At 70.3% G+C, this 57,671-nt stretch carries 44 protein-coding genes and 3 pseudogenes (2 of these 47 cut by a window edge); 12 read left to right on the top strand and 35 right to left on the bottom strand.

Going from position 1 to position 57,671, the window contains the following annotated elements:
* The 3 genes and pseudogenes from alaS to OVA15_RS03695 form a co-directional block, all read right to left on the bottom strand.
* Positions 1–672: the beginning of an alanine--tRNA ligase gene (alaS, locus tag OVA15_RS03705; RefSeq protein WP_206390135.1), read on the bottom strand. The gene continues 2,016 nt to the left of window position 1, outside the view; the window shows 672 of its 2,688 coding nt (coding positions 1–672); the start codon lies at positions 670–672; its stop codon lies off the left edge, out of view.
* A gap of 73 nt (positions 673–745) precedes the next feature.
* Positions 746–1,159 carry a hypothetical protein gene (locus tag OVA15_RS03700; RefSeq protein ID WP_268143161.1) on the bottom strand — a complete coding sequence of 138 codons (414 nt, stop codon included), beginning with the start codon at positions 1,157–1,159 and terminating at the stop codon, positions 746–748.
* Between the two features lie 383 nt (positions 1,160–1,542).
* Positions 1,543–1,881: pseudogene (locus OVA15_RS03695) on the bottom strand (DUF948 domain-containing protein); the annotation flags it as partial.
* A gap of 302 nt (positions 1,882–2,183) precedes the next feature.
* On the opposite strand from OVA15_RS03695, the gene OVA15_RS03690 reads away from it, so the two are divergent.
* On the top strand, positions 2,184–3,986 hold the full coding sequence (locus OVA15_RS03690) for a S8 family peptidase (protein ID WP_268143159.1): 1,803 nt from the start codon (positions 2,184–2,186) through the stop codon (positions 3,984–3,986).
* Between the two features lie 138 nt (positions 3,987–4,124).
* Here the strand turns inward: OVA15_RS03690 and rpsD are convergent, their stop codons facing one another.
* The 8 genes from rpsD to aspS all read right to left on the bottom strand — a co-directional run bounded on the left by rpsD (position 4,125) and on the right by aspS (position 14,267).
* Positions 4,125–4,760, bottom strand: a complete 636-nt coding sequence (rpsD, locus tag OVA15_RS03685; protein WP_268143157.1) for a 30S ribosomal protein S4 — start codon at positions 4,758–4,760, stop codon at positions 4,125–4,127.
* A gap of 287 nt (positions 4,761–5,047) precedes the next feature.
* Positions 5,048–6,655 (bottom strand): glycerol kinase GlpK, encoded by a 1,608-nt coding sequence (gene glpK, locus OVA15_RS03680; protein WP_268143155.1) that lies wholly within the window; start codon positions 6,653–6,655, stop codon positions 5,048–5,050.
* 46 nt (positions 6,656–6,701) lie between these two features.
* Entirely contained in the window at positions 6,702–7,460 is a 759-nt protein-coding gene (locus OVA15_RS03675) for an MIP/aquaporin family protein (protein ID WP_376123762.1), read from the bottom strand.
* 26 nt (positions 7,461–7,486) lie between these two features.
* On the bottom strand, positions 7,487–9,343 hold the full coding sequence (locus OVA15_RS03670) for a glycerol-3-phosphate dehydrogenase/oxidase (RefSeq protein WP_268143150.1): 1,857 nt from the start codon (positions 9,341–9,343) through the stop codon (positions 7,487–7,489).
* Positions 9,344–9,453: 110 nt separating this feature from the next.
* On the bottom strand, positions 9,454–10,971 hold the full coding sequence (locus OVA15_RS03665) for a replication-associated recombination protein A (protein ID WP_268143148.1): 1,518 nt from the start codon (positions 10,969–10,971) through the stop codon (positions 9,454–9,456).
* Positions 10,972–11,075: 104 nt separating this feature from the next.
* On the bottom strand, positions 11,076–11,552 hold the full coding sequence (gene dtd / locus OVA15_RS03660; RefSeq protein ID WP_268143146.1) for a D-aminoacyl-tRNA deacylase: 477 nt from the start codon (positions 11,550–11,552) through the stop codon (positions 11,076–11,078).
* A gap of 39 nt (positions 11,553–11,591) precedes the next feature.
* Complete coding sequence (locus OVA15_RS03655; RefSeq protein ID WP_006213296.1) at positions 11,592–12,386, bottom strand: alpha/beta hydrolase; 795 nt, start codon at positions 12,384–12,386, stop codon at positions 11,592–11,594.
* A 45-nt stretch (positions 12,387–12,431) separates the two neighbouring features.
* Positions 12,432–14,267, bottom strand: coding sequence for an aspartate--tRNA ligase (aspS, locus tag OVA15_RS03650; RefSeq protein ID WP_268143144.1), 1,836 nt, complete (start codon positions 14,265–14,267; stop codon positions 12,432–12,434).
* 210 nt (positions 14,268–14,477) lie between these two features.
* On the opposite strand from aspS, the gene OVA15_RS03645 reads away from it, so the two are divergent.
* Entirely contained in the window at positions 14,478–15,821 is a 1,344-nt protein-coding gene (locus OVA15_RS03645; RefSeq protein ID WP_268143142.1) for an APC family permease, read from the top strand.
* On the opposite strand, the gene hisS is transcribed toward OVA15_RS03645, so the two are convergent.
* Complete coding sequence (hisS, locus tag OVA15_RS03640; protein ID WP_268143140.1) at positions 15,805–17,163, bottom strand: histidine--tRNA ligase; 1,359 nt, start codon at positions 17,161–17,163, stop codon at positions 15,805–15,807. The two genes, OVA15_RS03645 and hisS, sit on opposite strands and share 17 nt — an antisense overlap.
* 245 nt (positions 17,164–17,408) lie before the next feature.
* On the opposite strand from hisS, the gene OVA15_RS03635 reads away from it, so the two are divergent.
* A complete protein-coding gene (locus tag OVA15_RS03635; protein WP_268143138.1) occupies positions 17,409–19,217 on the top strand; it encodes a DUF349 domain-containing protein in 1,809 nt (602 codons plus the stop codon).
* A gap of 182 nt (positions 19,218–19,399) precedes the next feature.
* Complete coding sequence (locus tag OVA15_RS03630; protein WP_268143135.1) at positions 19,400–20,083, top strand: hypothetical protein; 684 nt, start codon at positions 19,400–19,402, stop codon at positions 20,081–20,083.
* A gap of 70 nt (positions 20,084–20,153) precedes the next feature.
* On the opposite strand, the gene OVA15_RS03625 is transcribed toward OVA15_RS03630, so the two are convergent.
* The 11 genes and pseudogenes from OVA15_RS03625 to OVA15_RS03575 form a co-directional block, all read right to left on the bottom strand.
* On the bottom strand, positions 20,154–22,787 hold the full coding sequence (locus OVA15_RS03625; protein WP_268143133.1) for a RelA/SpoT family protein: 2,634 nt from the start codon (positions 22,785–22,787) through the stop codon (positions 20,154–20,156).
* Positions 22,788–22,912: 125 nt separating this feature from the next.
* Positions 22,913–24,010 carry a protein translocase subunit SecF gene (secF, locus tag OVA15_RS03620; protein ID WP_024290548.1) on the bottom strand — a complete coding sequence of 366 codons (1,098 nt, stop codon included), beginning with the start codon at positions 24,008–24,010 and terminating at the stop codon, positions 22,913–22,915.
* A gap of 271 nt (positions 24,011–24,281) precedes the next feature.
* A pseudogene (gene secD / locus OVA15_RS03615) lies at positions 24,282–26,171 on the bottom strand (protein translocase subunit SecD); the annotation flags it as partial.
* Positions 26,172–26,322: 151 nt separating this feature from the next.
* On the bottom strand, positions 26,323–26,766 hold the full coding sequence (locus OVA15_RS03610) for a preprotein translocase subunit YajC (protein WP_006213306.1): 444 nt from the start codon (positions 26,764–26,766) through the stop codon (positions 26,323–26,325).
* Between the two features lie 197 nt (positions 26,767–26,963).
* The gene (ruvB, locus tag OVA15_RS03605) at positions 26,964–28,043 is read right to left on the bottom strand and encodes a Holliday junction branch migration DNA helicase RuvB (protein ID WP_006213307.1); all 1,080 of its coding nucleotides are present in this window, start codon (positions 28,041–28,043) and stop codon (positions 26,964–26,966) included.
* 90 nt (positions 28,044–28,133) lie between these two features.
* Positions 28,134–28,709 (bottom strand): annotated as a pseudogene (ruvA, locus tag OVA15_RS03600) (Holliday junction branch migration protein RuvA); the annotation flags it as partial.
* A gap of 156 nt (positions 28,710–28,865) precedes the next feature.
* Positions 28,866–29,525: a crossover junction endodeoxyribonuclease RuvC gene (gene ruvC, locus OVA15_RS03595; protein WP_024290552.1), complete on the bottom strand. Its 660-nt coding sequence runs from the start codon at positions 29,523–29,525 to the stop codon at positions 28,866–28,868.
* 32 nt (positions 29,526–29,557) lie between these two features.
* The gene (locus OVA15_RS03590) at positions 29,558–30,319 is read right to left on the bottom strand and encodes a YebC/PmpR family DNA-binding transcriptional regulator (protein WP_006213310.1); all 762 of its coding nucleotides are present in this window, start codon (positions 30,317–30,319) and stop codon (positions 29,558–29,560) included.
* A 175-nt stretch (positions 30,320–30,494) separates the two neighbouring features.
* The gene (locus OVA15_RS03585; protein WP_259869560.1) at positions 30,495–31,268 is read right to left on the bottom strand and encodes a type 1 glutamine amidotransferase; all 774 of its coding nucleotides are present in this window, start codon (positions 31,266–31,268) and stop codon (positions 30,495–30,497) included.
* A 12-nt stretch (positions 31,269–31,280) separates the two neighbouring features.
* A complete protein-coding gene (locus OVA15_RS03580) occupies positions 31,281–32,591 on the bottom strand; it encodes a Mur ligase family protein (RefSeq protein ID WP_040560230.1) in 1,311 nt (436 codons plus the stop codon).
* Positions 32,592–32,647: 56 nt separating this feature from the next.
* A complete protein-coding gene (locus OVA15_RS03575; RefSeq protein ID WP_259869564.1) occupies positions 32,648–34,072 on the bottom strand; it encodes an FAD-binding oxidoreductase in 1,425 nt (474 codons plus the stop codon).
* 239 nt (positions 34,073–34,311) lie between these two features.
* On the opposite strand from OVA15_RS03575, the gene OVA15_RS03570 reads away from it, so the two are divergent.
* Entirely contained in the window at positions 34,312–34,929 is a 618-nt protein-coding gene (locus OVA15_RS03570; RefSeq protein WP_200904767.1) for an AAA family ATPase, read from the top strand.
* 95 nt (positions 34,930–35,024) lie between these two features.
* Here the strand turns inward: OVA15_RS03570 and OVA15_RS03565 are convergent, their stop codons facing one another.
* The 4 genes from OVA15_RS03565 to thrS all read right to left on the bottom strand — a co-directional run bounded on the left by OVA15_RS03565 (position 35,025) and on the right by thrS (position 39,764).
* A complete protein-coding gene (locus OVA15_RS03565; protein WP_053447300.1) occupies positions 35,025–35,615 on the bottom strand; it encodes a hypothetical protein in 591 nt (196 codons plus the stop codon).
* Positions 35,616–35,746: 131 nt separating this feature from the next.
* Positions 35,747–36,931: a multidrug effflux MFS transporter gene (locus tag OVA15_RS03560; RefSeq protein ID WP_268145594.1), complete on the bottom strand. Its 1,185-nt coding sequence runs from the start codon at positions 36,929–36,931 to the stop codon at positions 35,747–35,749.
* Positions 36,932–36,975: 44 nt separating this feature from the next.
* Positions 36,976–37,611: an HIT family protein gene (locus tag OVA15_RS03555; RefSeq protein WP_268143125.1), complete on the bottom strand. Its 636-nt coding sequence runs from the start codon at positions 37,609–37,611 to the stop codon at positions 36,976–36,978.
* Positions 37,608–39,764: a threonine--tRNA ligase gene (gene thrS, locus OVA15_RS03550; protein ID WP_268143122.1), complete on the bottom strand. Its 2,157-nt coding sequence runs from the start codon at positions 39,762–39,764 to the stop codon at positions 37,608–37,610. Before thrS ends, OVA15_RS03555 begins: the two co-directional genes overlap by 4 nt.
* Positions 39,765–39,942: 178 nt before the next feature.
* Between thrS and OVA15_RS03545 the strand changes: the two genes are divergently transcribed.
* Positions 39,943–41,337, top strand: a complete 1,395-nt coding sequence (locus OVA15_RS03545) for an MFS transporter (RefSeq protein ID WP_268143120.1) — start codon at positions 39,943–39,945, stop codon at positions 41,335–41,337.
* Between the two features lie 71 nt (positions 41,338–41,408).
* Positions 41,409–42,350, top strand: coding sequence for a hypothetical protein (locus OVA15_RS03540; protein ID WP_268143118.1), 942 nt, complete (start codon positions 41,409–41,411; stop codon positions 42,348–42,350).
* 4 nt (positions 42,351–42,354) lie between these two features.
* Here OVA15_RS03540 and OVA15_RS03535 read toward each other — a convergent pair whose 3' ends face one another.
* Both OVA15_RS03535 and OVA15_RS03530 read right to left on the bottom strand, forming a co-directional pair.
* Complete coding sequence (locus OVA15_RS03535) at positions 42,355–42,606, bottom strand: hypothetical protein (protein WP_268143116.1); 252 nt, start codon at positions 42,604–42,606, stop codon at positions 42,355–42,357.
* A 35-nt stretch (positions 42,607–42,641) separates the two neighbouring features.
* Complete coding sequence (locus OVA15_RS03530; RefSeq protein ID WP_268143114.1) at positions 42,642–43,988, bottom strand: TRAP transporter large permease subunit; 1,347 nt, start codon at positions 43,986–43,988, stop codon at positions 42,642–42,644.
* 159 nt (positions 43,989–44,147) lie between these two features.
* Here OVA15_RS03530 and OVA15_RS03525 point away from each other — a divergent pair, with 159 nt between their 5' ends.
* Both OVA15_RS03525 and OVA15_RS03520 read left to right on the top strand, forming a co-directional pair.
* Entirely contained in the window at positions 44,148–46,475 is a 2,328-nt protein-coding gene (locus OVA15_RS03525; protein ID WP_268143112.1) for an AAA family ATPase, read from the top strand.
* A 48-nt stretch (positions 46,476–46,523) separates the two neighbouring features.
* On the top strand, positions 46,524–47,756 hold the full coding sequence (locus OVA15_RS03520) for an NAD(P)-binding domain-containing protein (protein WP_268143110.1): 1,233 nt from the start codon (positions 46,524–46,526) through the stop codon (positions 47,754–47,756).
* Here OVA15_RS03520 and OVA15_RS03515 read toward each other — a convergent pair.
* A complete protein-coding gene (locus OVA15_RS03515) occupies positions 47,743–49,125 on the bottom strand; it encodes a DUF4832 domain-containing protein (RefSeq protein ID WP_268143108.1) in 1,383 nt (460 codons plus the stop codon). The genes OVA15_RS03520 and OVA15_RS03515 overlap by 14 nt on opposite strands.
* A 142-nt stretch (positions 49,126–49,267) precedes the next feature.
* On the opposite strand from OVA15_RS03515, the gene OVA15_RS03510 reads away from it, so the two are divergent.
* Together OVA15_RS03510 and OVA15_RS03505 are read left to right on the top strand one after the other, a co-directional pair.
* Positions 49,268–49,999: a B3/B4 domain-containing protein gene (locus tag OVA15_RS03510; RefSeq protein ID WP_251715041.1), complete on the top strand. Its 732-nt coding sequence runs from the start codon at positions 49,268–49,270 to the stop codon at positions 49,997–49,999.
* Entirely contained in the window at positions 49,996–50,913 is a 918-nt protein-coding gene (locus tag OVA15_RS03505) for a dihydrodipicolinate synthase family protein (RefSeq protein ID WP_268143105.1), read from the top strand. The genes OVA15_RS03510 and OVA15_RS03505 overlap by 4 nt, the downstream gene beginning before the upstream one ends.
* Positions 50,914–51,006: 93 nt before the next feature.
* Here the strand turns inward: OVA15_RS03505 and OVA15_RS03500 are convergent, their stop codons facing one another.
* From OVA15_RS03500 to OVA15_RS03490, 3 genes are all read right to left on the bottom strand, one after another.
* Entirely contained in the window at positions 51,007–52,296 is a 1,290-nt protein-coding gene (locus OVA15_RS03500) for an MFS transporter (protein ID WP_268143103.1), read from the bottom strand.
* Between the two features lie 43 nt (positions 52,297–52,339).
* On the bottom strand, positions 52,340–53,542 hold the full coding sequence (locus tag OVA15_RS03495; RefSeq protein WP_268143102.1) for a M20 metallopeptidase family protein: 1,203 nt from the start codon (positions 53,540–53,542) through the stop codon (positions 52,340–52,342).
* Positions 53,543–53,731: 189 nt separating this feature from the next.
* Positions 53,732–54,613, bottom strand: coding sequence for a GNAT family N-acetyltransferase (locus tag OVA15_RS03490; protein ID WP_268143101.1), 882 nt, complete (start codon positions 54,611–54,613; stop codon positions 53,732–53,734).
* A 451-nt stretch (positions 54,614–55,064) separates the two neighbouring features.
* Here OVA15_RS03490 and OVA15_RS03485 point away from each other — a divergent pair, with 451 nt between their 5' ends.
* Complete coding sequence (locus OVA15_RS03485) at positions 55,065–56,219, top strand: PrpF domain-containing protein (protein WP_268143099.1); 1,155 nt, start codon at positions 55,065–55,067, stop codon at positions 56,217–56,219.
* A gap of 81 nt (positions 56,220–56,300) precedes the next feature.
* Here the strand turns inward: OVA15_RS03485 and nrdF are convergent, their stop codons facing one another.
* On the bottom strand, positions 56,301–57,278 hold the full coding sequence (gene nrdF / locus OVA15_RS03480; protein ID WP_024290575.1) for a class 1b ribonucleoside-diphosphate reductase subunit beta: 978 nt from the start codon (positions 57,276–57,278) through the stop codon (positions 56,301–56,303).
* Positions 57,279–57,339: 61 nt separating this feature from the next.
* A protein-coding gene (nrdE, locus tag OVA15_RS03475; protein ID WP_053448241.1) for a class 1b ribonucleoside-diphosphate reductase subunit alpha crosses the window boundary here: on the bottom strand, positions 57,340–57,671 show its 3' end. Its footprint extends 1,774 nt past the window's final position; only the last 332 of its 2,106 coding nucleotides appear in the window; the start codon falls outside the window, past its right edge; the stop codon is at positions 57,340–57,342.

Below are 57,671 nucleotides of genomic sequence, written 5' to 3'. Positions count from 1 at the left end.
CTTGGGCAGTTCCCCCAGGATCTCGTAGTCCTTGCCGCTGCCCTCGCCGCGCTGGTACTGCATGAACACGAGGTTCCAGATCTCGATGTAGCGGTCGTCATCCGCGGCGGGGCCGCCCTCCTTGCCGTAGCGGGGGCCGCGGTCGTAGAAGATCTCGGAGTCGGGACCGGCCGGGCCCGGCTGGCCGGTGTCCCAGAAGTTCTCCTCCTTGGGCATGCGCTGGATGCGCTCATCCGGCACGCCCACGGTCTCGCGCCACAGCGCGTAGGACTCCTCGTCGTGCTCGTAGATCGTGATCCACAGCCGCTCGGGATCCAGCCCGAAGCCGCCGTCCTCCACGGAGCTGGTCAGCAGCTCCCAGGCGAACGGGATGGCCTTCTCCTTGAAGTAGTCGCCGAAGGAGAAGTTGCCCGCCATCTGGAAGAACGTGCCGTGGCGGGCGGTCTTGCCCACCTCGTCGATGTCGAGCGTGCGGATGCACTTCTGGACGGAGGTCGCGCGGTCGTACGGCGCCTGCTCCTGGCCCAGGAAGTACGGGATGAAGGGGACCATGCCCGCGATGGTGAACATCGAACCGGGCGCGGTCGAGACCAGGGACGCCGACGGCACGACCGTGTGTCCCTTCTTCTCGAAGAAGCTCAGCCAGCGCTCGGTGATCTCGTGGGTCAGCATGTCGTCCTCTTGGTCCTCTGGAATCGTGTCGGTCTGTGGGGGAATCGGCAGGAGCCGATCCGTGCGTCGCGGATCAGGACCCGCCGCGGGAGCTCTCGACAGTCGCGTGGTCGTCGTGCTCGATGATCGTCTGCTCGTCTGCCCGGGGCCCGGGCTGGAGCTCAGCTGCAGCGCGCCCGCTTAGCCGCTCCGCCGCAGCCTCGCGGCGGCTTCCTGCACCGGAGCCGCCGAGCTGATCCCGCAGCTCGGTCTCGGCCTGGTCCATGCCCGCGCGGATGTCCTGGACTACGCGCAGCACGCGTGTGCCCAGCCGGTTCTCCCGCACGGGCACCTCGAGGCCCTGATCCGCCGGCTCGACGGCGCCGCGCCCGCGCTCGACAGCCTGGGCGAGCGCCCGACGACCGCGGTCGCTGCCGACGGCCCGACCGGCGCCTACGCCCACGGCGGCGCCGGCCGCCAGAACGGCGAGCCTGGTCAATGCGCTCATGCGTGGGGTCCTTCCGCGTCTCGGCGCTCGGGCTGGTCGGCCTGGTCGGGATCGCGCCGTGCTGAGCTGCGCTCGACGGACTCCCCGGACATGCTCTCACCCTGAGGCCGCTGCGCGGATGAGGCGCCCGTCTCGGGGCTGTCGGAGGGCGAATCCGTATCCCACTCCGTGCCCTCCCACCAGGCGCCGCCCTGCTCGCTCACGGGCATCCCATGAGCGGGGGCCGTGCGTCTCGGCACGGACTGCTCGTCGCGCGGGAAGGAGCCGGCGTGATCGGTCGGTGCCGTCTCGGTGCGATCCAGGTCCTCGGCGGCACCCGGGCGGGCGGCATGCTCGGCCTCGCGGGCCCTGCGGCGCTCCTCACGACGGGCCCGCACGGCATCGCCGCTGAAGGCCCGGCGCACCCCGGAGGAGAACGCGGCCGTCTTGATGATGGGCTGGCCCACCGTCGAGGCCACCAGGGAGGTCATGGCCGACATGCTCGCCGAGGCGTCCGAGACGCTGTCGGTGATGACATCGACCTTCTCGAGCTGCGAGTTGGTCGTGGCGACCGTGCGCGTGACCTCCTCGAGCAGCGGCTCGGTCTCGTCGTTGAGGTCGCGGATCAGGATCCGCAGCTCATCGAAGACGCGGCCCAGCTTGACGATCGGGACCGCCAGCAGAGCGACGAGCACTGCGAACACGCCGGCGGCGATGAGCCCGGCGATGTCTCCTCCGGTCATGTGATTGGAGTGCTCCTTGCTCGGCGGCGGCAGAGATCGGGAGAACCTGCCCTGGGCCGCACGTCCCGACGACGGACGGAAGTCGGCGGCAGGGCGTGCAGTGCGGGTCCAACTGTAACCAAAAGGTCACGATCGTCGCGGCCAGCTGTGATGAGGACTTCGTGGCGTCCGCTGAAGACACGCCCCAGCACCCTTCCGTCCGATGACGCGCCGCCCCCTCCGTGACCAGCGCATACAAGTGTGTACTGTGAGCGGCACCACACCGGAGAACCGGTGTTCAGCTCTCGGATCAAGGGGAATCCATGCACCGCACCACACCCTCCCGCGCGCCGCGCGGCGGCGCCCAGACGCCGACGCCCGTCCGCAGCCGCCGTCGCTCCCGCACCGTCGCGGCACTCATCGCCACCTCGGCCATGGCCCTGACGTCCTCCGGCGGGCTGCTGCCCGCCTACGCCGCACCCGCCGCCGAGACGGGCGAGCAGCGCCAGCTCGTGCTCGCCGCAGAGGGCGTCAGCGCCGCTCAGGCCGTCGCAGCGATCGAAGCCGCCGGCGGCGAGGTCGCCGAGCGCAATGACGCGATCGGCCTGTTCACGGTCAATGGCCCCTCAGATCTGGACGAGCGCCTGGAATCCTCCGCCGCCATCGCCGGCACCATGGACGACCAAGTCATCGGCTACACCCCGGATGCCCAGGCGCAGCAGCGGCGCAAGGACACGGACGATGTCGAGCGCGCCCGTGCCGACCGCCCGGCGGTGAAGGCCGACCCCAAGAACCGACGGGTGCCGCCGGGACAGGCGAAGAAGCGCCCCGAGCCCACGACCGCCGATGACCCCCTGCGCAGCCGGCAGTGGAACCTCGACATGATCGATGCCGACCAGGCCCACCGCACCCAGACCGGCAAGGGCGTGCGGGTCGGCGTCATGGACACCGGAGTGGACGGCACGCACCCGGACATCGCCCCCAACCTCAACACGGGCCTCTCCCGCAACTTCACCACCGACATCCCGGAGATCGACGGCGCCTGCGCCGAGGATCCCGACGGCTCCTGCGAGGACGGCAGCACCGTGGACGAGGGCGGTCACGGCACCCACGTGGCCTCCACGATCGCCTCCCCCGTCAACGGTCTGGGCATCGAGGGCGTGGCCCCGGGCGCAGAGATCGTGAACCTGCGCGTGGGCCAGGACAGCGGCTACTTCTTCCTGGAGCCGACGCTCGAGGCCCTGACCTATGCCCCCACCGCGGGCGTGGACGTGGTCAACATGAGCTACTACATCGATCCCTGGGCCTTCAACTGCACGGCCAACCCGGCCGACAGCCCCGAGGAGCAGGCGCAGCAGCAGCTCACGATCGAGGCCACCAACCGGGCGCTGCGCTACGCGAAGACCCACGGGGTGACGCTGATCGCCGCCATGGGCAACTCCCACATGGACCTGGGCAACCCGCAGGTGGACGACTCGAGCCCGGACTTCCCCGAGGGCCAGGCCCGTGAGCGCACGATCGACAACTCCTGCCTGGACATCCCGACCGAGGGCGACGGCGTGCTGAGCGTCTCCGCCGTGGGGCCGTCGGGGATCAAGGCGGACTACTCCAACTACGGCACCGAGCAGACCACGGTCGCCGCCCCGGGCGGGTACTTCCGCGACTACGACGGCACCCCGCGCGGGCGCCAGCCCGGGAACATGATCCTGGCGGCCGTCCCGGCCGTCGTGGTCCGGGAGATGGGCGTGCTGGATGAGAAGGGCGAGTCCACGGACCCGTTCATCGTCAGCGAGTGCGACGCCGCCGGACAGTGCGCCTACTACGAGCACATGCAGGGCACCTCCATGGCCGCCCCGCACGCCACCGGAGTCGCCGCGCTGATCATCGGCTCCCAGGGCCAGCCCGATCGCCAGCTCGGCGGGGTGAAGCTGCAGCCGCACCGCACCGAGAAGCTGCTCGAGCTCTCCGCCCACGAGAAGGCCTGTGACGCCCCGGTGGTCTCCTATCCCGGGCGCGATGCCTCCTACACGGCGCCGTGCGAGGGCACCGCGGAGTTCAACGGGTTCTACGGCTCCGGGATCGTCAATGCCGCCAGCGCCGTGAGCCGCACGCCGCACAAGCACTGAAGATCGCCTCCGTCCTGGTGAGCCGCTGCGCGGCTGACCGGGACGGACATGACGAAGGGCCCGCACCGTCCGAGGACGGTGCGGGCCCTTCCGCCGACCGGACGGCCGCAAGAGCGGCCGACCGGGTGCAGGCCTGGATCAGGCCATGCGGGCGTAGTACTCGACCACGAGCTGCTCTTCGCAGGTCACGGGGATCTCCGAGCGCTCCGGCAGGCGGGTGAAGGTCGCCTGCAGCTTGTCGATCGCGACCTCCAGGTAGGCCGGGGTGTCCGGGAGGACATCCTGGTGCGCGCCGGTGGCGGCGACCTGGAACGGAGCCATCTTCTCCGAGCGCGAGTGCACGTGGATCATCTGGCCGGGCTTGACCATGAACGACGGGCGATCGACTCGCTGGCCGTCGACCATGATGTGGCGGTGCACGACGAGCTGACGGGCCTGGGCCATGGTGCGGGCGAAGCCGGCACGCAGGACCAGGGCATCGAGACGGGACTCGAGCAGGGTCAGCAGGTTCGTACCCGTACGGCCCTCGCGGCGCTTGGCCTCGACGTAGGCGCGGTGCATCTGCTTCTCGCGGATGTTGTACTGCGCGCGCAGACGCTGCTTCTCGAGCAGGCGGACCTTGTAGTCCGAATCCTGCTTGCGACGGGCACGGCCGTGCTCGCCCGGACCGTACGGACGGCGCTCGAAGTACTTCTCGGCCTTCGGCGTCAGCGCGATGCCGAGGGCACGCGACTTGCGCACCTGGCGGCGCGCGCGATTGGCGTTGTTGGACACGATGGTCCCCTTTCATGCGGGCGCTGCGGATCCGGCACAGCAGTGCTGCGATCCGCAGTGCATTCTGTTCGGCACGGCCTCCGTCACGGCATCTTTCCGTGCGGAGAGCTGGAGATCAGCCGCAATCCCCTCACGCTGCAGGTCACCTGCTCGAGCTCCCGGGTCCGTGCGGTTGGGACACGTCCGAGGTGCGCGAGGCAGGGCCTTGCCGGCCGACGTGCCACCTTATCAGCTCGGGCGCCCCCGAACGGGGACGCCCGAGCCGGCAGGTCAGGAGGAGCTGGAGATCACAGGACGTCGTCGTCCATCCAGCCCAGGGTGCGCTCCACGGCCTTGTCCCAGTTGCGGGCCAGGCGCTCGCGCTCCTTCTTCTTCATGGTGGGCTCCCAGCGCTTGTCCTCCTCCCAGGCGGCGGCGACGTCGTCGATGCCGTCCCAGAACCCGACGGTGATGCCGGCCGCGTAAGCAGCGCCCAGGGCGGTGGTCTCGATGTTCTTGGGCCGGATCACCGTGGTGTTCAGCAGGTCGGCCTGGAACTGCATCAGCAGGTCGTTGGCGCTCATGCCGCCGTCCACGCGGATCTCCTTCGGCGCAGCGTCGGCGTCGGTGTCCATGGTGAGCACCACGTCGCGCGACTGGAAGGCCGCCGCTTCCAGAGCGGCCCGGGCGATGTGGCGCTTGTCCACGTAGCGGGTCAGGCCCACGATCACGCCGCGGGCGTCCGGGCGCCAATGCGGGGCGAACAGGCCCGAGAACGCCGGCACGATGTACGCCCCGCCGTTGTCCTCGACGTCCGCGGCCAGCTTCTCGGTCTCGGAGGCCGAGGAGATCAGGCCCAGGTTGTCGCGCAGCCACTGCACGAGCGAGCCGGTCACCGCGATCGAGCCCTCGAGGGCGTAGACGGGCTTCTGGTCCTCCATCTGGTAGGCCACCGTGGTGATCAGCCCGTTGTCCGAGCGCGTGAGCTCCGTGCCGGTGTTCATGAGCACGAAGTTGCCCGTGCCGTAGGTGTTCTTGATCATCCCGGGCTCGAACACGGCCTGCCCGAACGTGGCCGCCTGCTGATCCCCCAGGATGCCCGCGATCGGCACGCCGTGCAGCAGGCCCCGGCGACGGACCTCGCCGTAGACCTCGAGCGAGGAGCGGATCTCCGGGAGCATCTTCACCGGCACGCCGACCTTCTTGCAGAGGTCCTCGTTCCAGTCGAGGGTGTCGATGTTCATCAGCAGCGTGCGCGAGGCGTTCGTGACATCGGTGATGTGCACCGAATCCGGTTTGCCACCGGTCATGTTCCACACGAGCCACGAGTCGATCGTGCCCGCGAGCAGCTCGCCCTTCTCGGCGCGCTTGCGGGCGCCCTTCACCTCATCGAGGATCCAGGCCATCTTGGGCCCGGCGAAGTAGCTGGCCAGGGGCAGGCCGGTGCGCTCCCGGAACAGCTCCTCGCCGTGCTTGTCGGCCAGATCGTCCACGGCCTTCTGCGTGCGGGTGTCCTGCCAGACGATTGCGTTGTGGATCGGCTTGCCGGTCTCCTTCTCCCACACCACCGTGGTCTCGCGCTGATTGGTGATGCCCACGCCGGCGATCTGATCGGAGGAGATGTCGGCATCGGCAAGGGCATCGCCGACGACCTTGCGGACATTGCGCCAGATCTCCTTGGCGTCGTGCTCGACCCAGCCGGCGCGCGGGAAGATCTGCTTGTGCTCGAGCTGGGCCGAGGAGACGGCCCGGCCCTTCTGGTCGTAGACGATCGCGCGGGTGCTCGTGGTGCCCTGGTCGATCGAGATGACGTGGGTCTTCTCCGAATCCGCGCTGCGGCTCGAAGCGCCCTTCGACGAGGCCTTCTGGGACGCTGCCTTCTTGGTGCTGTCGGACTTCTTGGTGCTCTGGGACATCATCGTCTCCTCGAGTCGGGTCCCTGCGGGACCGGGGATGGGTGGGTCAGGCCAGTGCGCGCACGAGCAGCCCGGCCAGGGCTGCACCGATCAGGGGCCCGGCGATCGGGACCCAGGCATAGGACCAGTCCGAGCCGCCCTTGCCCCGGATGGGCAGCACGGCATGGGCCAGGCGTGGACCGAGGTCACGGGCGGGGTTGATGGCGTAGCCGGTGGGCCCGCCGAGGCTCGCCCCGATGCCGACGACGAGCATGGCCACGGCCAGGGGACCGAGCTGCGAGGGGGTCTCGCCGAACACGAGGATCACCGCGACCAGCACGAAGGTCGCGATGACCTCCGTGACCACGTTCCACCACGGGGAGCGGATCTCCGCGGAGGTGGCGAACGTGCCCAGGATGGAGGCGGGGTCATCGGCGGCCTCGTAGTGCTTCTTGTGCGCCAGCCAGACCAGCACCGCGCCCAGGAAGGCGCCCAGTGTGGTGGCGATGAAGTAGACGGCGGTGGAGGCGGGCGTGACGGCCACGCCCGGGGCGTACTCGGAGGCGCCCGAGACGAGCATTCCGAGGGTCACCGCGGGATTGATGTGCGCCCCCGAGGCCCAGGCCATGTAGACACCGGCGAACACGCCCAATCCCCAGCCGAAGCTGATCAGGAGCCAGCCGCCGTCGTGGCCCTTGGTTTTGGGCAGCACCACGTTGGCCACCACGCCGCAGCCGAGGAGGATCAGCACCGCGGTGCCGATCACCTCGGAGACGAAGACCTGGCCGAGACCGACCTGGGCGGCCTCCTGAGCTTGGGGCAGCATGGTCTGCCCGGGGATGCTGAGCATGATCACTCTCCGTTCGTATCGGCCTGGCGGTCTCGCCCGCCCTGCTGGTCATCGTCGCGGACAGTGCGCACGCGCAGACCCTCCACGACGGGCTCGGCGCTGTCGCGGGCATGCTCTGCGGCCGGATCCTCCTGGGTCCGGGCCGCGGCGTCCTCTGCCGCGCTGCGCGAGCGATAGGCCTCGACCTCCCGATCGCGGCGCTGGCCGTCCCAGCCGAGCTCGGCCGCGGCCAGATCCGCGATCTCATCGACGGCGGCATCGCCGTGATGGGGTGCGGAATAGGTGAGGCGGGTGCGGGTGTCCAGCAGGTCCTCGAGGTGCAGTGCGCCCTCGGCCCGGCAGGCGTGGACGATCTCGGCGCGCAGGTGGACCGGCGCGCCCTCCAGAGGCCGCTCCAGGGACGGGTCCTCCTGGATCAGCGCCAGCACGGCATGCAGGTCCGAGCCGTACCGGGCGATCAGGTCGTTCAGGCGCTGCTCGGTCCAGATCTCCGGGTCCTGGGAGCCGGCACGCAGCTCCTCGAGCAGCAGCGGGATCCGCGCGCGCAGCCCGAAGACGCCGTCGGCGCCGTGGAGCAGCGTGCGGTCCGTGATCGAGGGGCGCTTCTGCGCCTCCTCCTCGCCCAGGGCCAGGTCCACCGCGTCCTGGGCCATGATGCGGTAGGTGGTCAGCTTGCCGCCGGCGATGCTCACGAGCCCCGGCACCGGCTCCATCACCGTGTGCTCGCGCGAGACCTTGGTGGAGGCGGTCTCCTGGCCGTCGCGGGTCACCGGCTGCAGCAGCGGGCGCAGGCCGGCGTAGACGCCGATGACGTCGTCGCGGGTCAGCGGATCCGCGAGCACCTGGTTCGCGTGCTCGATCACGTAGTCGATGTCCGCCCCGGTGGCCGCGGGGGTGTCCAGGGACTGCTCGTAGGGGGTGTCGGTGGTGCCGATGATCCAGTGATGCGCCCACGGGATCACGAACAGCACGGACTTCTCCGTCTGCAGGATCAGCCCGACGTCGCCGCGGATCCGCTCGCGCGGCACCACGATGTGGATGCCCTTGGAGGCCAGCACCTTCAGTCCCGCATCCGCTCCGCTGAGCTCCTGCAGGCTCTCCGTCCACACGCCGGTGGCGGAGATGACGGTCGAGGCGCGCACCGGGAACTCGCGGCCGGTCTCCTTGTCCCGCACCAGCGCGCCCACGACGTTCTGCCCGTCCTGGAACTCGTCGTCCTCGCGCAGCAGGTCGACAACCTCGGCGCGGTTGGCCGCCAGCGCTCCATTGGCCGCGGCGGTGCGCACCAGGGTGACGACCAGGCGGGCGTCGTCGACCTTGGCGTCCCAGTACTTGAAAGCGCCCACGGAGGCGTCCTCGCGGAAGTCGGGGAACTGCTCGAGCACCTCCTCGGTGCTCAGGTGCTCGCGCTTGGGCAGCGAGGTCACCTTGGAGTTCAGGTGCGCCAGGGTGTCGTACAGGCCGATCCCCGTGCCGACATACGGGCGCTCCCAGCCGCTGTGCAGCGGGTACAGGAACGGGACGGGCTCCACCAGGTGCGGCGCCAGGGTGTACAGCAGCCGCTCGCGCTCCCCCAGGGCCTCAGCGACGAGCTTGACGTCGAGCTGCTGCAGGTAGCGCAGCCCGCCGTGGACGAGCTTGGAGGACCAGCGCGAGGTGGCCCCGGCCCAGTCCTGACCCTCCACGATCCCCACCCGCAGACCGCGGGTGGCCGCATCCAGGGCGATGCCGGCGCCCGTGACGCCGCCGCCGACGACGAGGACGTCGAGCTGGGGTCCGTTCTCCATCTGCTCGAGCGCCCGGGCCCGCGAGCGCTGGTTGAGCGCGGAGCGGTCTGTGCTGAAGGTCCTGTTCGCCATGGGTTCTTCCTCTCCTCCGGTCACCCGGTCGGCTCGGGGGCTGGTTCCCGATACCCGGCGTCTCGAGTGACGATAGTCATACAAGGGGGTCATATGGTGCGCAACGCCGCTCAGGGGCCGTCGCGGATGATGCCGCGCAGCTTGCGGGTGCGCTGCTGCAGCTCTCGGTCGTGGCCGTAGCCGGTCGGCAGGTAGTAGTCCTTCCCGACCAGCTCGTCCGGCGGATACTGCTGGGAGGCAACGGCGTTGGGGGCGTCATGCGCATACCGATAGCCGCGCCCGTGACCCAGCGACTGCGCCCCCGGGTAGTGGGCGTCGCGCAGGTGCGGGGGCACGGGGCCGGCCTTGCCCGCGCGGACATCGGCGATGGCCTGGTCGATCGCCAGGTAGGAGGCGTTCGACTTGGGGGCGGTGGCCAGCAGGACCGTGGCCTGCGCCAGCGGGATCCGCCCCTCCGGCATGCCGATCAGCTGCACGGCCTGGGCCACGGCCACCGCCGTCTGCAGGGCGGTGGGATCTGCGGTGCCGATGTCCTCCGAGGCGGAGATGATCAGCCGCCGGGCGATGAACCGGGGGTCCTCCCCGGCCTCGATCATCCGGGCCAGGTAGTGCAGCGAGGCATCGACGTCCGAGCCGCGGATCGACTTGATGAAGGCCGAGATGACGTCATAGTGCTGATCGCCGTCGCGGTCGTAGCGCAGCGCTGCCCGGTCCATGGCCTCCGCGGTGTGCTCGACGGTCACCTCCGGGACTCCACTGGCCTCGGGCGTCTCCGGATCGGCCTCCTCCGTCTCCGGCTCGCCGTCGTCCTCGGCTGCGGCGGGCTGCTCGGAGTACCGCGCGGCCGCCTCGGACAGCGCGACGGCCGCAGCCGCCTCCAGCCCCGTCAGGGCCTTGCGTGCGTCCCCTCCGCACAGCTCGAGCAGGTGCTCGCGCGCCCGCGGCTGCAGGGTGACCGCGCCGTCGAGACCGCGCGGATCGTCCACCGCGCGGTCGATCAGCTCCCCGATGTCCTGCCGCTCCAGCGGCTGCAGGGTCAGCAGCAGCGACCGGGACAGCAGCGGGGAGATCACCGAGAAGGACGGGTTCTCGGTGGTCGCGGCAACCAGCACGACCCAGCCCCGCTCCACGCCGGGCAGCAGGGCATCCTGCTGGGCCTTGGTGAAGCGGTGGATCTCGTCCAGGAACAGCACGGTGGTGCGCCCGTGCAGGTCCCGGTCCTTGAGCGCCTGGTCCATGACCCGGCGGACGTCCTTCACGCCGGCGGTGATGGCCGACAGCTCCACGAATTTGCGGTGCGGCCCGCGGGCGATGACGTGGGCGATCGTGGTCTTGCCGGTGCCGGGCGGTCCCCACAGCATGATCGAGCTGGGTCCGGCCGGGCCGGTGTCCTCGCCGGCCAGCACGCGCAGCGGCGAGCCGGGGCGCAGCAGGTGCTTCTGGCCCACGACCTCGTCCAGGGTGCGCGGGCGCATGCGCACCGCCAGCGGAGACGGCGAGCGGCGCCCTCCTGCTCGCGAGCTGGCGGCCCCGCGGCTCTGCGAAGGCGCGGCGACGGACTCCGGGTCCGGATCGGGGTCCGGCTCCGGCTCGAGATCGAACAGCGAGGTGTCTGTCTGGCTCGTCACCCTCTCAGGCTAGGGACGGCCTCCGACACCGCAGGCGCGACGGCCATCGCGCCCATGGGCTCGCAGCGCGATCACGGCCGACGGGGCCCGCGGAGGAAGACCCCTCAGCCGCGCCGCGGCCGGCCGAGCTGCTCTGAGTCCAGGATCAGGGTCACGGGGCCGTCATTGACCAGGCTGACCTGCATGTCCGCCCCGAACTCGCCGGTGGGGACCTCGAGCCCGAGCTCGCGCAGCCGCTGCGCGTACGCCTCGACGATCGGCTCCGAGGCCTCGCCCGGGGCCGCCTGGGACCACGACGGACGCCGGCCCTTGCGGACGTCGCCGTAGAGCGTGAACTGGCTGACCACCAGCACCGGAGCGCCCAGATCCGCGCAGGAGATCTCGCTGCGCTCGTGATCGGACATGATCCGCAGACCGGCCGTCTTCTCGGCCAGGGCGGCGGCCGTCTCGGCGTCGTCGCCGTGGGTCACGCCCACGAGGGCCACCAAGCCAGGGCCGACGAAGGACCCGACCGTCCGGGGGCCGTCGGGACCGGGAACCGTGACGGAGGCGCCGCGCGCTCGCTGCAGGATGACTCGCATGACGCCCAGTCCATCACGATCCTGCGCCCGCCCGCGATCTCAGCTGCTGGGCACCAGGCGGTGCTCCCGGGCCCACTGCTCGATCAGGCGGACGGTCTCGGGCATGTGCTCGCCGGAGGCCATCTCGTGATCGGCACCGCGCATCATGCGCAGCTGCGCGCCGTCGCCCAGCCGGCGCGCGGTCGCCTTGGCGATGCCCGGGGCCACGCAGCGGTCCTCCGTGCCGCCCACCACCAGCACGGGGCTCTGGATATCCGCCGGATCCACTGCCGAGGCGCGCGCCCGATCGAGGAACCACAGGCTCATCTCCCGGTAGGCCCGTCCCGACTCTGCGCAATGCGCGCGATGACGCTGCGCATTGTCCTGACGGTCATGGACGTTGGCGATCCGCCTGTCGAAGGTCTCCAGCGACACCGGCCACATGGGTCGGCTGAGCAGCCAGGTGAACGCATGGGGCCCCCACAGCCGCAGCATCGACGGGTAGAGCGCGAACATGCCCCGGCTGGGCGCCGGGGACAGCAGCACGACACCGGCGTTCGGCACCCGGGCAGCCAGCAGCTGCGCGAGCAGCCCGCCGAGCGAGTGGCCCAGGATGATCGGGGCGGTCTCCATCTGCTCGACCTCGCGCTGCAGGTCATCGACGTAGTCGGTGAGGCTCAGCGCCCGCACCTTCTGCGCCAGATCCCACACGTCGTGGGTCTGCGGCGTGCCGTGGTGGCGCAGCGTGGGCGTGTGCACGCGCAGCCCGAGCCCGCGCAGCTCATCGGCGAACGGGCCCCAGCCTTCGCCGCTGCCCCACGTGCCGTGGATCAGGATGATGTCCTGCTGGGCCATGCTCGGCTCCTGTCGTGGTGGTCCTGGCGCGGCGGGCGGACCCGCTCAGCCCTCGGTCGGCGCCGAGGGCTGCTCGCCCTGATCCTCGCGGACGTCCTCCGCAGCGGCCGCCTTCTTCGCCTGCGGCTCGGGCTTGGCGTCCACGCCCGCCTCCTTGCGCTGCTGCGCGGTGATGGGCGCGGGCGCGGCCGTCAGCGGGTCGTAGCCGTTGCCGGTCTTGGGGAAGGCGATGACCTCGCGGATGGAGTCCGCTCCTGCCAGCAGGGCGATCACGCGGTCCCAGCCCAGGGCGATGCCGCCGTGAGGGGGCGCGCCGAAGGAGAAGGCGTCCAGCAGGAAGCCGAACTTCTCCTGGGCCTCCTCCTCGGACAGCCCCATGACGCGGAAGACCCGGTCCTGGACGTCGCGCTGGTGGATGCGGATCGAGCCGCCGCCGAGCTCGGTGCCGTTGAGCACGATGTCGTAGGCGTAGGCCAGGGCCTCGCCGGGGTTCTCGTCGAACGTGTCCAGGTACTCCGGGCGCGGGGAGGTGAACGCGTGGTGCACGGCGGTCCACGCCCCGCAGCCCACGGCGACGTCGCCGGAGGCCACGGCGTCGGAGGCCGGCTCGAACATGGGGGCGTCGACGACCCACACGAAGGCCCAGTCGTTCGGGTCGATCAGCCCGGTGCGGTGCCCGATCTCCACGCGCGCAGCACCCAGCAGGGCGCGAGAGGGCTTGGCCTCGCCCGCGGCGAAGAAGATGCAGTCGCCGGGCTGCGCGCCGGTGGCCTGGGCCAGGCCGGCCTTCTCCTCGTCGGTGATGTTCTTGGCCACCGGACCCGAGAACTCGCCGTCCTCCTTGTAGAGGATGTAGGCCAGGCCCTTGGCACCGCGCTGCTTGGCCCACTCCTGCCAGGCATCCAGCGTGCGTCGGGGCTGGGAGGCGCCGCCGGGCATGACCACGGCACCCACGTACGGGGCCTGGAACACGCGGAACGGGGTGTCCTTGAAGTACTCGGTCAGCTCGGTGAGCTCCAGGCCGAAGCGCAGATCAGGCTTGTCCGAGCCGTACTTCTCCATGGCCTCGGCGTAGGTCATGCGGCGGATGGGGGTGGGGACCTCCACGTCGATCAGCGACCAGAGCGCCTTGACGATGGCCTCGCCGAGCTCGATCACGTCGTCCTGCTCGACGAACGAGGCCTCGATGTCCAGCTGCGTGAACTCGGGCTGGCGGTCGGCGCGGAAGTCCTCGTCGCGGTAGCAGCGCGCGATCTGGAAGTAGCGCTCGAGACCGCCGACCTGCAGCAGCTGCTTGAACAGCTGCGGCGACTGCGGCAGGGCGTACCAGGAGCCCGGGGCCAGGCGCGCCGGCACCAGGAAGTCGCGGGCGCCCTCCGGGGTGGAGCGGGTCAGCGTGGGCGTCTCGACCTCCAGGTAGTCCTGCTGGTGCAGCAGCTCGCGCACCACGCGCGAGGCCTCCGAGCGCAGCCGCATGATGCGGGCCGGCTCCGGGCGGCGCAGGTCCAGGTAGCGGTACTTGAGGCGAGCCTCCTCGCCGACCTCCACGTGCTCGTCGATCTGGAACGGCAGCGGGGCCGCGGTGTTGAGCACGGTGACGGTCTCGGCGATGACCTCGATCTCGCCCGAGGGCAGGTTCGGGTTCTCGTTGCCCTCCGGGCGGCGCTCGACGGTGCCCTGGATCTGCAGCACGAACTCGTTGCGCAGCGGGTGGAAGTCCTTCTCATCGCGCACGACCACCTGGGCCACGCCGGAGGCGTCGCGCAGATCCAGGAAGGCGACGCCGCCGTGGTCGCGACGACGGTCCACCCAGCCGGTCAGGGTGACGGTCTCTCCGATGAGCTCGGCGTTCAGCTCGCCGAGTCGATGAGTGCGCAGCACGTGGGACTTCCTTCTGGTCGTGGTCGTCGTGGGGCCTCTCCGGCGGGATGCGCCGACGGCCTCTGCGGTGTCCGAGGGCGGCAGCCGGCCCCGGGCCCGTTCATGCCGGGTTCACCGGGGATCTGTAGCGTCGCCGCCGTCGAGTCTACAAGCCGGGGATGACGCTCGCCCCACGGACCCGGCCCCACCGCCGCGCCGCCCAGGAGATCCGTGAACGCCTCGCCCGCCCAGCCTCCCGCCGCCTCCCCCGCACACGATCCGGACGAGCTCGCCCGCAGGCTGGGCACCTCCGACGCTGCCGTCATCGGCGTGGGATCGATGGTCGGCGCGGGCGTCTTCGTGGCCTTCGCCCCGGCCGCCGCGCACGCAGGCTCGCTGCTGCCGGTCGCGCTGCTGCTGGCGGCCGTCGTGGCCTGGTGCAATGCGACCTCCACGGCTCAGCTGGCCATGGTCCACCCGAGCTCCGGGGGCACCTACGTCTATGCGAACCGCCAGCTGGGGCAGTGGGCGGGCTTCACCGCCGGCTGGGGCTTCGTGACCGGCAAGACCGCCTCGGCCGCCGGCATGTCGATGGCCTTCGGCCTCTACGCCGCCTCTCTGCTCGGGATCGACGACGCCGATGCCGCAGCCCGAGCCCTGGCGGTGGCCGCGATCGTGGTGCTGACCGGTGTCAATCTGGGCGGGATCACCCGCACCGCCGGGCTCACGCGGATCCTGGTCTCCGTGGTCCTGCTGATCCTGGCCGTCGTGGCGGGTCTGGCCGCAGCCGCCCTGAGCGCGAGCACGATGTTCGGCGCGGGTCCTTCGGTGCAGGAAGGCGGGGGCGGTGCCCTGGGCGTGCTGCCCGCTGCGGGTCTGCTGTTCTTCGCCTTCGCCGGCTACGCCCGTGTGGCCACCATGGGCGAGGAGGTCCGGGACCCGCAGCGCACCATCCCGCGGGCGATCCTGGGGGCGCTGGCCTTCGTGCTCGTGGTCTACCTGGTGCTCGCTGTCCTGCTGCTCGGGCTGCTGGGGGCAGGAGGGCTGGCGGCGTCGTCGGCCCCGTTCCTCTCGGCCTCCCAGGAGATCTCCGTCCGGCTGGGACTCGGCGACGGCGCGGCGACGGCCCTGTCCGCGGCGGTGACGGTCGCGGCGGCGGCCGGGGCGCTGGGCGCCCTGCTGGCCCTGGTCGCCGGGATCTCGCGCACGACCCTGGCGATGACGCGAGAGCGCGACCTGCCGGGGTACCTGTCCCGCATCTCGGGACGGCAGGTGCCGTGGGCCTCGGAGCTGACCACCGCCGTGGTCGTGATCGCGCTGATCGTCCTCACCGACCTGCACACCGTGATCGGCTTCTCGTCCTTCGGCGTGCTCGTCTACTACGCGCTGGCCAACCTCTCGGCGCTGACCCTGCACGAGCGCCCGCGCTGGGCGCCCAGGGGCCTGAACATCGTGGGCCTGATCGGCTGTCTTCTGCTGGCCTTCACGCTGCCGTGGCAGTCCGTGGCCGTGATGATCGGGATCTTCGCCGTGGGATTCGCGGGGCGGGCGATCGTGCTCAATCGGCGGAGCTGACCGGCGCGCCGACCGACGGGCGCAGGTCCTCAGTCGGGGGCATCCAGGAGGCCGGATCGGCCGGAACCTGCTCGCCGGAGCGGATGTCCTTGACCTCGTGGGTCACCGCGCCCGACTCGTCGCGGGTCGAGAACCAGACGAACGGGATCCCGCGGCGATCGGCGTGGCGGATCTGCTTGCCGAACTTGGCGGCCGAGGCCGAGACCTCGCAGGGGATGCCGCGGGAACGCAGCTGCTGGGCGACGTCCTGCGCCTCGGACCAGGAGTCCTCATCCACCAGGGAGATCAGCACAGCGGTGGGCACCGAGCGCGAGGCCTCGGCCAGGCCCTGCGAGAGGATGCGCGAGACCAGGCGGGTCACACCCACCGAGAGCCCCACGCCCGGGAAGGTGCGCTTGCCGGAGGAGGCCAGCGACTCGTAGCGACCGCCGGAGCACACCGAGCCGAGCTTCTCGTGGCCGACCAGCACGGTCTCGTAGACGGTGCCGGTGTAGTAGTCCAGGCCGCGGGCGATCGACAGGTCAGCCACGAGCTTGCCGGGAGCGCGGCGCACGGCCTCGGCGACGACCTCCTCGAGCTCGGCCAGGCCCTCGTCGAGCAGCTCGTCCTGGACGCCGAGGGCGCGGACCTGCTCCACGAAGGAGGCGTCCTCGGTGCGGATGCCCGCCAGCTTCAGCGCGGCATCGGCCTGCTCCTGCGTGGCGCCCACGTTCTCGATGAGGTTCGCCGCCACGGCGTGGGCGCCGATCTTCTCGAGCTTGTCGATCTCGCGCAGGACGGCAGGGGCGTCGTGGAGGCCGATGCCGCGGTAGAAGCCCTCGGCGAGCTTGCGGTTGTTGACCCGCAGCACGAACTCCGGGATGGGCAGCTTGGACAGGGCGTCGATGATCACCAGGGCCATCTCGACGTCGTAGCGGAACGGCAGTGCGCCGTCGCCGACGACGTCGATGTCCGCCTGCGTGAACTCGCGGGCGCGGCCCTCCTGAGGGCGCTCGCCGCGCCAGACCTTCTGGATCTGGTAACGGCGGAACGGGAAGTTCAGGTGCCCGGCGTTGTCCACGACGTAGCGGGCGAACGGCACGGTGAGGTCGAAGTGCAGCGCGAGCTGGCCCTCCTTGGGACCGCCGTCCTCGTCCTCCTGCAGACGGGAGACGCCGTAGACCTCCTTGTCGATCTCACCCTTGCGCAGCAGCTGATCCACGGTCTCCACGGCGCGGGTCTCGATCGAGGAGAATCCGTGCAGCTCGAAGGTCTCCCGCAGCGTGTCGAGCACGTGCAGCTCCACGAGCCGCTCCTGCGGGAGCCACTCGGGGAAGCCGGAGAGGGAGGTCTTGCTGGCCATGGGGCGTCGTCTCCTGAGGATGCTGAAGGGGGTGGGCACACAGTACGGGATCGTCCGAACCATCTTAGGCGCCGTGGGATGCCGGGGCCGAGGAGCGCCGATTCCTGGGGGCCGTCGTCCAGTCTGGCTACGATGGGCCGCGTGCAGCGTCCGCGCGCAGCCAGCGCCGGGCCACGACAGGCTGCCGAGCGCCCCCGGAGCGAGCTCCGGGATCGCGGGTCGGCACGAGCGAAAGAGTTCCAGCGGTGACTGAGCGTCTCGAATCCGACGACAACTTCCTCCCGGCGACCGAAGCGGCCGCCGATCCCGACTCCGCGTCTGCCGAGGCCGCGGCTGATGCCGACGCCGCCCAGGCGGAATCGCCCGCGGGCGAGACCACGGAGGCGCAGCTGGCCGAGGAGGAGCAGACCCGCATGGCCCAGGCCCAGGCCGACGGCGAGGACGTGGCCGGCGAGATCGCCGATGCCGTCGCCGTCGAGGAGGCCACGGCCGCAGAGGAGAAAGAAGCCGCGGATCGGGCTGTGATCGAGAAGGCCGGTGCCGCCGAGGACGGCGAGCCATCGGCCTCCACCGTCCCTGCCGCCGAGGCCGAGTCCCCGGCCGAGGAGACCGCAGCGTCGGCCGAGCCGCAGCCCACCGAGGCGGAGAAGGCTCCCGAGCAGGCCGCCGCTCAGGAGGCCGCCGCGCGCCCGTCGGCCCCGTCGCCTGCTGCGCCCACGCCCGCTTCCGCCGCGCAGGCCCCGGCGGCCCCGAGCGCACCGGCCCCGTCTACGCCCGCGCCGTCCGCGGACGTGACCCCCGAGCAGCTCGAGGAGGCCCGCGCCTTCGCCGAGGTCGACGACGACGGCAGCGTGCACCTGCTGATCGACGGCGAGAAGGTCCTGGCCGGACAGGTCCCGGACGTGCCGAAGGACGAGGCGCTGGCGTACTTCGCCAAGAAGTTCCTGGAGGCGCGCACCCAGGTCGAGCTGCTCGAGCAGCGCGTGGCCGCCGGCGCTCCCGCCGGGGACCTGACCCGCAGCCTGGATCGCGTGAAGTCCCAGCTGGGCGAGCGCAAGCTCGTCGGCGACGTCCGCGCTCTGGAGGCCCGCCTGGAGGTGCTGCGCCCGCGCATCAAGGAGCTGGAGGCCGAGCACCGCAAGGCCGCCGATGCCGCCCGCGCCGAGAACCTGGCCCACCGCGAGGCCATCGTGGCGGAGGCCGAGCAGATCTCCGCGCAGGAGCCCGAGAAGACGCAGTGGAAGCAGTCCACCGCTCGCATGAACGAGCTCTTCGAGGCCTGGCAGGCCCATCAGAAGTCGGGCAACCGCCTCTCCCGCAAGGACGAGGAGTCCCTGTGGAAGCGCTTCCGCGGCGCTCGCACCACGTTCGACCGCCACCGTCGCGCGTTCTTCTCCAAGCTCGACGAGCGCAACGCCGAGGCCAAGAAGACCAAGCAGAAGCTGATCGCCGAGGCCGAGGCCCTGCAGTCCTCGACCGACTGGGGCCCCACCTCCGGCAAGTATCGCGATCTGATGGACCGCTGGAAGGCCGCCCCGCGCGCTGGGCGCAAGGACGACGACGCCCTGTGGGCCCGCTTCCGCGCAGCCCAGGACGTGTTCTTCAACGCCCGCAAGGAGGCCGACAAGGCCGTGGACCGCGAGTTCGCGGCCAACCTCGAGCTGAAGGAGGCCCTCGTCAAGGAGGCCCGCGAGCTGCTTCCGGTCACGGACGCCAAGGCCGCCAAGAAGAAGCTGTCCTCCATCCAGGCCCGCTGGGAGGAGATCGGCAAGGTCCCGCGCGGCGACTTCAAGCGCATCGAGAACGAGCTCGGCGAGGTCGAGGACGCCGTCCGCGAGGCCGACTCCGGCGGTCGCATCAAGGCCGCTTCGCAGACCGAGGTCCGCTCCAACGCCATGACCGCTCAGGCGGAGGAGAAGCTGGCGGATCTGCAGGCCAAGAAGGAGGCCGCAGCGTCCGCCGGCGACACCGCCAAGGCCAAGAAGCTGGACAAGGAGATCGAGAGCGCGCAGTCGATGCTCGAGATGATCCGCCGCTCCGCCGCCTCGCTGTGAGCTGACCGCCTCTGCCGCGCCGGCTGAGGCGCCCGCCCGATGGCCCCGATCCGTCCCAGCATCGGGGCCATCGGCATGTTCGGAAGGCCCTGCCGTCGAACGCGCCCGCTTCTGCCCTGAAGCCATCCACAGGCGGAAAAGCATCCGCTCGGTGGGCCGCGATCCGGTGTGGACTGTCCGGCATGACGCATCCTCTGCTCGACCCGCGGTACGCCCACGCTGCGACCGCGCTGCCGCCGGCGGCCGCAGGACCGGCCGGCGGCATTCTGTCCCTCCCCGACGATGAGGCACCGCGCTGGGCAGAGCTCTCCGCTCTGGAGCGCTCGGCCCTGCAGCGTGACGACCTGGCGGTCCCGCTGCTGGGCGGGATCTGCAGCCCGCGTCTGCTTCCGGTGACCCGTGCCGACCGTGCCCGGGCGATCCGTGCCGTCGTGCCGGAGGCAGTGCTGGAGCACGCGGTGCTGCACCGCACGACCGCCGCCTGGTTCCTGTCCTGCTGCCCGGCTCCGCAGCGTCTGCACCTGATGGTCCATCGCCAGCGGCGCACGACCACCCGCCCGGTCGATCCTCAGCTGGAGGGTCTCGCTTGGGAGGTCCGACAGCTGGTCCACGAGCCGCAGGACGTGGATCGGCTGCACGGTCTGCAGGTCACCACGCCGCTGCGCACCGCAGCGGATCTGGCCTGCTGGGAGGACCCGACCGCCGTGCCCGCCCTGGAGCAGCTCCTGGAGGCCCCGCATCTGGGTGTGGAGCCGCAGGCGGTCACGGACCTGCTGCGGCAGCGGTCCCGGCTTCCGGATCGACGCAGGGGAATGGTCACGCTGCGCAGTGCCTGCCGGAGGCTCGGACTGGTCGTGCCGCGCTGAGCTGCCGAGGGACAGCAGATGCGCGGCACAGACCCCTCAGGCACGAGCTGCGCAAGCCGCGGCTCAGTGCTCAGGCCTCCGCGGTGGAGAGCCTGCGCTGGCCGGAGGTGCGATAGACGTCGTAGACGCCGTCGATCCGGCGGACCTGGTTCAGCACGTGATTGAGGTAGCGGGCATCGCCCATCTCGAAGGCGAAGCGGGAGATCGCCACGCGCTGCGTGGAGGTGGAGACGTTGGCCGAGAGGATGTTGACGCGGTTCTCCGAGAGCACCCGGGTGACATCGGAGAGCAGCGAGTTGCGGTCCAGCGCCTCGACCTGGATCTCGACCAGGAACACCGAGGCCTGGGTGGGGGCCCAGTGGACCTTGACCAGGCGCTCTGGCTCCTTCTGCGCGGCGATGTTCGAGCAGTCGGCCCGGTGCACCGAGATGCCCTGCCCGCGGGTCACGAAGCCGACGATCTCGTCCGGGGGCACCGGCGTGCAGCAGCGGGCGAGCTTCACGTAGACGTCGCTGGCGCCGTCTACGGCCACGCCGGAGTCGACCACGCGGGAGCGCACCGGCTGGATGGGCGTGGAGGTGTCGTCGATCTCCTCGGCCGAGCCCTCCTCGCCGCCGGCCGATTCCACCAGCAGGTCCACGACCTGCCGCGCCGTGACCGAGTCGGTGCCGATGGCCTCGTAGAGCTCGGCGATGTCCGACTTGTTCAGCGTGTGCGCCGCTGAGACCAGGGCCTCCTGCGTGACCGTGCGCTGCAGCGGCAGGTGGTGCTTGCGCAGCGCACGGGTCAGCGACTCCTGGCCGCGTTCGATGGCCTCCTCGCGGCGCTCCTTGGAGAACCACTGCTTGATCTTGGACCGGGCCCGCGGCGAGGAGACGAACTTCAGCCAGTCCTGCGACGGCCCGGCCGCCTCCGACTTGGAGGTCAGCACCTCGACCCAGTCGCCGTGCTGCAGCTCGGAGGACAGGGCCACGAGCTTTCCGTTGACCCGCGCGCCGATGGTCTTGTCGCCGACCTCCGTGTGCACGGCGTAGGCGAAGTCCACCGGGGTGGAGCCCACGGGCAGCGCCATGACATCGCCCTTGGGTGTGAAGACGAAGACCTCCTTGGTGTCGATCTGGTAGCGCAGCGAGTCCAGGAACTCGGTCGAGTCCCGCGTCTCGTCCTGCCAGGACACCAGGGACTTCAGCCAGCCGATGTCATCGGCGTCCGCCTTGGCCGCGGGGCCGTCGGCGGCGCCGGAGGCCTTGTACTTCCAGTGCGCGGCCACGCCGTACTCGGCGCGCTGGTGCATGTCGTGGGTGCGGATCTGGATCTCGACCGGGCGCCCGTTCGGTCCCAGCACCGTGGTGTGCAGCGACTGGTACATGTTGAACTTGGGCATGGCGATGTAGTCCTTGAACCGCCCCGGCAGGGGCCGCCACCGCGCATGCAGCGCACCGAGGGCCGCATAGCACTCGCGCACCGTGCCCACGAGCACGCGCACGGCCAGCAGGTCCTGGATCTCGTCGAAGTCCTTACCCCGCACGACCATCTTCTGGTAGATGGAGTAGTAGTGCTTGGGGCGCCCCGTGATCGTGGCCTCGATCTCGGCCTTGTCCAGGTCCTCGGCCACCAGGGAGCGGATCTGGGCCAGGTTGCGCTCGCGCTGGGGCTGGCGCTCCCCCACCATCCGCACGATCTCCTCATAGATCTTGGGATACAGCGCCGCGAAGGACAGATCCTCCAGCTCCCACTTGATCGTGTTCAGGCCCAGGCGGTGAGCCAGCGGAGCGAAGATCTCCAGGGTCTCGCGCGCCTTGCGCCCCGAGGACTCCTGGGACACGAAGCGCCACGTGCGGGCGTTGTGCAGCCGGTCGGCGAGCTTGATCAGCAGCACGCGGATGTCCTTGGCCATGGCCACGATCATCTTGCGCACGGTCTCGGCCTGCGCGTTCTCCCCGTACTGCACCTTGTCGAGCTTGGTCACGCCGTCGACGAGCGCCGCGACCTCCTCGCCGAACTCCTCGGTGAGGTCCTCGAGGGTGTAGTCGGTGTCCTCGACCGTGTCGTGCAGCAGCGCGGCGACCAGCACCGGGCCGGTCATGCCGAGCTCGGCCAGGATGGTCGTCACGGCCACCGGATGAGTGATGTACGGGTCGCCGCTCTTGCGCTTCTGCCCCTGGTGGCGCTCATCGGCCACGGAGAACGCGCGCTGCAGGACCGCCAGGTCCTCGTCGGGAGCGTTCTCGCGCACGGTGCGCAGCAGCGGCTCGATCAGCGGGGACGACGAGATCGAGGCCCCCGACAGGTACGACAGCGTGGAGCGGGTGCGCTCCGAGCGCCCCGGGAACACCGCGCGGCCGAAGACCGGGCGCGAGGCGGGCACGACCCAGTGCGTGCCCCCGGCGCTCGAGCCCGTGCGACGCCGCGCCGCACGCTCGGCCTCCTCGGCCTCGAGCTGGCGGGACCGGCGCTCGATGGCCTCGTCCGGGTCATCGGCGGCGGAGTCGGCGGCCGCCTTCGAGGCGGCACTGAGAGTCTCCGAGGCTTCCGGGGCCGCCGCGGCCGAGGCGCTGTCGTGCGAGCGATCTGCGGAGGGCTGCGGCGAGGTCTCCGCCGAGGCGCCCTCCTGGGCGGGCTCGACGGCTTCGGCGGAGGGTTCGGGCGCGCGCGGAGGCCGCCCCCGACCGTCGTCGATGACTCCCCTGCGGCCCTCGGTCATCTCCGCCTCCTGTTCTCGGTCCGGCCAGGTTCAGCGCCCGGCCCTTCCACGCGATCCCCGAAGTGGATCAATCCGGCAATTGTAGGACTACCGGGACATGCTCCAGACCACATCGGGCCGCATCCTCAGGCTGTGGAGCCCCCGGCGCGGGTCGTGGTCGCACCTGCGGTGACGCTGCCCGCGGCCTCGTCGTCGAGCGGCACCTCGGAGTCCTCGCCCGAAGCACCGGAGCGGCCGGCGGAGGCCTCGGCAGCCTCGTCGATCCGGCGCACGGCCGGTTCGCGGGAGCGCAGCGCCGCATACAGCGGCGTGGCCACGAACAGCGTGGCCAGCGTGCCGTAGATGATGCCCACGAACTGCGACAGCGCCAGGTCCTTGAGCGTTCCGGCACCCAGCAGCGCGGCACCGATGAACAGGATGGCGCCCACGGGCAGCAGGCCCACGATCGAGGTGTTGATCGAGCGCACCAGCGTCTGGTTGGCCGCCAGGTTGATCTGCCCCAGGAACCCGCGCTGCCTGCGGGAGGCCGGCGCGGAGCCGTCGAGCAGGCCCTTGGTGTTCTCGCGGACCTTGTCGAAGACGACCACGGTGTCGTACAGCGAGTACGACAGCACGGTCAGGAAGCCGATGACGGCCGAGGGCGTGACCTCGAAGCCCACGAGCGAGTAGGTGCCCACGGTGAGTGCCACCGTGACGAACACGCCTGCCATCGAGGCCACGGACATCTTCCAGGTGCGGAAGTACAGGGCCATCACGACCGCGGTGAGCACCAGGAAGATCACCAGGCCGCGCAGCATCTGCTGCGAGATCCCCGCGCCCCAGGTGGGGCCCACGAAGTTCGAGGTGACGTTCTCGGCCGGGACGTCATAGGCCTCGGCCAGGGCGTCGCGGACCTCCAGGGTCTGCTCGTCGTCGAGCTGCTCGGTCTGGGCGCGCATGGTGCCCGGGGCGATATTGGTGACCTCGCCCTCCTCGGTGGCTCCGGTGTCCTGCAGCGCCTGCTGGCCGACCTGCGGATCGTCGTCGGCCACCGAGGAGATCGTGAACTCGGAGCCGCCGGTGAAGTCGATGCCCAGGTTGAAGCCGCCCTTGACCACGGGGATCAGCAGGCTGATGACCACGAGCACGCCGGCGATGGCCAGCCACAGCCCGCGGCGGGGCACGAAGCCGAAGGAGCGACGACCGCTGTAGAGGTCGTTGCCGAAGTCTGAGAAGCGGGACATCAGGCGTCCTCCTCGTTCGTGCGTCGGTCGGAGGCCGGGCGGGTCGCTTCCGGGTCCTGCGGGGGCGGCGGGTCCGACGGCGATGACTCGCCTGCCGCGCGCCGGGCCCGACGGCGGCGCTCGGCCACGGTGAGACCGCGCTCGTCGTCCGGGGCCCCGCGCTGCGGCGGGAGGGCCTGCCCGCAGCAGCGCTCGAGCCGGTGCTCTGAGCCTCGGTCGCTGCCTTGGCGGGCCCGGGAGAGTCCTCTGTCTCTGCAGCACTGTGCGCCGCGGAGCTCTCGGGGGCGCTGTCGTCGTCGGGCTCCGTCGAGGCCGCGTGCTCCGTGCGGGAGCTGAGCGGCGAGGACGCGCCCACGAGCTCCTGCTCGGCCGGGGCGGTCTGCACGGCGGACTCCTCCGCCACGGCACCGGCGGCCGGGTCCAGGTCGTCCGGGGTGCGGGTGCGACCGGCGCCGCGGTAGAACGGCACGGCGTCGAGGGACTCGGGATCCAGCCCGGAGCCCTTGCGGCCCTGAGCGAAGAAGCGGGTGCGCGAAAGCAGGACCATGACGGGATGGGTGAACAGGAACACGACCACCAGGTCGATCACTGCGGTCAGACCCAGAGTGAACGCGAAGCCGCGCACGTTGCCCACGGCCACGAAGTAGAGCACCACCGAGGCGATCAGGTTCACGGACTTGGAGGCGATCACGGTCTGACGCGCGCGCTTCCAGCCGTGATCGATGGCCGCTGGGATCGTGCGCCCGATGCGGATCTCATCGCGGATGCGCTCGAAGTAGACGATGAAGGAGTCGGCGGCCATGCCGATCGACACGATCAGGCCGGCCACGCCCGCCATCGACAGGCGGTAGTTCATGCCCCAGCCCAGCAGCACGATGGCCAGCCAGGACGCCACGCCCAGCACCACGAGCGAAGCGATGGTCACCAGGCCCAGCAGGCGGTACTGGAACAGGCAGTAGACGGCCACCAGGACCAGGCCGATGAGCCCGGCGATGACGCCCCAGCGCAGCTGATCGGCGCCCGTGGTGGCCGAGATCTGCTGCTCCGAGGAGATCTCGAAGCTCACGGGCAGCGAGCCGTAGCGCAGCTGCTCGGAGAGGAACTGCGCGTCCTCCTCCGTGAAGGAGCCGGTGATCTGCGCCTGGCCGTCGGGGATGACCGCGTCCATGGACGGTGCGGAGATGACCTCGCCGTCCAGCAGGATCGCGAACTGGCTGCGGGGGTCCCCGGGGCTGGTCTGACCGATCGAGTTCAGGCGCTCGGAGAGCTCCTTGAAGGTCTGGGTGCCTTCCTCGTTGAACTGGATGTTCACGGCGTACTGGCCGGTGGTCGTCCCGTTGGCACCCTGGGCCATGCCGTACGACGAGTCCGAGATATCGGTGCCCTCGAGCTCGATCGGGCCGAGGATGTACTTGCCGCCGCCGCTGGGATCGCAGGCGACGATGGCCGCCTCCGGGTCCTGGGCGGCGCGCTGCTCGGGGGTCTGCGGCTGCGTGCAGTCCGTTGCCTCGTACTTGGCCATCAGATCGCCGTCGACCCAGTTGGGGTCCGACGAGTCCGTGGGCTCGCCGTCCGGCTCGACCTGCTCGTCCTCGGGGGTGCGCTCGCCCTCCGGAGTGGCCTCGGCGGGGCCGACCATCAGCACGGGTCGGAAGCTCATCTGCGCCGAGGTCTGGATCAGGTCCCGGGTCTCCTGATCGGGCGTGCCCGGCATGGACACGACGATGTTCTCGCCGCCCTGGGTGGAGACCTCGGCCTCCGAGACGCCGGAGCCGTCAACGCGCTGGCGGATGATCTCCACCGCCTGGTCGAGCTGCTCCTGGGATATCTCCTCGCCCTCCTGCTGACCGGTCAGCTCAGGGGTCAGGATCATCTGCGTGCCGCCCTCGAGGTCCAGCGCCAGGCGCGGCCCCCAGCCGGTGTGGCCCTGACCTGCGCCCCAGCCCAGCACGCCGAGCATGGCGACCAGCAGCACGAACATGCCCACGAGCGAGCCTCGAGCAGTTCTCACCGCCCGGTGCAGCTCGGTGCCGCCGAGCTGACGACGCTGCGCCCGCTGGGCCGTCGTCTCCTGCTCGCTGCGGCGCGGCTTCTTCTTCCGGTCCCCCGGCTCGCGGCCGGGGGTGCTCGCGGACGAGCGATCTTCTGGCGATGTCGACATCGGGGCGCAGATCCTTGCGGGGTTCGAGGGGGCTGTGAAGCGCGGCACACGTGGGCCGGGCGGGCGCGGGTGGACCCGAGGAGGCGGTCTCAGGTGCCGCAACACGCACGAGCGCCCCGGCCGAGGGGGCCGAGGCGCGGGTGCTGGCTGATCAGCGGGAGGAGTCGGCTCCCGGATCGCGGGGATCCGTGGGGTCGCCGGCTGGGGTCTCGTCAGCGGAGGCGTCCCCGGCTGCGGTGGAGCCTGCGGCATCCGTGCCGCCGGCAGCGGGGGTGTCACGCTCGACCACGTTGGTGAGGGTCTGCAGGTGCACGGTGACCTGGGTGCCCGGGGCGATCTCGATGACGGCCTTGACGGCGTCCTCGTCCTTGGAGACCAGGCGGCCGTAGAGGCCGTAGCTCGTCATGACCTCCATGCCGGGCTCCATGGCGCGCTGCTGCGACTTCAGCTTCTCCTGCTGCTTCTTGCGGGTGCGGCTGGAGAACCAGAACATGCCGATGATCAGCAGCAGCATGAAGCCGAAGAGCAGCATGGAGGAGCCGCCGCCTCCAGCGGCTCCGGCGGCGGACAGCGATTCGGTGACGACGGGTGTCATGCAGACTCCTGATCCTGCGATGCGCTTCTGCGCATCGCGTGGTGGTCGGTGCCGCGACCGGGACTCCGCCCCTGGACAAGCACGTGGGGCAGCGCGGCGGCGGCGAGGATTCCCGTCCATGGTAGGGGACGCGGCCGCGCAGGGCCCGGTCAGCGGGCTCCCAGGCGCCGGATCGCAGCCGGTCGCCGTCCGGAGGGCTACTGCTGCGGGGGGTCCTGGTCGCCGAGGGCCTGGCGCACCGCAGTGTCCCGGAAGGCTGCGTGCTCGGGCGGTACCAGTCCCAGGTGCTCCCAAGCCGCGGGCATGGCGATGCGTCCTCGCGGGGTCCGCGCCAGCAGGCCCTCGCGGACCAGGTACGGCTCGGCGACCTCCTCGACGGTCTCCGATTCCTCCCCCACGGCAATCGCCAGGGTGGACAGCCCCACCGGTCCGCCGCCGAAGTGGCGGACCAGCGCCTCGAGCACCGAGCGGTCCAGGCGGTCCAGGCCCCGCGAGTCGACCTCGTACATCTCCAGGGCGGCGGAGCAGGCGCGGGCGTCGATGCTGTCCACCCCGTGGACCAGCGCCCAGTCGCGCACGCGGCGCAGCAGGCGGTTGGCGATGCGCGGAGTGCCGCGGGAGCGGGTGGCGACCTCCTCGAAGCCCTCCGTGGACAGGCGCAGGTCCAGCAGCCCGGCGGAGCGGCGCAGCACGGAGACGAGCTCGTGGTCGCTGTAGAACTCGAGGTGCCCGGTGAAGCCGAAGCGATCGCGCAGCGGTCCCGGCAGCAGCCCGGCGCGCGTGGTGGCACCGACCAGGGTGAACGGAGGCAGGTCCAGCGGGATGGAGGTGGCCCCGGCGCCCTTGCCCACCACGATGTCGACCCGGAAGTCCTCCATGGCCATGTAGAGCATCTCCTCGGCGGGCCGGGACATGCGGTGGATCTCGTCGAGGAACAGGACCTCGCCCTCAGTCAGGGAGGACAGGATCGCGGCCAGGTCGCCGGAGTGCTGGATGGCAGGCCCGGAGGAGATGCGCAGCGGAGCGCCCATCTCCTGGGCGATGATCATGGCCAGCGTGGTCTTGCCCAGACCGGGAGGTCCGGACAGCAGCACGTGATCGGCGCTGCGGCCCCGCAGCCTGGAGGCCTCCAGGACCAGGGAGAGCTGCTGGCGCACACGCGGCTGACCCACGAAGTCCGCCAGGGACTCGGGGCGCAGGGCCGATTCGACGGCGCGCTCGTCCAGCTCCGGCTCCCCGCCCACCAGGCGCTCGGACCCGCTGTGCTGTGCGTCCATGCTCAGCGGCCCTCCCCCCGTGCGAGTCGAGCCCCGGCCGGCGGCAGGAGCCGAGGCCCGGGCGCCGAGCCAGGCGAGCACGGTGCGCAGGATCAGGGCGACGTCACCGGAGTCGGCGAGCTCCTCTCGACCGACCAGGGCGTCGTCGATGGCCGCCGAGGCGTCCTTCTCGTTCCAGCCCAGACCCGTGAGGGCCTCCGTGACCTGGGTGCGCCACAGCGGGATCTGCGCCGCCTGCGGGGCCGAGGCCGGTGCCGGATCGGCGGGAACGAGCTTGTCCGCGAGCTCGAGCACGATGCGCTTGGCGCCCTTGGGCCCGATCCCGGAGACGGTGGTGAACGGCTTGGGGTCGCCCTGGGCGATGGCCGTGCGGACCTCCTGCGTGCCCAGCGCGGCCAGCACTGCCAGTGCGGTGCGCGGACCGATGCCGGAGACGCCCAGCATGGTCTCGAAGATCTCCTTCTCCTCCGCGTCCGCGAAGCCGAACAGCAGCGGGGAGTCGTCCTTGCGCGCCACGAACGCGGTGGCCAGCCGGGCCTCGCGGCCCTCGTGCAGCCCGGAGAGAGTCTGCGGGGTGGCCTGCAGCTCGAGGCCCAGCCCCATGACGTCGACGACGGCCGTGCTCAGCCCCTTGTGCAGCACCTCGCCGCGCACGGACGCGATCATGGGAACACCCTCTCCTCGATGCGGGGAGCCGCCCGCGAATCGGACAGCCATTCGAACATCAGTACGATGCCTCGCTCACCCTACCAAGCCGCGACGACCACACAGCGCAGGCCCTCGCCCGGGACGAGGGCCCGCACCCGAGGACGATGCGGTCCCTCAGCGGCCGCGCCGAGCCTTCTGCTCCGCGGCCTGCCAGGCGCGCTGAGCGGGTGTCAGGGCGGTGCCGCGCTCCTGGGTCGCGCGCTGCAGTCCCGTGCGGGCGCCCTGGTGCGTGGTCGTAGTGCCCGCCTGGGCGTCCAGGCCCGCGCCCACACCGGAGCGCCAGCCGTGGCAGACCGCGATCGCCAGGGCATCGGCGGCGTCGGCCGGACGCGGCAGCTGCTCGAGGCGGAGGATGCGCGCGATCATCTTGGTCACGGCGGCCTTCTCGGCCGAGCCGTCGCCGGTGACCGCGGCCTTGACCTCGGACGGGGTGTGCCAGGCGACGGGGACCCCGCGAGCGGCTGCGGCGGCGATCACCACGCCCGAGGCCTGGGCGGTGCCGACCACGGTGGGGGCGTTGTTCTGCGCGAACACGCGCTCGATCGCCATAGCATCCGGGGCGAAGCGCTCGAGCAGCTGATCGGCCGCCTGGGCGATGCGCAGGATCCGCTGCTCCAGGGGCTCGTCGGCGCCTGTGCCCTGGACCTCGTGGTGGACCCATTCGGCGCGGCGGTCGGCGCGCATGCGCACGATCCCGAACCCGCAGCGGGTCAGCCCGGGATCGACGCCCAGGATGACCTGCTCGGGGGCCTGCGCCCTGGCCGCGGAGCCCATGGCGGGACGTCGGGCGGGTGCCGGAGCCTGGCTCAGTCCTCGTCCTCGAGCTGGGCGGCGACCTCGGGGGTGATCTCCACGTTGGAGTAGACGTTCTGGACGTCGTCGAGCTCCTCGATCGCATCGGCCAGGCGCAGGAACTTGCGCGCGGCGTCGGCGTCGAGCTCGACCTTCATGTTCGGGCGGAACTGGGGGTCGTCGTTGTTGTACTCCAGCTCCGCCTCGTCCAGAGCCGTGCGGATCTGGGGCAGGTCGGTGGCCTCGGAGATGACCTCGAAGACGTCCTGGTCCTCGATGACCTCCTCCGCCCCGGCGTCCAGCACGGCCATCATGACGTCGTCCTCGGTGACGCCGTCGGCCTTGGCGACCTCGGCCACGCCCTTGCGCTCGAACATGAAGGTGACCGAGCCCGGATCGGCCATAGTGCCGCCGTTGCGAGTCACGGCCACGCGGACCTCGGAGGCCGCGCGGTTCTTGTTGTCGGTCAGGCACTCGATGTACAGCGCCGACCCCTGGGGGCCGCGGGCCTCGTAGAAGATCTCCGAGTACTCGATGACCTCGCCGGTCAGGCCGGCGCCGCGCTTGATGGCGCGGTCGATGTTGTCGTTGGGCACCGAGTTCTTCTTGGCCTTGGACACGGCCAGATCCAGCGCCGGGTTGCCCGCGGTGTCGGCGCCGCCCTGGCGCGCGGCGACCTCGATGCCCTTGATGTACTTGGCGAAGGCCTTGGCGCGCTTGGCGTCGATGGCGGCCTTCTTGTGCTTGGTCGTGGCCCACTTGGAGTGACCGGACATGGCTTGCCTCCTGGTTCGTGTCGGTGCCGCAGCGCCGGGCTCCTCCCGGCGGCGGCTGGCAGCGCGTGCGTCGGGGGTGCCGGTCACGGCCGGAGGGGCCATGCGGCGCACCACCGCGGCGCATGACGCTGCGCTGGGAAGTCTGCTGGTCGATTGTAGGCGACGGGTCCCGGGCTCAGCGCGGACGGGAGGCCGCGACCTCCCGCGCCTTCTCCGCCAGCAGATCGTTCAGCGGCTCGAGGGTCTCGTGCGCATAGCGTCGCCGCACCGCCGTGGCGATGAGGTGATCGGCCACCGCCGGGTTCTTGGGCAGCAGGGAGCCGTGCAGATAGGTGCCGATGACCTCGCGGGTCACCGCGCCCTCCGTGCCGTCCTGGCCGTCGTTGCCCGCACCGGAGATCACGCGACCGAACGGCTCCTGGCCCGCGCCCAGGTGGGTCAGCCCGGAGTGGTTCTCGTAGCCGATCACCGTGCCGTGGCGAGGGGACTCGGTGACGATGTTGCCGATCAGCCGCTCCGGGCCGCCGACGGTCTCGAGGTCGAAGATCCCCACACCCGTCAGCGTCTCGCCGCCGATCGTGCGGAAGCGATGGCCGAAGAGCTGGTAGAGCCCGCAGATGGCGAGCATGGGCGCGCCGTCCTGCACCAGCTCGAGCAGCAGCGGCTTGATCCGCTGCAGATCCTCCATGACGCGGAACTGCCCGGAGTCCTGGCCGCCGCCGCCCACGAAGATGTCGCCGTCGCCGGGGAAGGAGTCGCCGGGGTTGTAGTCGGTGACGCGCACGCTGTAGCCGCGGCGCTCGAGACGGCGCTTGAGCGTCAGCGTGTTGCCCCAGTCGCCGTAGATGTTCATGTCGCGCGGATAGAGCTGCACGAGGTGGATCTCGCCCTGCCCGCCGAGCTCGGGCTCGGCTCCTGCGGCGGGGAGGTTGGGAGTCGCAGTGGTCATCGCGGTCCTCTCTCAGATCTCGGGCACGACGGCCACGGCGCGCAGCTCGCGGCGCAGCGTGAGCATGGACGTATAGGTGCAGAAGACGCGCATGGGGCGTCCGTCGGCGGAGGCGATGAACTCCGTGAGCGCTCGGGCGATGTCCGGCTCGACGGCGCCGACCTGCACCTGGTCGTAGTCCAGGCGCAGAGCCATGTCCCAGGCGCGCGTGCCGGTGACCATGTCCACTCCCCCGCCGCGCAGGGACTCGAACTCGACGTCCCACAGCCAGGAGACGTCGCGACCGTCGGCGTATTCGTCGTTGATGGAGATCATGGTCGCGTAGGACTCCGGTGCGGCGGAGGCCAGCGACAGGCGGAAGCCCGCGGGGTTCTTCACGAGCAGCAGCTGCAGCGGGGTGCCGTCGACCATGATCGTCTCGCCGCGTCCGAAGGCCGGGGTCACGCGGGACAGCTCCCCCAGCAGCGACGGCAGCGCGGCGGACAGGCCGCTGCGCTCCTGCGAGACGGTCAGCGCCAGCGCCAGGGCGGCCGCGGCGTTGTAGACGTTGTAGACGCCGTAGAGATGGACCTCCGCCTGCGCCGGCTCCCCGCGCACGGAGAACGTGACGTCGGTGGCCTCGAAGTCCTCGAGCTGCACGATCGCCTCCGGCTTGGCCTCCTGCGACGGCACCGGAGCCTCGGGGCCGTCGGCGCCGCGCATGTCGTCGTCTGACGGGAACATGGGCCGCAGCTTCTCCGACAGCCCGTACCAGTGCACCGCGGTCCCGGGGCGGACGTCATCGGCCAGAGAGGCAATGCGCGGGTCCTCGCGGTTGAGGACCACGGCCTCGGTGGTGGCCGCCGCGATCTGGGAGAGCATGCGGCGGGTGGTGTCGATCTCGCCGAAGCGGTCGAGCTGATCTCGCATGACATTGAGCAGCAGTGCGAACCGGGGCTGGACGAGCTTCACGAAGTGGACCGCGTGGGCCTCGTCGAGCTCCAGCACGGCGATGTCCGCGTCCAGCCTGCCGGTCAGGGAGATCTCCTCCAGCAGGGAGGCCGCCACCCCGCGCACGAAGTTCGAGCCGGTGCGGTTGGTGAACACGCGCAGGCCCTGGGACTCGAGCAGCTGGACGGCCATCTTGGTGGTGGTCGTCTTGCCGTTGGTCCCGGAGATCACCACGACGCCCTGGGGCAGCCGGGCCAGCTGCTCGGCCACGAAGTCCGGGTGCAGCTTCTCCATCACCAGCCCGGGGAACGCCGAGCCTCCTCCGCGCAGCTTGGTGGCGGCGCGCACGCCCTGGCCGAGGAGCCTCACAAGTGGTCTGGACATGGCGGACATCCTAGTTCGTCGCCCTGACGACTCAGCGACGGCAGGGCCGGGGCTCGCCGCCAGGTTCAGTGCTCCCGTGCGAAGACCTTGCCGGGATTGAGGATCCCCTGCGGATCGAACACCGCGCGGATCTGCGCCTGGAGGTCCAGCTGATCCTCTCCGAGCTCATCTCCGAGCCAGCGCCGCTTGAGCAGGCCGATGCCATGCTCCCCCGACAGCGTGCCGCCCAGCTCCAGGGCGATCCGGAAGACCTCTCCGGCGGCCTCCCAGATCCGCTCGGGGACCTCGTCGTCGCCGACCAGGAAGATCGGGTGCAGGTTGCCGTCGCCGGCGTGGGTGGTCGTGGGGATGAGGATCCCGTGACGCAGCTCGATCTCGCGGATCCGCTCGAAGGCCTCGGCCAGCCGGTCGCGCGGCACGGCGATGTCCTCGACCAGGATCGAGCCGCCGCCGGCGAAGCCGCCCTCCTGGGCCATCCGCTGCGCACGCGCCTCCAGCGCCGGGAACGCGCTGCGTCGCAGACCGATGAGCTCATCGGCCTCCGCCTCGTCCTCGGCCGCGCGGACCTCGCCGCCGGCGGCCTCGAAGATCGCCGCGATCCTCCCGGCGACCTCGTCGGCTTCCGGCCCGTCGGTCTGGGCCAGCAGGAACGACGACCCCGCCGAGCCGATGCGCCGACCGCGCCGCTGCTCGACACACTCCACGGTGGGCCCGTCCATCAGCTCGAGCAGCGCAGGGGTGAGACCCTCCGCCGTGACAGCGGAGGCGGCCGCCGAGGCTGCGATGACGCTCGGGAAGCTCGCCGAGACCACGGGGCCCGGGCCGGTCACGACGGGACGCAGGGCCAGCGTGCACTCGACGATCACGCCCAGCGTGCCCTCCGAGCCGATCATCAGCGCGCAGAGGTCGTAGCCGGTCACGCCCTTCACGGTGCGGTGGCCCACCGAGATCAGACGGCCGTCGGCGAGCACGACCGTCAGCGCGAGCACCGCCTCGCGGGTGACGCCGTACTTGGCGCACAGCAGGCCGCCGGCGTTCATGGCGATGTTGCCGCCGACCGTGGAGATGTCCTTGCTCGAGGGGTCCGGGGCCCACCACAGTCCGTGCTCGGCCAGTCGGGCGTTCAGCGCGCCGTTGAGGATCCCCGGCCCGACGACGGCCAGGCGATTCGGCACCGAGATCTCGTGCACCTGATCCAGGTCCTGCGTGGACAGCACGAGCTCGCCGGGACCGGCGCACGCCCCGCCGGCCAGGCCGGTGCCCGCGCCGCGGGTGACCACCGGGATGCCGTGCTCGGAGGCAGTGCGGCACACGAGCTGGACGTCCTCGATGCTTCCGGCGCGGATCAGCGCCAGAGGGGCGCCCGGGCTTCGGTGCCCCGAGCGGTCCTCCCGCAGCGGCTCGAGCTCAGCGGGGTCGGTGCTCAGCCGCGCCCCCAGCTGCGCCTTCAGGTGCTTGAGCGCAGTCGTGGTGCCGTGATTCGCGGACATCGGACGTCTCCTCGGGTCGTGGGCCGCAGCGGGCAGCAGGAGCGGTCCTGTCGCGATGCGGTGTGACACGAGCCTAGGCACACCCGGGCGGCGCATGGGCGAGAGTTGGATGCGTCAGGCGGTCATACCAGCGGCGGCGGGGCCTGAAGACTCAGGTGCCATGACACGCCACGACACCTAGGCTGATCTGCGTGCTCACCGCAGATGCCTCCCTCACCGGAATGCCCCAGAGGATCACCGTGGCCGGCGGCAGCGGGACCGGAAAGACCACGCTCTGCAACCGGATCGCAGAGCTGATGGGATACCCGCGGGTGGAGATCGACAGCCTGCACCACGGTCCCAAGTGGACACGCCGCGAGTCGTTCGTCGCCGACGTAGAGCGGTACACCTCCGGACCCCAGTGGGTCATCGAGCTGCAATACCGCGAGGTCCGGCCCCTGCTCCTGGAGCGCGCCGACACCCTGCTCTGGCTGGACTACCCGACCTCGGTGCAGATGACTCGGCTGATGCGCCGCACCCTGCGCCGACGCCTGCTGCGGCAGGAGCTGTGGAACGGGAACCAGGAGCCCCCGCTGCGTACCTTCTTCACCGATGAGGAGCACATCATGCGGTGGGGCTGGCGAACCAGGAACGAGCTCAAGCCGATCATTCCCACCGTGGAAGACCATTTCCCGTCATTGACCACTGTGCGTCTGGGCCATCCTCGAGAAGCCGGACAGTGGCTCAGAGCCCTGGCCGTGGCGCACCAGACGATGAAGGAGCATCCGGCGAGGCGCGGTTCCTGCATCGACGACCGGTGCATGCAGCATGAAGCGAGTCCGCCCTCGGCTGGGCCTGGACAGAGGATGCGCCCGTGAGGTTTACTGAAGGTAGCTCCCCTCCTGCGGGTGGGTGAGAAGTAGAGGCCAGGATCCCCGCGCTGACGGGACCTGGCCTTCGCGCTGCCTATTGTCTACTGCAGCACGATGCGAATGATCTGGACGGCTCCCTGAAATTGGTCGAGCCATCTCCTGTCGCCCGTCTCGGCATCACCGACCGCGCCCAAGACCTGATCGGGGACCCACAGCATCGGCTCGATCGAGGGCAGCTCGATCTCCACCCTGATGCCCGCAGGGATCGCTCTCTGGCCACGCAGACGAAGAATCAGGTCCATGTCGCGTCTGTTGAGCGACGGAGTCCTCGACTCCAGGTGCACGAGGCTGACATGGCGCTGACCTAGTTCCCAGAGCAGACGCTTGAGGCACTCCGCTCTCGCCCGCTCCTGCTTACGCAGGTTCAGCGCAGTCGCCACGACCACGAGATGCTCGCCTTCGGCAGAGGCCACCACTGCTGTGACTTCAGTCTTCTTCCGTGGGCTCAGCTCATGCCAGTGGAGCTTCGGAGCTCCTTTCGGGAGGACGGTCCGCAGCTGGTGTCTCGTCCCGGAGCAGCGAGCCGGCTCGGAGACGACTGCACCGAGCAGATACATGGGATCAGGCACAGCGTGCTGTCGCATGCTCTCGTCCACCCAGGCGTGAAGCTCGGGATGGTCCGACTCGTGCATTCGGGGCTCCTCTCACTCCCACGACGCCGTGGCGAAAAGGCCCAGCTCGAGGGTGGCTCCAGCAGACACGAGAGGTCAGACGACACAAGGGGAACGGATCTCGGGCCACCGCAGAGCACTGGTTCTGTGGCTCAGCTGCTCCCGACTGTGTCGTCAGCCGAGGCTGCACGGCGCCGGATCATCAGGAACGCAGCCAGCGCGATGGACGCGCACACGGCCATCGTGAACGCCATCGGGCGGGCGTCGGTCTCGCCGGCCATGCCCACGATCGGGGAGACGAGCGCACCCATTCCGAACCGCAGCGCCCCCATCAGCGCCGAGCCGGTGCCGGAGGTCTCGGGCACCGCCTGCATGGTCACCGCCGAGGCATTGCCCAGGATGAAGCCCATGGCGGTCGTGGCGCAGAACAGCAGCGCAAGGGTGGGCACAGCGGGCACCCCGATCAGCACGACGACGACCAGCGCCACCGCGACCGCCGTGAGCGCGATCAGCGCCGTGCCCAGGGTGCGCTGCACGGGCACCCGCCCGGCCAGCCGGATCGAGATCAGGCTGCCGGAGGTCATGCCCAGCGCGTTGAGGCCGAACAGCAGCGAGTACGCCATCGTGGGCAGCCCCAGGATGGACTGGATGACGAACGGCGAGGCCGAGACATAGGCGAACAGCGTGGCGAAGGACATGGCCGAGACGACCACGCCGCCCGCGTAGACCGGCGTGCGCAGCACCGCGTCGATGGTGGATGCCATGCGCCGCAGACCGCCCTCCTGGCGCCGCGCGTCGGGCAGGGACTCCGGGACGACGGTCAGGATGCCGACGACCATGACGGTCACGATCGCGGTGATCACCCAGAAGATGCCTCGCCAGTCAGCGACCTGCAGGATGGCCCCGCCCGCCATGGGCGCGATCACCGGCATCACACCGCCGATGATCATCATGATGTTCATCAGCCGCACGGTCGTGGCCCCGCGCGTGATGTCCGTGATGATCGCCCGGGCGATCACGACGCCGGCGGCACCGCTGAAGCCCTGCACGAACCTGGCGATGACCAGCACCTCGATGCTCGGCGCCAGCGCGCAGACGATGCCGGCCAGCAGGCACACGACCGTGCCGATCAGCAGCGGACCGCGCCGCCCCAGGGCGTCGGACAGCGGGCCGATGACGAGCTGGCCCAGCCCCAGCCCGATCATGAACGTGGTCAGCGTGAGCTGCACGGCCGAGCCCGTGGTGGCCAGCTCCCGCGTCATCTCCGGGAACGACGGCAGGTAGACGTCGGTGGCCAGCGGCGAGACCGCCGACAGCAGCGCCAGCGTCAGGATCAGCGCGACGGCCGAGCGCTGCCCCTGCGCGGGCGGGGCCGGGGTGATCAGTTCTCCTCGGACGACCCGGTGGGCCCCTGAGCAGCCGATTCCGCCGCCGAATCCGGCCCCGGCCAGTGCTCCCGGATGTCGGTCCAGGTCCCGCCCAGCGTGTCCATGATCGCTTTGGTGTGCGCGGTCACGGGCAGGAAGTTGGAGTCCCCGATCCACCGCGGCACCACATGCATGTGCAGGTGGTCCGACAGCGAACCGCCAGCCGCCTGGCCCAGATTCAGCCCCGTGTTGAAGGCGTTCGGGTGGGAGGCCTCGCCCACCGCCACGACGGCGTCGCGGGTCAGGCGCATGAGCTCGGTGAGCTCATCGTCCGACAGATCAGTCAGCTCGGCCACGTGACGGTACGGGCACACCAGCAGGTGGCCCGGGTTGTAGGGGAACAGGTTGAGGATCACGAAGCAGTGCGCGCCGCGGAAGACGATCAGGGATTCGTCGTCCCGGCGCTCGGGTCCCGTGCAGAACGGGCAGCCCGGCACCGTCTCGACCGAGGTGTCCTCGCTGCGCACGTAGGCCAGCCGATGCGGGGTCCACAGGCGCTGGAACGAATCCGGCACACCGGGGATCTCGAAGTCGTCCTGGCGCACCCAGTGGTGCTGGCCCACGCGCGCGTCCTGCTCCCCCGTGCTCATGACTGCGCGCCCTGCGACCCCGGCGCATCGGCGTCCACGCCGGGGGCCTGCCCGACCGTCTCATCGCCTGCGGCGGCTGAGGGGACGGGGTCGTCGTTCACGCGGTTGCTCACGTGCGCGGCGATCCGGGCGACGGCCTCCTCGACCGGCACGCCGTTCTCCTGCGAGCCGTCACGGAAGCGGAAGGAGACGGCACCGGCATCGGAGTCGTCGCCGCCGGCGATCAGCACGAACGGCACCTTGTCCTTGGACGCGGTGCGGATCTTCTTGGGGAACCGGTCCGAGGAGGAGTCGAGCTCGGCGCGCACCCCGGCGGTGCGCAGCTTCGCCACGACATCGCCCAGGTAGTCGTCGAAGGCCTCGGCCACCGGGATGGCACGGACCTGCTCGGGCGCCAGCCAGGCCGGGAAGGCGCCTGCGTAGTGCTCGGTCAGCACGCCGAAGAAGCGCTCGATCGAGCCGAACAGCGCGCGGTGGATCATGACGGGGCGCTGACGGGAGCCGTCGGCGGCCGCGTACTCGAGGTCGAAGCGCTCGGGCATGAAGAAGTCCAGCTGGATCGTGGACATCTGCCAGGTGCGCCCGATGGCGTCGCGAGCCTGGACCGAGATCTTGGGGCCGTAGAACGCAGCGCCCTCCGGGTCCGGCACGAGCTCCAGGCCCGAGGCGGTGGCGACCTCCTCCAGCGTGGCGGTGGCCTCCTCCCAGGCGGCGTCGTCGCCGATCGACTTCTCCGGGTCCCGCGTGGACAGCTCGAGGTAGAAGTCATCGAGGCCGTAGGCCTTCAGCAGGTCCAGCACGAAGTCCAGCGTGGTGGCGATCTCATCGCGCATCTGCTCGCGCGTGCAGTAGATGTGGGCGTCGTCCTGCGTGAAGCCGCGGGCGCGGGTCAGGCCGTGGATCACGCCGGACTTCTCGTTGCGGTACACCGTGCCGAACTCGAACAGCCGCAGCGGCAGGTCGCGGTAGGAGCGGCCGCGCTGGCGGAAGATCAGGTTGTGCATGGGGCAGTTCATGGGCTTCAGGTAGTAGTCCTGGCCCTGCTTGGTGACATTGCCTGCGGCATCGCGCTCCTCGTCCATCTGCATGGGCGGGAACATGCCGTCCTTGTAGAAGCCCAGGTGCCCGGAGATCTCGTACAGCGTGGACTTGGTGATGTGCGGCGTGTTCACGAACGAGTAGCCGTGCTTGACGTGCTGCTCGCGCGAGAGGTTCTCCATCTCCATGCGGATCAGACCGCCCTTGGGGTGGAACACGGCCAGGCCGGAGCCGATCTCGTCCGGGAAGGAGAACAGGTCCAGCTCGGAGCCCAGCTTGCGGTGATCGCGGCGCTCGGCCTCGGCGAGGCGATCCTTGTACGCCTTGAGCTCGTCCTTGGTGGGCCAGGCGGTGCCGTAGATGCGCTGCAGCTGCTTGTTCTTCTCCGAGCCGCGCCAGTAGGCGGCAGCCGAGCGCATCAGGGCGAAGCCGTTGCCGATCAGCTTGGTGTCCGGCAGGTGGGGCCCGCGGCACAGGTCCTTCCAGACGATCTCGCCGGACTTGCGGTCGACGTTGTCGTAGATGGTCAGCTCGCCGGCGGCCACCTCCTGCGAGGCGCCCTCCGTGGCGGCGACCTCCGCGCCGGAGCCGGGGCCCTGGGCCAGCCCGATCAGCTCGAGCTTGTAGGGCTCATCGGCCATCTCCGCGACGGCCTCATCGTGGGTCACGGAGCGCCGGCGGAAGCTCTGCGTGGAGTTCACGATCTTCTGCATGCGCTTCTCCAGCGCCTTGAGATCCTCCGGGGTGAAGGCCTCGTCGACGTCGAAGTCGAAGTAGAACCCGTCCGTGATGTAGGGGCCGATGCCGAGCTTGGCCTCCTGCTTGAGCTCCTGCACCGCCTGGGCCATCACGTGGGCGGTCGAGTGGCGCAGGACCTCCAGGCCCTCCGGGTCCGAGATCAGCACGCGCTCGATCGACTGCCCGTCGGCCAGGGGGGTGGCAAGATCGCGCAGCGTGCCGTCGATCCGGGCGACGACGACCTCCCGCTGGCCCTGGTAGAGATCAGCGGCGGTGGTCCCGGTCGCGACCTGCTGCTGCTGTCCGTCCACGGTGACGGTAATCCCGCCGACGCTGGGATCCTGCGCGGAGGGGTTCGGGGACACGGACTCGCTCATGAGCTGCTGCAGCCTTTCGGTTCGGGGGACGCGGCCGTACAGGGGCCGCGCGACCAGGCCATGCTACCGGCGCGGTGCGACGCCGCAGCTCGCGGCAGCGGCCAGAGCAGCGGGCACAATGGGTGGGGTCCCGGACCTCCCGGTCGCCGCATGCCTCGAACGGAGTCCCCGCAGCCACATGACCAAGCCTCCCGCCCCGCAGGACGACCCCGACGATCCCCACGAGAACGCGCAGCCCGACGAGCCCGAGGTCGAGCCGCTGCGCTACGACCAGCCCGTCACCGGGCAGATCCCGCTGCTTCAGCGCCCGGCCCCAGAGGCGTCCAAGGACCCGTCGCAGCGGATCCTGAGCACCCGGTTCGTGCTGCTGTGGCTGGTCCAGTTCCTGGTGTCCATGCAGTTCTACCTCGTGACCACCATCTCGGCCGCCTACGCGATGGACCGCTTCTCGGCCGGCCAGGCCGAGGCCGGGCTGACGACGTCGTCGTTCACCGTCGGCGCGGTGATCGCCCGGCTGCTCACGGGCAAGTACATGGAGCTCATCGGACGGCGGCGCGTCCTGGTCACGGCCATGGTCCTGTTCACGCTGATTTCCACGGCCTATCTGCCGGACACCGGAATGGCGGGGCTGCTGGCCGTGCGCTTCGTCAACGGCATCGCCTTCGCCGCCGTGACCACGATCGCCCCGGCGGCGGTCCAGGGCGTCATCCCGCCTCAGCGCCGCGGTGAGGCCACGGGGTACTTCGGACTGTCGACAACCCTGGCCACAGCTCTGGGCCCCGCCCTGGGCGTGTGGCTCTCGCGCTCGATCGGCTACGGGAGCCTCTTCGTGCTCGTCTCCGCGGTGGCGGGCCTGGCCCTGATCGTGGTGCTCGTGCTGCGCGTCCCCGAGGTCGAGCTCACTCAGGCCCAGCGCCGCTCGGCACGGCAGTGGCGGCTGTCGTCGATCATCGAGACGCGCGCCCTCCCCATATCCGGGCTCATGGTCTTCGCAGGCATGGCCTACTCCACGATCCTGACCTACCTCAACGCCTACGCCGTGGAGCTGGATCTGGTGAGCTCGGCCGCGGCCTTCTTCGTCGTGTACGCGATCGCCATCGTCCTCACGCGCCCGTACCTGGGCAGGCGGCAGGACCGGCGCGGCGACAACAGCGTGATCCCTCCGGCGCTGGTGCTGTTCTCGGCGACCCTGGTCATGCTGGCCTTCGCGAGCTCCGGATGGATGCTGCTGGCGGCCGGGGCCATGCTGGGCTGCTCCTTCGGCGCGATCATCACCGCGGCCCAGGCGGCGGCCGTCAAGGTCGCCCCAATCGCTCGCGTGGGACTGACAACGGCGACCTTCTTCCTGTGCATGGACCTCGGCGCGACCGTCGGGCCCGCTGTCCTCGGCTCTGTGGTGCCCGCTCTCGGCTACCGCGGGATGTACCTGTGCGCAGCCGGTGTGCTGCTGGTCTCCGTCGTGTACTACTGGCTCGTCCACGGTCGCGGCGCAGGTCGGACCCCGTCGCCGCCCACGGGGCAGATCCCCGTGGCCTGGGCGCCCGGGACCACGAGAAACCCCGGGCAACCCTGAGGGCTCCTCATACTCAGTGAGCTTAGGGTGAAGGCGCTTCCCGATGTCTTCCCGTAGAGGATCTCACCCCCATGAGCAGCGCCCGACTCCCCCGATCCGTCTTCCTGAGCGGCGCCGCCGCGGCGGTGCTGAGCCTGGCCGCCTGCGGCTCGCAGGACGAGGACGGCCAGGGCGGCTCCGAGGCCACGGGCGGCAGCGCGTCGTCGACGCCGGAGCCGGTCGAGCTGCCCGGCGGCGGCACCGAGGTCTTCCCCGGCCGGCGCATGATCGCCCTCTACGGCTCCCCGGACATCCCAGGGCTGGGCTGCCTGGGCGAGCAGGACGTCGACGCGTCCATCACCCGCGTGCAGGAGCTGGCCAAGGAGTACGAGCCGTTCTCCGAGGAACCGGTCATCCCGGCCTTCGAGATCATCGCGACCGTCGCCTCCTCCGAGGCCGGGCCCGACGGCGACTACTCCAACGAGCTCGATCCGCAGACGCTGCGCCCGTGGATCGACGCCGCCGGCGAGGCAGGCGTCTACTGCGTGCTGGATCTGCAGCCCGGCTCCACAGACTTCCTGACTCAGGCCAAGCGCTACGAGGACCTGCTGCGCGAGCCCCATGTGGGCCTGGCCCTGGATCCCGAGTGGCGGCTGCAGCCCGGAGGGCAGCACATGGTGCAGGTCGGCTCAGTCGATGCCGCGGAGGTCGACGAGGTCGCGCAGTGGCTGGCCGGCATCGTGCAGGAGGACGAGCTTCCGCAGAAGGTGCTGATCCTGCACCAGTTCTCCGTGGACATGCTCCCGGATCGCGAGAACATCGACGCGTCTGTACCGGAGGTCGCCATGGTCGTGCACGCCGACGGCCACGGCACCCGTGATCTGAAGCTGGGCACGTGGGAGGCGCTGAAGAAGGACCTTCCGGAGGGCATGCGCATGGCCTGGAAAAACTTCTACGACGAGGACACCCCCACCTGGACTCCGGAGGAGACCTTCGACAACGACCCTAAGCCGTGGTTCGTGTCGTATCAGTGACGTCTCAGTTGTCTGCCGACAGCTCCACCCGCGTCGAAGGACGGTCAGGATCGGGGAGGTAACCGAGGACGAACGCAGCCAGGGAGCAGACCGTCGCTGTGGAGAAGGCCGGCCAGTTCAGGACCGAGGCGACCCCGGCCACGACACTTCCGCTGCCCAGCAGGACTCCCGCCAGCTGACCTGCCACGATGCCGAGGCCCAGCAGCAGGAAGACTGCCAGCGAGGCCCAGAAGACGACGAGAACGATCCGTCTCATGACGGCTCCTTTCGGTGCATTGTCGGATCCATGGCTCAATGCGGGATCGGCAGGAAGCCCAGGGCCACGACCCAGGCGAGCAGAATGACCGGGACCACGAACCAGACGATCAGCGGCACGAACATGCGTCGCGGCTCGACCTTCGCCAGAGAGGAGGCGAGGTAGATGGGCGCGCCGACAGGCGGGGATGCCCCCTCCGTCGAGGTGCACAGCAGCACGGCGCAGACGGCCACGACGGCGGGGATCCCCATGGAATCCATGGCGATCACCGCTGGGGCGCCGATGGCGGCGGCGGTCGCCGTCGACGACAGCGGCGTGGCCACCACGACGATCGCCGCACAGATCAGCAGCACGAGCAGCGGCACGGGCAGGTGGACCGACCCCAGGGCTGCGGAGAGCTGATCCCCGACCCCGAGCTCGGACATGATCGTCGAGGCGGCCAGCGCCGAGAACAGGGAGATGCCGACGGTCGCGAACTGCGGCGCTTCGTCGCGCACGGCGCGGGCGGTCTCCCGCCACCTCCCGGCGAGACGCTTGCGGCCTTCGATCAATGCGATCACAGAGATGAGGATGGGCACCCAGACGATGATCGAGATCTCGCCCATCGGCTCCTCACCGACCCGCTGCGACGCCGAAAGCCAGTCGTAGAGCGGCCCGAAGGTCAGAACGACGGGGATGAGGATGCCCAGAAAGATCAAGGTGGAGCTCCAGCCTCGCCGCAGGGCCTGGGGCAGGCGCATGATCTCCGAGGCGTCTGCCGGTTCCAATCCGTCGCGCCGGGCCCAGATCCAGACCACGATCATGCGGTACAGGACGGCATAGGCACCGGTCACCAGCAGCGAGACGTAGACGTCGGCGCCGCTGACCCCCAGCCCTGCGGGGATCGCAGCAAGGATGATGAACATGGTCGAGTTCGGAGGCAGGGAGACTCCCAGTCCCGAATTGCCGGCCACGAGCGTCGCAGCGCGCGCCGGCGACCAGCCGTTCTCCTTCATCCACGGAATCGTCACCGCCCCCACGGTGGCGGCATTGCCCGCCGTCGAACCGGCGACGAGCCCGATTGCCGCCGATCCGGCCGTGGAGACGTAGGCAGCGCCCCCGCGCAGACGGCCGAACATCGAGTTGAAGATCGTGATCAAGCGCTCGATCAGACCGGTCTGCTGGACGATCACGCCCATGAAGACGAAGGCCATGCCGGCGAAGGTGACGTCGTTGTCGAGGGCTTCCACCACGCCCAGGCTCAGCAGCTCGAAGAATCGGGTTGAGCCCACAAGGGCTGCACCGATCAGTGCGACGAGCAGCGATTCGGCGATCGGGCGCCGCAGGGGAACGTTGAGCACCACCGTGATGGTGATGAACACCGCCAGGGCGACGATGCCCATGCTGATCTCCTTCGCGACATCCGCCATGAGTGCTGTCGGCGTGCGGTCCGCGACCAGCGGAGCTTCCGACTCGAGCCCACACTATGTGATGGCGGACACCTCCCTGGACCTGCGCGTTCCGCCGTCCCGCGAGGACCTCCGCCTGGGAGACTGAGGCCGATGACCCTCACCCTCACCGCCGAGTTCTCCGACGCCCTGGAGAAGCTGCATGCCGGCGTACCCGTCTTCCTCACCGGCCGCGCCGGCACGGGCAAGTCCACGCTGATCCGCACGTTCCTGGAAGACACCTCCCGCTCCGTGGTGGTGGCCGCACCCACGGGGATCGCCGCACTGAACGTGGGCGGGTACACCCTGCACCGACTGTTCTCCTTCCCGGCGGGCATCACCCCCGAGCAGGTGCGCTCCGGCGACTATCGACCCGGGCGGTTCATGAAGACGCTGAAGGCCCTGGACACCCTGGTGATCGACGAGATCTCCATGGTCCGCGCCGATCTCTTCGACTGCCTGGTGCTGGCGCTCGAGCAGTTCGGACCCAAGCCGGGCACCCCGTACGGGGGCGTGCAGCTCGTGCTGGTCGGCGATCTGCACCAGCTTCCGCCCGTGGTGACCGAGCCGGAGCGCGAGCATTTCCAGACCTACTACGACTCCCCCTTCTTCTTCTCGGGGCACCAGTACGCGGCGTCGTCGTTCGCGGTCGTGGAGCTGACCACGGTCTTCCGCCAGCTCAACGACACCCGCATGGTCGAGATCCTCAACGCCGTGCGCGACGGCGGCCTGCTCGAGGAGGCCCGCACCGAGCTCAACCGGCACACCGACCCCGAGTTCGAACCGCCGCTGGACGAGTTCTGGCTGACCCTGACCACGACCAACCGCATCGCCGGGGCGCGCAACCGACGGATGCTCGAACGGCTCCCGGCCCACTCCGCCTTCTCCACCGCACGGATCACCGGCGAGCTCGACGGCATGGAGCGCCCGGCCGAGGAGGTGCTCGAGTACAAGGCCGGCGCCCAGATCATGCTGCTGACCAATGATCCGGCCGATCGCTGGGTCAACGGGACCCTGGCCAAGATCACCGAGACGCTGTTCGACGACGACGGCGAGCCCTACGTTGTCGTCGAGCTGCCCGACGGCTCGCGTGCCACCGTGGAGCGGCACCTGTGGGAGGTGACCCGGCCGTCGGTGGCGGGCGGGCAGCTCACGCACGAGGTCGTAGGCACCTTCTCCCAGCTGCCGTTCCGCCTGGCCTGGGCGATCACGATCCACAAGAGCCAGGGCCAGACCCTGGACCGCGTGGTGGTGGACCTGACCGGAGGCACCTTCGCCGACGGGCAGCTCTACGTGGCGCTGAGCCGCTGCCGCTCCCTCGACGGCATGGTCCTCACCCGCGACGTGCTGCCCAAGGACCTGCGCGTGGATCAGCGGGTCCGCCGCTTCCTGCGCTCCCAGGCACCGGCGCTGCAGACCCGCGGCAGCGTCTACTTCGGCGTGTGCTGGGTGGGCGATGAGGGCTCGCGCTGGAAGCCCCGCCCGATCGAGCTGGCCGTGGTCACCGACGACGGCCAGCAGGCCTCTACGCTCGTGAACCCCACCCGCGACCTGGGCTCCGCGCGCACCGACTACGGCATCACCGCCGCCGACGTGGAGCTGGCACCCCTGCTCGAGCAGGCCTGGGCGGCGCTGGCTCCGCTGCTCAGCGAGCGGACCCCCATCGGGCTGCACGTGGATCAGGCGCTGAGCCGCATCGACTTCGAGCTCAAGCGCAACCAGCACGTGACCCGCATGCCGCTGGGCACCGAGCTCGACGACGGCTCCCTGACCTGGGAGGACCGCACGCGGCTGAGCGCCCCGACTGCGCTGGAGCGGGCACTGGCTGCCCGGGACATCGCCGCCCGGCGTGGCCTGACCGGCGAGGAGCCGTTCCCCGCGATCGACGACCGCCCCGGTTACCTGATGCCGCGCGGTGACGAGGGCGTCGAGCTGCTCGTGCACGCCCCCGGCCTGGATGCGTCGGACGAGGACCGTGCGGCGGCGCTGACCGAGGCGCTGCGGGCTGCCGCCGGGCGCGCCGCGCTGAGCCCCACGGCACACGGGATCCTGCAGGAGATCGAGGCTCAGCTCGGCACGCAGATCCTGGACGGCGACCAGGGCGCAGACGTCGACCTGTCCGACGTCCTCTCCCCCGGCGCGCGAGTCTGCTTCACGGGCACCGCCCACGGCGCCGACGGGCGCGAGCTCTCCCGCTACGACGTGGAGAGCCTGGCTGCCTCCCACGGGCTCGCCCCCGTCGCCAACGTCACCAAGACCCGGTGTGACGCCCTGGTGGTCGCCGAGCTCGGCACCCAGTCCGGCAAGGCGAAGAAGGCCGCGCAGTACGGCAAGCCGATCATCGCGTTCGACGACTTCCTGGCCTGGGCCGACGGCACGTCCTCGCCCGCAGGCAGCAGCCCTGCCGCTGCGTCTGCACAGGTGCGCATCTCCGCCCTGTGATCCCCGCGCCCGCCTCGGGGGAATAGCTCACCCCTTCTGTGCGCTTTCGTGTTTGTGGACACATCATCTACTTCGGGGCAGGCCGAGGGCGATCCACTGCGCGTCATCGTCATCGGCGCCGGCCAGGCGGGACTCAGCGCGGCGGCGCACCTGCTGCGCAAGGGGCTGCAGCCGTGGCGGGAGTTCGTGGTGCTCGACGGCAACGACGGACCCGGAGGCGCCTGGCGGCATCGCTGGGACTCGCTGACCTTCGACGCCGCCCACGGCATCCACGACCTGCCCGGCTTCCCGCTGGGCGACCCCGATCCGACCGAGCCGGCCAGCCGCGTGGTCTCCCGCTACTACGCGGCGTATGAGCGCGAGCTCGGACTGCCCGTCGTGCGCCCGACTGCAGCGACCGCGGTGGAGCGCGACGACGACGGCCTGTTCCGCGTCACCGCCTCGGACGGCTCGGTGCGGCGAGCGCACGCGGTGATCAGCGCGACCGGGACCTGGAACCGTCCGCACTGGCCCGCCTATCCCGGCATGCGGGAGTTCGCGGGACGGCAGCTGCACACCCGCGACTTCACCTCCGCCGAGGAGTTCGCCGGCCAGCGCGTCCTCGTGGTGGGCGGAGGCACCTCGGCCCTGCAGTTCCTGCTGCAGCTCGAGGCCACCGGGGCGCACACGGTGTGGAGCACCCGTCGGGAGCCGGACTGGACGGATCGGTTCTTCGACAAGTCCTGGGGCGCGGACGTGGAGGCCTCGGTCTCCGCTCGCACGACGACGGGCCTGCCGCCGCTGTCGGTGGTCGCCGCGACGGGCCTGCCGCTCACGGAGCAGTACCGCCACGGCATCGAAGACGGCACGCTGATCTCCCGGGGCCCCCTGCTGCGGCTCACGCAGACGGGTGCCGTGCTCGATGGCGCCAGGCCCGACGGTCGCGGGCTGCCTTCGCAGGGCACGATCGTCGACGCCCTGCTGGACCAGTCGGAGCGCCCCGCCGCCGCCCTGCCCGGTCACCCGTCCGAAGCGGATGGTTCGAGGGCATGGGAGACCCCGGTGGATGCGGTGCTGTGGGCGACAGGCTTCCGCGCAGTGCTGGATCACCTGGCGCCGCTGCGGCTGCGTCAGCCCGGCGGCGGCGTGCAGATGGAGGAAGACGGCGTCTCGGTGTCCGGGGAGCCCGGGCTGTTCCTGGTGGGCTACGGCGCCTCGGCCTCGACCATCGGAGCCACGCGCGCCGGTCGTGCGGCGGCCCTTGGCGCGGTGCGCAGCACCGAGAGCCTCACTCGACCGTGAGCTGCATCCCCAGGTCGTTGACGCCGGTCTCGGAATCCCAGATGCCGTCATTGGCCAGGCGCACGCTGTAGGCCGGCTTGGTCAGATCCGCGCTGGTGGAGTCGCTGTCCGGATCCGGGACCCGCAGCCCCAGGGAGTAGGACCCCGTCTGGGCGGGTGCCTGGAACGGCACCGGAACATAGCCCTCCTCACCCGGGCGGATGTCATCCAGCTCCACGTCGGTCCGCGCGGTGTGCACGATCCGGCCGGAGTCGTCGGAGAACGTCAGGATGATCTCCGCATGCCGCCCGGTGGCCGCGTAGCCGTCGTTGCGCAGCTGCAGCCAGAGCTGGCCGTCCTCCCCCGGCGCCAGCTCGCGCGGCGCGGAGGCGCTGGCCAGGGCATAGCGGTAGCCCAGTCGCTTCTGGATCTCGGCCAGGTCGTCCTCGCCCCAGGACTGCAGGACCTCCTGGTTGAAGTCGGCGTTGAGCACGGCCCAGCTGTAGCGCTGCAGCTCGGAGACCGCGGTCTCGGCGTCATCGGAGCGCCCGGGGTTCACCGCGCAGGTCTCCCCCGTCGTGGGCACGTTCTTCGCGACCTGCTCCAGATAGGCGCGGTCGTCGTCCTTGACCAGGGTGCCCATGTCCGTGTCCGAGGCCAGGAAACAGTCGTTGTGGATGCCCACCCGGTCCTTGCGGTCCTCGTGCACGAGGCGGCGATGGATCTCCGGGTAGCGGACCTGCAGCACGATCCGCGGGTCGATGCTCTCCTGCAGCGCATCCATGACGCGCTGGCGGTTCGCCCAGTCGTCGTCGGTGAGGTTCCACGGCTCGTCGGCGCTGCTGGCGAAGTTGTCCGAGTAGTACCACTCGCCCCACTGCCCCACGAAGCCGGCCTGCAGCGAGTGGATCACGCCGCGGTGATCATTGAGCACCGGCGCCAGCTGCTGGATGTGGGCGACGGTGCGATCCGGGGTGGCGTCGTCCGTTCCGTCCTCCGTGTAGGCGAAGCGCAGGATCGCCTTCATGCCTTCGTCGTTGAGCAGGTCGAGATCCGCGTCCAGGTCGTCCAGGACCTTCTGCGGCAGCGCGTCCGATTCGCGGTATCCGTCGAGCAGCACGATCCGATAGACGACCGTGGTCTGGTCCTCGTCCTTCCAGCGGCGCAGCTGCCAGACGTCCAGGGGCGTGTGCCCGGAGCCGTCCTCGGCGTAGCGAGTCTGGGTGTAGTGCGACAGCCCGCGCCCTGGGTTGGGGATCGGCTCGTCGGTGGACTCGTAGTGCTGGACCTGCTTGGACATGGGGCCCTGGGGAACTCCTGCGATCAGCGAGGCGACGACGACCACCACCGCTGCGGCGCCCAGAAGGCCATGACGATGCGTGGAACTCACCCCGACCCCCATTCGAGATGCCGGGAGGATCCCGGCGGACGAGACCAGCGTAGTGGTGCGTGCGGGATCATCCCGGACTCACAGGGCCCGACCCCGTCACGGACAGACCGGCGAAGCACTCGGTCCGACTAGCGTGAGCGACATGACCCAGAAGATGCCCGCCCGCGAATTCCTCGACGCCTGCTCCGTCGACCCCGCCGTCCTCGAGCTGCGCCCCGACTACCGGGGGCTGCTCATGGTCGTCGATGGCCTGAGCCCCGAGGTCACTGCCGGCGACGGCGGGCAGGCGGTCGAGGAGCTGATCACCGCCGCCGAGAAGCATGCTGCCGAGCTCCTCTCGCAGACTCCGGTGGACGAGCTGCCCCACATCGCCGCCTGGCGCGAGGCCTACCGGGCCTTCGGCGCCAAGCCGCAGCGCACCCGCAACTCCCTGGAGGCGCTCACCCGCCGCGCCGAGAAGGGGCTGCCGCGGGTCAACGCGCTGACCGATGTCTACAACGCGATCTGCGTGCTGCATCAGATCCCGTTCGGCGGCGAGGACATGGAGCACTACCAGGGTCCGGCCCGGCTCTTCCGGGCCAGCGGCACCGAGTCGTTCGACACCGCCTCCGGCGGCGAGATGGTGATCGAGCACCCGGACGAGGGCGAGGTCGTGTGGGGCGACGACGCCGGGGTCACCTGCCGCCGCTGGAACTGGCGCCAGGGCCGGCGCACCGCCCTGAGCGATCGGACCCGCTCGGCGCTGTTCATCCTCGACGGGCTCGACCCGGTCAGCAACGACCAGCTCCACGCCGCTGCCGACGCCCTGGTGGAGGCGCTGACGGCCCTGGGGGCTGAGGTCTCCACGGAACGACTTCTGCTGGGCGCCTCATGAGCGGTGCCGCCGCTGATCTCGCCGGATCGCCGTTCACCGGCCTCAGCGCCTTCCCGCTCACCCCGCTGCGCGACGACGCCGTGGATGAGTACGCGTTCGCGAGCATCGTCTCCCGGCTGGCCGCATCCGGCGTGGACTCGATCACCGCTCTGGGCTCGACAGGGTGCGCCGCGTACCTGACCAGCGCCGAGCGCGAACGCGTGGGGCGCCTGGCGCTCGAGCATGCCGGCTCGGTGCCGGTGATCGTGGGCGTCAGCGCGCTGCGGACCTCCCAGGTCCTCACTCACGTGGACGCCGCTGCGGAGGCCGGTGCAGTCGGTGTGCTGCTGGCGCCGACGTCCTATCAGCCGCTCACCGACCGCGAGGTCCTGGAGCTGTACCGCACAGTCGCCGAGCACACCGATCTGCCGGTGGTGGTCTACGACAACCCGGGCACCACGCACTTCACGTTCAGCCTCGAGCTCTACGCGCAGATCGCGCAGCTGCCCGGGATCGCCTCGCTCAAGATCCCGCCGATGGCCCCCGAGACGGCCGGCGAGCGCGTGGCCGCAGTCCGAGCGGTGCTGCCCGAGCACGTCACCCTGGGCATCTCCGGCGACGCCTGCGCGGCCGCCGCACTGCTGGCCGGCTGCGACGGGTGGTACTCGGTGATCGCCGGGACATGCCCGCAGTCAGCGCTGGAGATCATGCGCGCCGCTGCTGGCCCGCACCCGCAGGACGCTCTCACCGCCTCCGAGCGCCTGGAGCCTCTGTGGGAGCTGTTCGCCGATCACGGCAGCCTGCGGGTGGTCGCGGCGATCGCCGAGCACCTGGGACTGGCTCCGGGCGACTGTCTGCCGCAGCCGCTGCTGGGGCTGAGCCCTGAGCAGCGCGAGCGCACAGCCGAGGTGGTTGCCGAGCTCGGGCTCCGCTGAGACCCGACCCGCCGGGGACAGCACGAGGCCCCGGCCTCCCGGGTGCGACGAGCAGACGCGATCCCGGGGGCCGGGGCCCCTGGTGCGGACGACTCAGGCTTCCGTGAGGTCCTTGCCCTTGGTCTCCGGCATGAAGAAGACCGTGGCCACGGCGATCAGCAGCAGGCCGATGGCGTAGAAGCCGAACGTGCGCGCGTCGCCGATCCACGTGAACACGTAGCCGGCGGTGCCGCCGAAGGCCGCGATGGCGATCGCGTAGTAGATCCCGAAGCCGCTCGTGCGCTGGCCCGTGGGGAACATCTCCGCGTACGTGGCCGGTGCGTGGGAGAGGAATCCGGCCAGCAGACCCACCTGGACGCAGATCGCGAACGTCAGCTGCCACATGGTGCCGCCGTCCACCAGATTGATCATGGGCAGGTAGAGGACCGCGCTGCCCAGCAGGCCGATGATGATGGCCGGTCGTCGACCGATCTTGTCCGAGGCCCAGCCCCACACGGGCAGCACCAGGATCAGGAAGAGGTTGCCCAGCAGCGCGGCCTCGAAAGCCTCCCCCGGCGAGTAGCCGAACGAGGTCTGAGCGACCGAGCTCATGGTCACCGACCAGATGTAGTACGACACGGTCAGGCCCGCAGTCATCGCGATGACCCGCAGACCGGTCGGCCAGTTCTTCAGCACGGCCACGAAGACGTTCTCCTGCTTGATCTGCAGCGCCTGGGTGTGGGTCCTGTGCTCCTCGAAGACCTCGGACTCCTCCATGGAGCGGCGGATCCACAGGGCGATGAGGCCCAGCACGGCACCGATCGCGAACGGCACGCGCCAACCCCAGGACGCCATCTCGTCCTCGGTGAGCACAGCCTGCAGACCGAGGCCGAGCCCCAGGCCCATCAGCAGGCCGAAGGTCCCGGAGACGTAGATGACGCTGGCGAACAGGCCGCGGCGCTCGCGCGGGGCGTGCTCGGCCAGATAGGTCTGAGCCGAGGGCATCTCGCCGCCGTGGGCCAGACCCTGGATGAGCCGGGCGAAGACGAGCAGCGCGGAGGCGATCCAGCCGATCCGGTCGTAGGTCGGGCAGATCGCGATCAGCAGCGAGCCGGCCGACGCCGCCAGCACGGCGAGCGTCAGCGACGGACGGCGGCCGATGCGATCGCCGATCCAACCGAAGACGAAGCTGCCGAAGGGCCGGGCCACGAAGCCCACGGCGAAGACCGCCATGGTCTGCAGGAACGCCGACTGCGGGTTCTCGTGATTGAACAGCTGGACGGAGAAGTACACCGCGAAGGTGGCGTAGACGTTCCAGTCGAACCATTCGACGGCATTGCCGACGCCGGTTCCGATCAGCGTCCGGGCGGCGCTCTGCCGGGGTCGCTCGGTGGTGGTGGTCATGGACGGCACCTGCTGCTTTCTCGAGGAAGGAGGGTGTGGTGGTTCAGGATGACCCAGCGAGTCGGCCCAGAGCCAGCTCGGCCAGCAGGCGGGCGGCGTCGTCAAGCACGGAGTCGTCGAAGATGGCCTGCGGGGAGTGGTTCGACGGCGCCGTCGTCGGGTCGGTGCCCTCCGGGACGGCGGAGACGAACACGAAGGCCCCGGGGATCTGCTCGAGCACGTAGGCGAAGTCCTCCGAGGCCGTCACCGGATCCGCCATGGGCGACCAGCGGCCCGGGAAGCCGCGCTGGACGACCGCCTCCACGTAGTCGACCTCGGCGGGATCGTTGAGGGTCGTGGGCGATGAGGCGGTGACCTCCAGCTCGCAGTGCGCGCCCCGAGCCTGCGCCAGGTGCCTGAACAGCCGGGTGAGCTGCTCAAGCGCCTTCTGACGCGTGGCATCCGAGAACGTGCGCATGGAGAAGGAGGCCGTCGCCTGATCCGGGATCACATTGTTCGCCTCGCCGGCACGCAGGACGCCGCAGGTGAGCACCACGGGGTCGAAGACGTCGAACTGCCGGGTGATCATGACCTGCGACTGGGTGACCATCTCGCACAGGATCGGGATGGGGTCGATCGTGTGCTGCGGCGCAGAGCCGTGCCCGCCGCGCCCGATCACGCGGACGTCAAAGGTGTCCGCCCCGGCCATCAGCGCACCGGCGCGGCTGCGGATCGAGCCGGTGGGGTGCCCCGAGGACCAGACATGCAGGCCGTAGGCATGATCAGGGCGGCGCCCGGCCGCCTCGATCAGCCCCTCCTCCAGGACCAGTCGCGCTCCCCCGTGGCCCTCCTCCCCTGCCTGCAGGAGGAAGACGACGTCCCCGTGCAGCTCCTGGCGCCGGGCGCACAGGCTGCGGGTGGCCCCGACGATCGCAGCCATGTGCAGGTCGTGCCCGCAGGCGTGCATTGCCCCGTTGGTCGAGGCGAAGGCCTCGCCGGTCTCCTCGGCCACGGGCAAGGCGTCGATGTCCGCGCGCAGCAGCACGATCGGGCGCCGACCGTCGGCGGGGTCGGATGCGGTGCCGCGCAGGACGGCGACGAACCCCGACGCGCCCGCAGCCTCGGTGATCTCCACCGGCAGATGCTCGAACTCCGCCAGGAGCCGGGCATGTGTGCGCGGCAGCTGCAGCCCGACCTCGGGGATCTGATGCAGCTCCCGACGCAGGGCGATCAGGTCGAGGTCCTGCGCCTGGGCTGTCCGGGACATCTGGGCTCCTCCGCCTCGGGGCTCTCTCGCCCGGTGGTTCTCGGCAGGGTGTCCGGAGGCCTCCATCCTGCCGTGACACCGATCACGATGCAGTGAGCTTAGGGCTTGTCTCCCCAGTGCCGGTGCCCGGTCATCGTGATGCGCGCTCGGCAGCGAGAGCGCATGCGGGAGATGAGCTGAGGAAATCTGTCAGCGTTCGAGGTCGATTCGCGTCTCGACGCATCGATAGCCGGCCCGCTCGAACGCTGCTGCCATGGGCGTGTTCACGGCGTCGGTGGTCGCCGTGATCCTCTCCGCTCCGGAGGCGGCATGGAAGGCGGTGATGAACCCGAGGAGATCATCGACGTATCCGTGCCCACGGTGCTCTGGCGGGACCGCCAGGTAGCCGACGTTGCGATTCGTCGGGGTGGCCGAAGGGATGGCGATCCCCACGACGGAGCCGTGCTGGTCGTACGCGAGGCGCCACCAGTCCCGCTCGCCGGGGCAGGAGCGGTAGTAGTCCACTTCATCTCGCGCCAAGCTCAGCGCATCGGTGGTGGCCAGCTCGCGTCGGGTCAAGACGTCGAGGGAGCCATGCGCGGCGCGGGCGAAGAGACTGATGAACGTGGCGTCATCAGCTGGCTCGAACCGCAGCCGCGGGCTGGGCGGGCTCACGTAGGTTCCCTGACCCCACTCGAACTGCCGTCGCTCGTTGTGATGACCGAGGCCGATACTTGCGGCCTCTGCGATCTTCGTGCGGACGTCGTGGACCACGGCGGCGTCGTCGCGCCATGCGACGGGGACACGCATGGTGTGCGGCAGCGGGACACGGATGCCGCGCGCTGCCAGGACGGCATGGCCGCGCTCCAGGAGCGCGCGGAGGACCGTTGGCGCTTCGGCGTGGTCGGCGATGACATCCCACACGTCCAGCTCGATGGGGGTCTGTTGGTCCCGCGCCCACCACAAAGCCCGGCCGATGACTCTGCCAGCATCGTCGAGGGCGACCTGTGACCACTGCGGCTGCAGACGCCCGGCAGCGATCTCGTTCTCGATCTGGGCGGATGTCATCCCGATCCCGGACGTGGTCGCCATGGTGGCGGCTTCCTGCAGCAGCTGCGCTATGGGTGTCTCGATCCTCATGCCGCAGATCATTCCGCGCCACGAGGGCCGAGCGCGAGCGCATCTCATGGCTGCGCAGGGAAAGCCGCCAGTCCTGGGAGCACTCGCACAGCGGCTTGAGCGAGCTGTCACCCGCGCCCGCGGTCGCGTCTACGACACCTGGGCCAGGGCAGGGAGCCAGAGCAGGATCGCGGACAGGAGGACTCGGTGCGCCCGTGAGGAATAGGTCTTGTCTGCCATCACGGCTTCAGGGGGTGGTGCGTGGACGCCCCGCCCCCTGGTGGGGAACATGCAAGGCGGCGAGAAGGCGGCTGAACACCTTGGAGTCACTGCCCTGCGCCGGGCCGACGGCGATGACCATCGGGCGGGACCCCGAACAGGGCATCTGCTTGCGCCGCCCCAGCAGCGACGCCAGACTCCCTGCATGAGCGCAGACCCGAACTCCCGCTCGCTGAATACCTGGATCGATGCGATGTTCATGCGCGGGGGCACCAGCAAGGGACTGTTCTTCCGCGAGCAGGATCTCCCTCCGGCGGGACCGCAGCGCGACCGCGTCTTCACGGGCGCCCTGGGCTCACCGGATCCGTTCGGCCGGCAGCTGGACGGGATGGGCGGCGGGATCTCGTCGCTGTCCAAGGTCGTCTCCGTGGCGCCGTCGTCTCGGCCGGATGCGGATGTGGACTACACCTTCGGCCAGGTGGCCGTCCGCGAGGCGGTCGTGGACTACTCGGGCAACTGCGGCAATCTCTCGGCGGCCGTCGTGCCCTTCGCGCTGCTGGCAGGCATCCACGAGGTCGACGACGACGGACCCGCCGGCGTCATCGCGCACAACACCAACACCGGGAAGCTGATCGAGGTCAGGCTGGAGGTCGCCGATGGCGCCGCCGTGACCTCAGGTGACTTCGTGCTCCCGGGCGTGGCCGGATCCGGAGCACCCATCGAGCTGCGCTATATCGACCCCAGCGGCTCGCGCACCAGCGGCGCACTGCCCACCGGGTGCAGCGTCGACACCCTCGAGGTCGGAGGGCGTTCGATCGAGGTCTCGCTCGTGGATGTCGCCACACCCATGGTGTTCGTAGTCGCCGCCGATCTGGGGCTCACTGGCACTGAGCTGCCGGAGGCGCTCGATGCCGACGCGGAGCTCGCGGCGCTGGTGGAGCGGATCCGTCGGGCGGGTGCTGTGGCCATGGGCCTGTGCGAGGTGCCGGAGGACGCCCCGCAGTCCGTGCCCAAGATCGCTACGGTTGCTCCCCCGGCCGACTCGGACCTGCTCGACGGCACCGCCGTGCCCGCCGCCGACTGCGACGTCCTGATCCGCGCCGTCTCCATGGGGCTGAACCACCGCGCGATCCCCGGCACATCGGCCATGTGCGCGGCGGCAGCGGCGAACATCGACGGCACCGTGGTTCAGCGCTGTGCGGCGAGCTCGGATTCGGAACTGCGCATAGCGACGCCGTCGGGCGTGGTCTCCTGCGCGGCCGATGTGAGCCTTCAGGACGGTGCGCTCAAGGTCACCGCGGCGTCGCTGTTCCGCACGGCCCGGCCGCTGATGCGCGGACAGGTGGCGCTGCCGCAGTAATGCGGCGAGGCCCGGATCCGCATTGTGCTGCGGATCCGGGCCTCGTCGTCGACTCGAGCGGATCGATTCAGGCAGGACGGCTCAGAAGTCCCAATCCTCGTCCTCCGTGTTCACGGCCTTGCCGATCACGTAGGAGGACCCGGAACCGGAGAAGAAGTCGTGGTTCTCGTCGGCGTTCGGGGACAGTGCGGAGAGGATCGCCGGGGAGACGTCGGTCATCTCCTTGGGGAACAGGGCCTCGTAGCCGAGGTTGTTCAGCGCCTTGTTGGCGTTGTAGTGCAGGAACTTCTTGACCTCCTCGGTCCACCCCACCGCGTCGTAGAGCGACTCGGTGTAGCCGATCTCGTTCTCGTAGAGCTCGTCGAGCAGGTCGTACGTGAAGTCCTTGAGCTCGGCCTGGCGCTCAGGGCTCTCCTGCTCCATGGCGCGCTGGTACTTGTAGCCGATGTAGTAGCCGTGCACGGCCTCGTCGCGGATGATCAGGCGGATCAGATCCGCCGTGTTCGTCAGCTTGGCGTGCGAGGAGAAGTGCATGGGCAGGTAGAAGCCCGAGTAGAACAGGAAGGACTCCAGCAGCGTGGAGGCCACCTTCTTCTTCTGCGGGTCATCGCCCACGTAGCGGTCCAGGACGATGTCGGCCTTGCGCTGCAGGAACTCGTTCTCCTCGGACCAGCGGAAGGCGTCGTCGATCATCTTGGTCGAGGCCAGCGTGGAGAAGATCGACGAGTACGACTTGGCGTGCACCGACTCCATGAACGCGATGTTCGTGTAGACGGCCTCCTCGTGCAGCGTCACCGCATCCGGCAGCAGTGACACGGCGCCCACGGTGCCCTGGATGGTGTCCAGCAGGGTCAGCCCAGTGAAGACCTTCATGGTGAGGTCCTGCTCCTGCGGGGTGAGCGTGTTCCACGACTGGACATCGTTGGACAGCGGCACCTTCTCCGGCAGCCAGAAGTTGGCGGTGAGCCGGTCCCAGACCTCGTCGTCCTTGGGATCCTGGACGCGGTTCCAGTTGATGGCCTTGGCGTGGTGGCGGGTGAGCTCCACCTTCTCGCTCATCATCTCGGCGAGTCTCCTCTCAAGTCTGTTCGGCGTGCGTCGTGCGCTGGATCCCGGCGGATCACAGCATGCAGGAGACGCAGCCCTCGATCTCGGTGCCCTCAAGCGCGAGCTGACGGATGCGCGAGTAGTACATCGTCTTGATGCCCTTGCGCCACGCGTAGATCTGCGCCTTGTTGACCTCGCGCGTGGTGGCGGTGTCCTTGAAGAACAGCGTCAGCGACAGGCCCTGGTCCACGTGCTGGGAGGCCGCGGCGTAGGTGTCGATGATCTTCTCGTAGCCGATCTCGTACGCGTCCTGGAAGTACTCCAGGTTGTCCTGATCCATGTGGGGCGCCGGGTAGTAGACACGGCCCAGCTTGCCCTCCTTGCGGATCTCGATCGGCGCGGCGA

Origin of the sequence: Kocuria sp. SL71, from assembly GCF_026672465.1 — a bacterium.
Classification (GTDB): Bacteria; Actinomycetota; Actinomycetes; order Actinomycetales; family Micrococcaceae; genus Kocuria; species Kocuria palustris.
Note: the sequence above shows the minus strand (reverse complement) of the source record. Positions and strands in the feature narration are given on the sequence as shown.

What these genes read in the sequence shown, in the direction of transcription:
- OVA15_RS03555 (WP_268143125.1), bottom strand. Translation starts at nt 37,611, where the DNA reads ATGAGCACGGGGGAGCAGGACGCGCGCGTGGGCCAGCACCACTGGGTG.
- glpK (WP_268143155.1), bottom strand. Translation starts at nt 6,655, where the DNA reads ATGTCCCAGAGCACCAAGAAGTCCGACAGCACCAAGAAGGCAGCGTCC.
- dtd (WP_268143146.1), bottom strand. Translation starts at nt 11,552, where the DNA reads ATGCGAGTCATCCTGCAGCGAGCGCGCGGCGCCTCCGTCACGGTTCCC.
- OVA15_RS03690 (WP_268143159.1), top strand. Translation starts at nt 2,184, where the DNA reads ATGCACCGCACCACACCCTCCCGCGCGCCGCGCGGCGGCGCCCAGACG.
- OVA15_RS03655 (WP_006213296.1), bottom strand. Translation starts at nt 12,386, where the DNA reads ATGGCCCAGCAGGACATCATCCTGATCCACGGCACGTGGGGCAGCGGC.
- OVA15_RS03590 (WP_006213310.1), bottom strand. Translation starts at nt 30,319, where the DNA reads ATGTCCGGTCACTCCAAGTGGGCCACGACCAAGCACAAGAAGGCCGCC.
- nrdF (WP_024290575.1), bottom strand. Translation starts at nt 57,278, where the DNA reads ATGAGCGAGAAGGTGGAGCTCACCCGCCACCACGCCAAGGCCATCAAC.
- OVA15_RS03670 (WP_268143150.1), bottom strand. Translation starts at nt 9,343, where the DNA reads ATGGCGAACAGGACCTTCAGCACAGACCGCTCCGCGCTCAACCAGCGC.
- secF (WP_024290548.1), bottom strand. Translation starts at nt 24,010, where the DNA reads ATGTCCCGCTTCTCAGACTTCGGCAACGACCTCTACAGCGGTCGTCGC.
- OVA15_RS03500 (WP_268143103.1), bottom strand. Translation starts at nt 52,296, where the DNA reads ATGACCACCACCACCGAGCGACCCCGGCAGAGCGCCGCCCGGACGCTG.
- OVA15_RS03510 (WP_251715041.1), top strand. Translation starts at nt 49,268, where the DNA reads ATGACCCAGAAGATGCCCGCCCGCGAATTCCTCGACGCCTGCTCCGTC.
- OVA15_RS03700 (WP_268143161.1), bottom strand. Translation starts at nt 1,159, where the DNA reads ATGAGCGCATTGACCAGGCTCGCCGTTCTGGCGGCCGGCGCCGCCGTG.
- hisS (WP_268143140.1), bottom strand. Translation starts at nt 17,163, where the DNA reads ATGGCCAGCAAGACCTCCCTCTCCGGCTTCCCCGAGTGGCTCCCGCAG.
- thrS (WP_268143122.1), bottom strand. Translation starts at nt 39,764, where the DNA reads ATGAGCGAGTCCGTGTCCCCGAACCCCTCCGCGCAGGATCCCAGCGTC.
- OVA15_RS03530 (WP_268143114.1), bottom strand. Translation starts at nt 43,988, where the DNA reads ATGGGCATCGTCGCCCTGGCGGTGTTCATCACCATCACGGTGGTGCTC.
- OVA15_RS03580 (WP_040560230.1), bottom strand. Translation starts at nt 32,591, where the DNA reads ATGTCCGCCATGTCCAGACCACTTGTGAGGCTCCTCGGCCAGGGCGTG.
- OVA15_RS03545 (WP_268143120.1), top strand. Translation starts at nt 39,943, where the DNA reads ATGACCAAGCCTCCCGCCCCGCAGGACGACCCCGACGATCCCCACGAG.
- OVA15_RS03535 (WP_268143116.1), bottom strand. Translation starts at nt 42,606, where the DNA reads ATGAGACGGATCGTTCTCGTCGTCTTCTGGGCCTCGCTGGCAGTCTTC.
- ruvC (WP_024290552.1), bottom strand. Translation starts at nt 29,525, where the DNA reads ATGGGCTCCGCGGCCAGGGCGCAGGCCCCCGAGCAGGTCATCCTGGGC.
- OVA15_RS03485 (WP_268143099.1), top strand. Translation starts at nt 55,065, where the DNA reads ATGAGCGCAGACCCGAACTCCCGCTCGCTGAATACCTGGATCGATGCG.
- OVA15_RS03540 (WP_268143118.1), top strand. Translation starts at nt 41,409, where the DNA reads ATGAGCAGCGCCCGACTCCCCCGATCCGTCTTCCTGAGCGGCGCCGCC.
- OVA15_RS03630 (WP_268143135.1), top strand. Translation starts at nt 19,400, where the DNA reads ATGACGCATCCTCTGCTCGACCCGCGGTACGCCCACGCTGCGACCGCG.
- OVA15_RS03495 (WP_268143102.1), bottom strand. Translation starts at nt 53,542, where the DNA reads ATGTCCCGGACAGCCCAGGCGCAGGACCTCGACCTGATCGCCCTGCGT.
- ruvB (WP_006213307.1), bottom strand. Translation starts at nt 28,043, where the DNA reads ATGGACGCACAGCACAGCGGGTCCGAGCGCCTGGTGGGCGGGGAGCCG.
- OVA15_RS03585 (WP_259869560.1), bottom strand. Translation starts at nt 31,268, where the DNA reads ATGACCACTGCGACTCCCAACCTCCCCGCCGCAGGAGCCGAGCCCGAG.
- OVA15_RS03625 (WP_268143133.1), bottom strand. Translation starts at nt 22,787, where the DNA reads ATGACCGAGGGCCGCAGGGGAGTCATCGACGACGGTCGGGGGCGGCCT.
- OVA15_RS03610 (WP_006213306.1), bottom strand. Translation starts at nt 26,766, where the DNA reads ATGACACCCGTCGTCACCGAATCGCTGTCCGCCGCCGGAGCCGCTGGA.
- OVA15_RS03575 (WP_259869564.1), bottom strand. Translation starts at nt 34,072, where the DNA reads ATGTCCGCGAATCACGGCACCACGACTGCGCTCAAGCACCTGAAGGCG.
- OVA15_RS03565 (WP_053447300.1), bottom strand. Translation starts at nt 35,615, where the DNA reads ATGCACGAGTCGGACCATCCCGAGCTTCACGCCTGGGTGGACGAGAGC.
- OVA15_RS03490 (WP_268143101.1), bottom strand. Translation starts at nt 54,613, where the DNA reads ATGGCGACCACGTCCGGGATCGGGATGACATCCGCCCAGATCGAGAAC.
- OVA15_RS03525 (WP_268143112.1), top strand. Translation starts at nt 44,148, where the DNA reads ATGACCCTCACCCTCACCGCCGAGTTCTCCGACGCCCTGGAGAAGCTG.
- OVA15_RS03505 (WP_268143105.1), top strand. Translation starts at nt 49,996, where the DNA reads ATGAGCGGTGCCGCCGCTGATCTCGCCGGATCGCCGTTCACCGGCCTC.
- OVA15_RS03675 (WP_376123762.1), bottom strand. Translation starts at nt 7,460, where the DNA reads ATGCTGCCCCAAGCTCAGGAGGCCGCCCAGGTCGGTCTCGGCCAGGTC.